The following is a 57281-nucleotide window of genomic DNA, read 5'->3' on the forward strand; positions in this document are numbered from 1 at the left end:
TCAAATATCGAAGGTTGAGAGGGACCTCCCGCAAAAACTTGACTCACTCCACGTGCCATTAACACTTGCGGCTGGTAACTCAGCGCAATATCTACTTGATTGGCGGCGACAAGTTTTAATGGGTCGTTTGTATCAGACGGCATTTTAATGCTGACATCCAAGCCCTGTTCTTTAAAATACCCCTTTTCCTGCGCAACATAAAGAAAAGAATGGACAGCATTTGGATACCAGTCGAGCATAATGGTTATTTTTTGCAAATGATGTTTTGATGTGTGGTCTGCCCGGCTGCTGCAGGCACCCAATATCAATGCAAGCGCAGCCGTTAAAATCCATAGTTTTTTCATTGGAAAGCCCCCTTAAGCCTTTGTTCTGTATTTCAAAATGCTTTTTTCGATCGCGTAAACGAGCAAAAATAATATCATGCCGAGCGCGGACAGCAGAAAAACAGCAGAAAAGACAGCTCCTGCCTGCAAATATCCGGACATCCGCCTGCTGAAATAGCCGAGCCCTGCGTTTGCCCCGAGCCATTCCCCGATCGTAGCCCCGGTAACGCAATAAACAATGGATAATTTCAGCCCGGACAAAAATGAGGGAAGCGCCATCGGAATATGGAGCTTTCGAAAAATCACCCACGGCCCGGCGCCCATTGTCCGGAACAGGTTTTGATAGGCGGAATCAACAGCTTTTAGTCCGTCAAAGGTACTGATCACAACCGGAAAGATGGCCGTTAAAATAATAATGGCGACTTTGCTCCAAATCGTGTAACCGAACCACATCATAAATATGGGCGAAATCGCAACGAGCGGTACAGTTTGCGAGATCACAAGAAATGGATAAAAGATTTTTTCCGCTGTTTTGGAAACATACATGATGACGCCAAGCGCGACCCCGCCCGCAACGGATAAAATAAACCCGATGCAAACTTCCTCCAATGTTACAGGCAAATGCACGGCGACTAATTGCCTGCGGTTTGCCATAAAAGATTCATAGATTTGGGAAGGGGAGGGCAGGATAAAAGACGGGACAAACCCTTTCTGTACGATCCACTGCCATCCGCTGATTATCACGATCGTAACAATACAAAACAGCCCGTAATCTTGCGCCCATTTTTGCCACTTCATTTACTCGACCCCCTTTGTTGTGCATGATTCACCGTTTGGGCCATACTCCTTCCGCAAATAAAAAACCGCCCAATTCCGGAGAAATGAGCGGCCGTAATGTCACATTATGTACTCACTTCCCTCCGCTGGTATGATCCAGATCAGGTTCAAAGGGTCCGAAGCATGGTGCCCCGTCTCAGCCAGTGGCTCCCCTAGTGAAATCATGCATATTTTATTCGTTTGGAATATAAGCAATTATAGCATAATCAATTGAAAATCGGAATGGTCAGCTGGAATAAATGGCCGGCAGTAAATTTTCCGGCCGTATGCGTAATTGTTACTTTTGCATTGAATGTGTGAGATTAAGGCCTTTGTCAGATGATTTATTCCTAAGTTCAATCTCAATTTGTTCAAGGCTTTTCCCTTTAGTTTCCGATACTTTTCTTATTACAAAGATAAATGCTAAAACACCCATAATGCCATAAACGATGAACATCGTGCTAATGCCAAATTGTTCTATTAATTTAGGAAAAGTTAGTGAAACAATTAAGTTCGCAAGCCAGTTTGCTACACTGCCGATCCCCATGCCGATTCCACGGATTTTAAGCGGGAATATTTCCGACAACATGACTCAAACAACCGGCCCCCAAGTTAATGAGAAAAAAGCAATATAGACAGCCAGGCATACGACTGTAGTCCAACTGGCGGCAGGGGACGAGCCAAGCAAAGCGCTTACAATACCAAGTATAAATAAAGCGATCGACATCCCGGCATTTCCAATGAGTAAAAGCGGTTTTCGACCAACTTTGTCAATAATGAGAACAGCAACGGCTGTTATGATGACATTGACGATCCCGATTCCAACGGTTCCTAAAATTGCAGCAGAATCACCGAGACCGACTTTCGTAAATGTTGTCGGGGCGTAATAAAGGACAGTATTGCATCCGATAATTTGCTGGAAGACAGCCAGTCCGATGCCGGCGATTAGAGACGGGCGTACCCATGCTTGTTTTACTTCTTTGAAACCGCCTTGATTTTTTTCCAGTTCATTTGCAAGTTTGATTTCTTTGATTTCTTCTTCAACGCCTTGGTTTTTCCTCATAAAGTTTAAAATAGACCTGGCTTCCTTTTCCATTCCTTGTTTAAGCAGCCATCGGGGACTTTCTGGCAGAAAAAACATTCCAATCAGTAGCAATAGACCGGGTATGAATGCAAATCCCAGCATCCAGCGCCACCCTCTAGAAGCAGCAAAGGCGTAGTTGATAATATAAGCCAGTAAAATTCCGACCATAATCATCAGCTGGTTTAGGCTTGACAATGCTCCGCGGATAGCAGTCGGTGCCATTTCCGATAAATACATTGGCACAAGCGCAGATGCACTTCCAACTGCCAATCCAAGTATGATTCTAAAAAGGATTAAGATCCCTGTATTTGGGGCCAGTGCCGAACCTAATGCACCGATACAAAATATTGTTGCAGCAAGCAGGACAACCTTTTTCCTTCCCCATCTGTCTGATAATGCCCCGCTAATCGCTGCACCAATCATACAGCCGAATAAAATGGAACTAACGACAACCCCTTCTGTCCATGATGTTAAGTGTAAATCTCTTTTTATGAAAAGAAGGGCGCCGGAAATTACCCCTGTATCATAGCCAAACAACAAACCGCCTAATGCTCCGAAAAAATAAATCAGGCCATTATTTATTTTAAACTTCATTTATTTTCCCTCCCAAGTTTTGAAAGATCAATTGGTTTTCCTTAAATCAAACAACTGGTGATTGATCGCAACGGTATGCGGATATACATCTTTATATACTTGGTAAAATGCCTGATAGCGGCTGACATTCTCAGGTATCGGTTCGAATGTTTGGCCTGGTTGGATAAAAGCTTCTGTGCAATCTTTTAAAGACGGGTACCAGCCTAATCCGCTTGCGGCGATCATGGCGGCTCCCATACCCGGGCCTTGTTCGTTCTGCAGTTTGATGACTGTCGCATTAAAAACATCGGCCTGGATTTGCAGCCATAAGTCGCTTTTGGCGCCACCGCCGATCGAAATGACCGTGTCTATTTTCTTTCCGTAGTTGCGGAAAATTTCAACACTTTCATGAATCGAGAACACAATGCCTTCAATCACTGCGCGGGCAAAATCTCGTTTCGTATGGGAACTGTCTATTCCCGTAAATGTGCCACGGATTTTTGCATCTGCATAAGGTGTCCGTTCCCCGACAAGAAAAGGGGTAAAAATCAGCCCGTTGGCGCCGATTGGGGAGAGCGCGGCTTCCTCTAATAAATCCGTAAACGGCTGGCAATTTGCGAATGTATCTTTAAACCAGGACAAACTATATCCGGCAGCCAAAGTGACGCCCATTGTGTAATAGGAATCTTTTTGCCCGTGGTTAAAGAGATGTACTTTACCGCCGAAGTTTTTGTTTTTATCTTTTTCATAAGAAAGGAAAACACCTGATGTGCCGATACTGCAGAGTGCTTTACCTTCTTCTAAAATCCCCGCACCGATTGCGCCGCAGGCATTATCCGCCCCGCCGGCAAATACTTTCACGTCCGGGGACAAACCGCATTTTTCTGCGATTTCAGGTATTAATCTCCCAACTTCGTCTTCTGTTTCCACTAACGGCGGGCAGATTCCAGACGGGATATCAAAAGCGCGCAGGATATCCGTGCTCCACGATTTGTTTACAATATCTAAAAGCAGCGTGCCGGCTGCATCGGAATAATCCATGCCAATTGTTCCGGTTAACCGGAAACGGAGATAATCTTTCGGCAATAAAAAGACCCGTGCTTTTTTTAAATTTTCCGGTTCGTATTTCTTCACCCAAAGGATTTTTGGAAGCGTAAATCCTTCCAAAGCGGGGTTTTTCGTAATTTCAAGCAGTTTGCCGCCCAGCTCCCGTTCGATTTGTTTGCATTGTTCTGTCGTTCTTGTATCATTCCATAGAATGGCATTGCGGATGACCCGGTAGTTTTCATCGAGCAACACGAGGCCGTGCATCTGGCCGGAAAAGCTGAGCCCTTCAATATCATCCCGGGGAACTTTAGATTCTTCCACCAGTTCTTTTAAAGCCTGGACTGTTTTTTCCACCCATTCTTCCGGATCCTGTTCACTGTAGCCTGGCCGCGGTTGGATTAATGGATAGGGTTTTGATACGGATGAAACCACCCGGCCGTTCTGATCGACAAGCAGCACTTTCACTGAACTTGTCCCTAAATCCACACCGATAGCATATTTCATGGTAATCTCCTCGCTAAAATAGACCCGGTCGCCCTTTAGGCAGGCCGGATCCATATTTTTAAGCTAAAGCGCCTTGATACGCTTCTTGGACAATATAGTGGTTCAGTGTATTTTTCAGTTGTTCCAGCCTTCCCGACTGGTTAGTGATTTCTTTTTTGTCCAGAATATAGTTTTCCAGAGATTTGAAGTCGGCTCTGCCGGAAACGATATCGGCCCCAATGCCTTCTTTGTAGCTGCTATAGCGTTCTTCGATAAAGTCATCGAATACTCTGTCTTCAATCAGGCGGTTGGCAACCTTTAAGCCGAGGGCGAAGCTGTCCATGCCGGCGATATGCGCATAGAACAGATCTTCCGGTGTAAATGATGTCCGGCGCGTTTTTGCATCAAAGTTCAATCCGCCCCTGCCAAGGCCGTCGTTTTTCAATACTTCGTACATGGCAAGTGTTGTGGAATAAAGGTCTGTCGGGAATTCATCCGTATCCCACCCAAGCAGCGGATCACCTTGGTTAGCATCTAAAGATCCCAGCATGCCGTGCGTCCTTGCGACACGGATTTCATGTTCAAAAGTATGTCCGGCGAGTGTCGCATGGTTGGCTTCCAAATTCAATTTAAAATCTTTATCCAAATCATAGGTTTTCAAGAATGCAATGGCGGTAGCGGCGTCAAAATCGTATTGGTGTTTCGTCGGTTCTTTCGGTTTCGGTTCAATTAAGAATTGGGCATCGAATCCGATTTCTTTTGCATAGTCGACAGCCATATGGAAGAATCTGGACATATTTTCTTGTTCCAGTTTCATATCGGTATTTAATAAAGTTTCATAGCCTTCACGCCCTCCCCAGAATACATAGTTTTCAGCACCTAATTCTTTCCCGATTTCCAGTGCCTTTTTCACCTGGGCGGCAGCATAAGCGAATACATCTGCATTGCATGAACTTGCCGCGCCGTGCATGAACCTTGGATTGGTGAACATGTTTGCTGTATTCCAAAGCAGTTTTACCTTACTTGTTTTCATATAATCTTTAATCATTGCAACGATAACGTCTAAATTTTTGTTTGTTTCTCTTAATGTATCGCCTTCAGGGGCAATGTCGCGGTCATGGAAGCAGAAGTAAGGGTTTCCAAGTTTTTCAAAAAACTCAAACGCCGCTTCTACTCTTGCTTTCGCAAGATCCATGCCTGAGAAACGATCCCACGGGCGGACTTTTGATCCTGCGCCGAACGGGTCAGTCCCTGCCTCAGTAAAGGTGTGCCAGTATGCAACCGAGAAGCGCAGATGTTCCTCCATCGTTTTGCCGGCGACGACTTCTTTCGGATTGTAATGGTTAAACGAAAGATCGCTTTTTAATTGTTTACCAGAATAAGTGATTTTGCTGACGTTTGGAAAATATGCCATTGCTGCTTCCTCCTATAAAATTTTGTAAACGCATACATAGGGCCCTAAAAAATATTGGGTGATTACTTTGTTTAACAGTTAAACTAAGTATGTGTTTATATTAGCACGATCGTTTGAAAAAAACAACCGAATTTCGATATAATTTTGATATAATAAATAAAAAAGCGGCGAATTCGTTTATTGGACATACGAAATGGAGAGATGCATTCTAATGAATACAGCTGATCAAACTTTTATCAAAAACCAGAACCAGCGGGTGATTTTAAATGAAATCGTAAGACATGATCAAATTTCCCGTGCTAAACTGGCGAAAATCACAAGATTAAATAAAGCAACGATTTCCTCACAGATTTCGTCGCTGATTGAAAAAAACTTAGTGAAAGAAATCGGAACGGGATTATCCAGTGGGGGAAGAAAGCCGGTCATGCTGGTGTTTAATAAAAATGCCGGTTATGCCATTGGTGTGGATATAGGGGTAAACTATATTTTAACGGTTTTAACGGATCTGGAAGGTGGCATGATATACAGCGATTATTGTGAAATTGAGGATCCTTCATTTGATATGGTGAAATCGGTTATCATCGAAAGGATACGGCTTGTTGCAAGCAAAGCGCCTTCATCACCGTATGGGATTATTGGGATAGGCGCCGGTGTCCACGGGTTCGTAAACCTCCAGCAAAAGGTGCTCTTTACGCCAAATTCCAGATGGCGGAATGTGGATTTGAAGCAACTTTTGGAAGAGCATTTTGACTGCCCTGTATGGGTGGATAACGAAGCAAATGCCGGGGCTTACGGCGAAAAATTGTTTGGTGCCTTAAAGCATTGCAGCAACGGCATTTATGTCAGCATCGGAATCGGTATCGGTATCGGCATCATTGTAAATGATCAATTATACCGCGGTACGGAAGGTTTCTCGGGGGAAATGGGCCATATGTCCATTGATTTTAACGGCAGGCAGTGCGGCTGTGGCAATAAAGGCTGTTGGGAACTTTACGCGTCGGAAAAAGCATTTTATGATCAATTATGTAAAGTGAAGAACAAGCAGCGGATCACCTTGGAAGAAGCAACCAAGTGTATTCGCGAAAATGACAGTGAAACTATCCGGGAGCTCGAAAAGTTAGGGTGCTATTTGGGAATCGGGCTTACCAATATTATTAATGCATTTAACCCCGAAGCGATTGTACTTCGCAGTAATCTGATCCAGGCTAACCCGATTGTATTAAATGCTATACAAAGCACGATTACATCCAGAGTATCGAAATATGTCCGCCAAAATCATCAAATCTACTTGTCCCAATTAAATCGGAACGCGACAGCCATGGGGGCAGCGGCTTTTATTGTGCATGACTTTCTGATGGAATCCGAACAATTGTATGGGAATTAAAGAAAAAAGGGCTGGCCCGAAGCTCCTTTTAACCGGGAAATTTTGCCTATAAGGCTTCTGTTTCAAGGGGAAAATTTTCCCTAAGTGTCTATCGAAGCTCTTAAAGGGGGATTGTTCCAAAAGCTAATTGACGGCTGGACATCCCTTTTTCCTAAAATTCATTTTAAAAAGACAAAGCAGTGACCAGCCTCCCCGAAGTGTCTAATTGGGGCTGCTAAATAGACAAATGTCGAGCCCGCATTAAACGGTTCAAAGATTGCTCAAAAAGACAAACGGTGCACAGCCGCGCCAAAATGTTTCAAAGGAAAATAAGCAAAGAGTTTTCTAATAACCTCATGCGTTTAACGCTGAAGCATCCGCTCCAATGCCAAAACGGCATCACTGGCAGTCACTTCATCGACTTTAATGACATTTGTTTCTTTGCCTTCCATGATATTTTCCAGCGACCAGAGGAGATGCGGCAGGTCGATCCGGTTCATCGTCAGGCATGGGCACATCACCGGATTAAGTGAAATTATTTTTTTATCCGGATGGTTTTTGAACAGGCGCTGCACGAGGTTCATTTCAGTGCCGATTGCCCATTCGCTTCCGGCAGGCGCTTTTTCGATCGTTTCAATGATGTATTTCGTTGAGCCGTTCAAGTCCGAATGGGCAACGACTTCGCGCGAGCATTCCGGATGGACGATGATTTGCATGTCCGGAAATTTTTTGCGCACAAATTCAATATTTTTGACGGTAAAATGCTCATGGACGGAACAGTGCCCTTTCCATAAAATGACTTTAATGTTTTCAAGCGCACACTCATAAATCAGTTCATTCCGGATCGGGTCCCAAACCGCCATATCCTTTAAATCGACTCCTAAATCATAGGCGGTGTTTCTGCCGAGATGCTGGTCCGGCAAAAAGAAAATCCGTTCCTTTTGGGTAAACGCCCATTCCACCATTTTTTTCGCGTTCGAAGAAGTCACGGTTGCGCCGCCGTTCCGCCCGACAAAGGCTTTAATGGCTGCAGTGGAGTTCACATAGGTGAGCGGCAGGATCGTGTCACCAAACAGCTGCTGCAACATGTCCCATGCCCGTTCGGTTTGGTGAATATCGGCCATGTCCGCCATTGAACAGCCCGCACGCATGTCGGGGAGGATGACGGTTTGTTCGTCTGATGTTAAAATATCCGCCGTTTCCGCCATAAAATGCACGCCGCAGAACACAATATACTTGGCATCGCGGTTTTTTGCCGAGATTTGTGCAAGCTGTAGCGAGTCGCCGGCTGCATCGGCAAACTGGTATACTTCTTCGCGCTGGTAATGGTGGCACGGAATAAAAAGTTTGGCGCCGAGTTCCTTTTTGATCTCCCAAATCCTTTTTTCCATTTCATCCTGTGTAAGAGATTTGTATTTTTCCGGCAATGTCTGCACCTGCAAGGTTTCCAGCAAGCTCATAAAAGAACCTCCTTTGCATTTTCAACGCTCGCGCTGATATCGAGCGCCTGATAAGAATGGGTCAAAAATCCGAGCGAAATCCAATCGACCCCGGTTTCGGCATAACAGCGGATATTTTCCATCGTAATACCGCCTGATGCTTCGGTTATGATGTGGCCTGGGACAAGGGAAATCCATAATTTGATTTCTTCCGGCGTGCGGTTGTCGAACATAATGATGTCGGCACCGGCTTCAATGGCTTCCAGCAGCTGTTCTTTCGTTTCAATTTCGACTTCAATTTTTACTGTATGCCCGATATTTGCTTTCACTTTTTGCACAGCTTTGGTAATGCTGCCGGCAAATGCGATATGGTTGTCTTTCAGCATGACGGCATCGTACAGGCCGCGCCGGTGGTTGAAACCGCCGCCTGCTTTGACGGCATATTTTTCAAGCATTCTGAGCCCCGGGGTCGTTTTCCTTGTATCGCAGATCCTCGCGCGGGTTCCTTCTGTTTCGCGGACGGCGGCATGTGTCGTTGTGGCAATTCCCGACATACGCTGGAGTAAATTCAGGATGACCCGCTCGCCGGCAAGGAGGCCCGCAATCCGCCCGTGGATTTCCGCAAGCACCTGGCCTTTTTCGATCGGGATTCCGTCTTCCGCATAAATGTGCGGTTCAATTGCGTTGTCAAGGAGCCGGAATCCTTCTTCGACAACGGCTTTCCCGCAAAAAATCCCGCTTTGTTTTGCGACAAAAGTCAATTTGCCTTTTTGCGAAGGCGGAAAAATATATTCCGTATTGATATCGCCGTCCCCGATATCTTCCATGAAAAAATATTTAAGCATGGATTGCAGTTTGAGCCTGTTCATGTAAACCTCTCCTTTTGGCTATGCCGTTTGCTTTCGAATGGATGAGATGCACGCCTTTCCACTCCTCCCGTTCTTCCGGGTAATCCGCGCGAATATGGGCACCTCTCGACTCCGTCCGGGAGAGCGCTGATTGGGTGATCAGAAAACTGTTTGTAAACATGAATACTTTTTCAATTTCTTCCCTTGATAGATGATCGAGCGAGAAATCAGAAAAAGTATCTGCCTCCAATGCTTTAAACCATTCCAGATGGGCTTGCAATGCAGCTTCGTTCCGGATGATGCCGGCTTTTTCCATCATTTTTTTCTTTAACTCGTCCGTGTCTAGAAACCGGACTAGTTCCGGGATTAATGGAGGGCGGCTTTCTTCAGGGGTTTTATCAGGGGTCCCGGCCGGAGCCTGTCCGTTCAAAAATTCCGCCAGCCGCTTGCCGAATACAAGCCCTTCCAAAAGGGAATTGCTTGCCAGTCGGTTTGCGCCGTGGACGCCGCTGCAGGCTACCTCCCCGATGGCATACAGTCCTTTTACTGTTGTCCTTCCATATGTGTCGGTGAGAATGCCGCCCATAAAGAAGTGGCTGCCCGGTACGACAGGAAGGAGGCCGGAATGGATATCCACCCCATTTTGTCGGCAAATTTCCGTAATTGTCGGGAATCTTTTTTCAAAGTTTTTGATTGTCTTGATATTTAAGAATACCTTTTTCCGTTGTTTTAAAGTTTGGTAGATTTGGTAGGCGACGATATGTCTCGGCGCAAGGTCTTTTAACGGATGGGCGTTTGCCATGATGGGATTGCCGTCTTCGTCAACAAGCACCGCCCCTTCCCCGCGCACTGCTTCGGACACGAGCCCTTTAGCACCACAGCCGGCAAACAAAAGGGTCGGATGGAACTGGACAAATTCCATATCCGCCAGTTCCGCGCCTGCCCGGTAAGCCATGGCGATGCCGTCGCCGATGATTTCCGGATGGTTCGATGTAAAAGGATACAAGCTTCCGAGCCCGCCCGTTGCAATGACCGTGTGCGCGCCGAAATAGCGGCGGATTTTGCCGCTTGCCGTTTTCGTTTTGACCCCGATGACACTTCCGGATTCCGGTGATATCAGCAATTCAAAAGCCAGTTCATGTTCAATGACTTGGACATTTTCGCCGAGCTGTCCGAGAAGATGCTCGATGACATACCTTCCTGTCGCATCCCCGCCGCAATGGAGGATGCGGTGCGCCGTGTGTGCGCCTTCCAGCCCCAAATCAAGCTCCCCGTCCGGCAGCCTGTCCACGGGAAGCCCGCTTTTGATGAGAGCTTTGGCAGCGGCGGCGCCTTCTTTTACAAGCTTTTCCACTTCTTTGTCAGCGTGGTGGAAACGCCCTGCTTTGAGCGTGTCTTCCATGTGGAATTCGAAGCAATCTTCCGGCGAGAGGACGGCTGCAATCCCTCCTTGGGCTTTATAGGAATTGCTCGTTTTCTTTGCCGACTTTGTAATGATGGTTACATTGAACCGGCCGCTCAGATGGGCTGCCAATTGCAGGGCCGCAATCCCGCTGCCCAGAATAATGATATTTTCTGCCATAGTGATCTCCTTACTTTACATCTGTCTTGACACTTATATTTGCACAAAATTAAACTAATGACAAGTACTTTTTATTGGGGGATTACGATGCATTATTTTGATTATGCGGCAACGACAAAGATGAGCGGGTTGGCACTTGAAGCGTATATGGAGACGGCTAAACATTTCTATGGGAACAGCGAAAGCCTGCACGATATCGGGACGAATGCGCATGCGGTGTTGGAAAAATCGCGGGCGCTGATCAGCGGATATCTCGGCATCCCGGCCGAAAGCATATATTTTACATCCGGGGGCACGGAAGGGAATCTATTGGCAATCCTTTCGTTGGCAATGGGCGCGGCTAATAAGGGAAAACATATTATTTCTTCAATGGCGGAACATGCGTCTGTCCATTCGGCGCTCAGTTTTTTGGAACAGCAAGGGTTTGAAGTCACGAGGATCCCTTTTACAAAAAAGGGCACGCTTCATTTGGACAAGTTAGAGCAGGCGATTCGGCCGGATACCGTGCTTGTTTCCATCCAGCATCTCAATCAGGAAATCGGTACAATCCAGCCGATCGGGGATATTTCCCGGATCGTTAAAGGAAGGGGCATTTTGTTCCATTCCGACTGCGTGCAATCGTTTGGAAAAGCGGATTTAAACAGCATCATTCCTTTTGTGGACAGTATTACGGTCTCCTCGCATAAAATTCACGGGCCAAAAGGCGTGGGGGCGGTGTATATCCATCCTTCCTGCGTGGTAAAGCCGGTTTTCTCGCACCTGTCGCACGAAAAAGGCATCCGTGGCGGGACCGTAAATGTGCCTGGCATTGCGGGGTTCGCCGTTGCGGTGGAAGACATTTCCATTGAGCGTGAACGGGACTGGGCATTTCGGAATCTATTGAAACAGGCGTCTGGCGGAATGGTTACTTTTATTGAAGGGGCTCCTGAGGCTCAGCTCCCCTCTTTGGTTGGATGCATGATCCCGGGTGTGCAGGGGCAGCTTGTTTTGCTCGAATGCAACAAAGCGGGGTTTGCCATTTCGACAGGCAGCGCTTGTCAGGAACATCACGAAGGCGGCAGCAAGGCGGTAGAAGCGATGGGATATCCGAAAGAAGTATCCGACCAATTTTTCAGAATCTCTTTCGGGCGTTATACCACAAAAGAAGAAGTCGTTTTGCTTGGGAAGACGTTGAAAAAGATTGCTGCTGTGTATGGGAAAATACGGTATCCGTTTGGTATTAAAATATAGTTCTGTCCGAGGACCCTTTTTAAAAAGATTACTCCGCTTCTTTAATCGTTATAAAGAAAGTACAAATAGACAAATCTGCGCTCCGAGACAGAGGAAATGTCTTTTAGAAAGCTTTAAAGAGACAAAAGAGAGCAGTAAGGCAGTGTGAATGACTCTTAGGAAGCGTCAAAGAGACAAAAGAGAGGGGATGTAAAATATTTAGGAAAACGGCCTTGAAGGCATGATGTTCAGCACTTCCATGAAAAAATACAGTACAGAAGGTTGAAGGAGTGAAAGAAGATTAATATGGACCAGACGGAAAGGCACGGCAGAAACGAACCGGTGCATGCACGCGGCAGGAAAAAAGTAGCAACCAGGTCCCTGTATTAGTTGTATGTATGGAAATGGATCCATGATGGCAATATAAAAGGGCTTGTAAATTTTGCTGCTGCTTTTATTACCGGAATGACGGCAGATTTGGCGGTGGGCATCAGGTAAAACAGAAGGCACCTGTTTCCTGATGGCACATTGGTGACAGTGCTGGTGATTTCCATGGTGTTAAGCACTTCCGCCCCATGGTATCAGGCAGCAGTGACTACACTGGTTGCATCGGTTCAAAACATTTATTTGCGGCACGGAAGCCGGTCTTTAACGGCTGCATTCGGGCTGTTTGTTTCGATCCTTCTGTTCCACAGCAGCCAGAGCTGGCGGGGCGGGCTGCCGCTTTTGCCATCATCAATGGTTTTATGATTGTCAATAAGTTTCCGCAAGTCCTGTCATTCTTAAGTGTTTATTTTTGTTATTTATTCTGGTTGAGGTTACTCAGTTAAGTGAAGTAAGCGGGGTTTTCAGGGATCCATATATCCAATCCGTGTTGTTTCTTTCATTCATCATGCTGACAGACCCTCCGACATCCCCGGCAAAGTATAAATGCCAGATTTTTTTGGCGTAATTGCCGCCGTTGTCAGTGTAGCGGAATATTTAGTTTTTCAGGACGTATCGTTTTTGCTGGCCGGATTGCTCGCGGCGAATATTGGAAGAGCGTATTCATCCGCAGTCCTCGGAAAACGCCGAAAGCTGTACTGCAATAATGAAGAGTATTAAAGCGCAGCCACTCGAATTAGCAAGTGAAAGTACGAGCATTTCTAAAATGACTTTGTTTCCAAATTTTCAATAACGGTTTGTATAATAAAAATGCAGAAAAGTTTTTCCAAAAATCGGAATGTGCAGCTGAAAGGTGGAAAAAAGATGGTGCATATTACAGTCATTGGCAGTTGTTCCATGGATTTGGTCGTCACTGCAGAGAGAAGGCCGCTTGCCGGCGAAACCGTTATCGGAAACTCTTTTCAAACTGTGCCTGGCGGTAAAGGGGCAAACCAGGCAGTGGCCGCGGCCAGACTCGGGGCAGAAGTGACGATGGTCGGCCGGGTTGGGGATGATGTGTATGGGGAAAAAATCCTTGAAAATCTGCGTAAAAATGGCGTCAATATACAATTTATGATGCCGGTTGCGAATTGCGCTTCGGGAACGGCCCATATCACATTGGCAAAGGGGGACAACAGCATCATTTTCGTAAAAGGCGCAAATGATTTTGTCACGCCGGAATACTTGGAAAAAACGGAAGAAGCCGTCACTAGTACTGATATCGTTTTGATCCAGCAGGAAATCCCTGTGAAAACGGTGGAGTATGCGGCCGAACTTTGCAGCAGGCACCGGATCCCGCTTTTGTTAAATCCGGCCCCGGCCCGTTCGGTTTCGGGGGAACTCATTGGACGGGCTGCTTTTATTACGCCGAATGAACACGAATGTGATGTGCTGTTTAACGGAATGCCTCGTTCGGAAGCTTTAAAGCAGTTTCCCAATAAGCTGATCATTACAGAAGGGAAAAATGGCGCCCGCTTTTTCAACGGGAGCCGGGAAATCGTTGTTCCGGCTTTTCCGGTTGAAGCCGTGGATACGACAGGGGCGGGGGATACCTTTAATGCCGCTTTTGCCGTTGCAGTGGCAGAAGGGAAGAAAATGGAGGAAGCCCTCCGGTTTGCCAACCGCGCGGCATCTTTGTCTGTGACAAAATTCGGGGCGCAGGGGGGAATGCCGTTTAGGGAGGAATTGGAAAAACATCGTTAAAAAGGGCTTCCCCAAAAGCCCTTTTTATGCAAGGAATCCAGGAGAAACAAGGGCCTATCCTGGATAATAAAGATACATTTCCTGATGCAGAAGCAGTGAAGCGGCTTTTAGACAGAAAGTTTCCGGCACGGATAAATGTCAAAACTGCATCGTGTGCCGCTCTTTATTCCTTCAATTCCTCTTTAAACTTTTCTACGACATTTACCATCGCCATCATCTCGACATCCCCCTCCTGATGTTTCCGTAAAGAAACAGTGCGGTTTTCCATTTCTTTTTTGCCGTCGACTTCCACTCTAAAATCATGGGATTCTAACACGGCTTTGATTTCCTCCGCATAGCCGAGCTGCACATCTGAAATGGAGGCGAACCTGCCCAAAATGATAAAGACAGCAGCACCGATTCCGATGGCAACAATCGTGACGATTGATCTTCTGTTTTTTGCACCTGTTTTTCCTCTCTTGATTATTTTTGTAAAATTAAAAAAATATTTACTGATTATAAACAATTTTCTGCGCTTTTCGGATCGTGATATGCCATTTGGAGCCTGTTTCAATATGGTAGGCTTTGGCAAAAGAGCCTTGGTTGATCGCGATGCCGAGTTTGTACAGTGAATTGATATACAAAAGCGGCTCGCCGACATGGCTGTCAGCAAAAGAACGGCCGAATGTCATGATATTTTTGTAGTGCTGGCGCGATTCATTGAAGATGGTGACTTCAAAGGAATCGCCGTAGTTCACGCCCAATTGCCTGAACAATCCGGAGTCGATATTCGTCCATAAGTTGCCGAAGCGGACATCGAGCGTGTCGATGGTTCCTTCAATGACGCCGTCTTTGAGTACCGAGTCTTTTTTCGGCAGTTCAATAATGGTGTCAACCAGAATTTCCGGGCCTACCTCTTCAAACGTAATGACCCCCGCCGCCAGCCTTGCCCCAGTGTAGGCATATACATCGCGGCCGTGGAACGTGTATGATTCCTCGGAATTCGGGAGCCGGTTGACCGTTTCATCAATTTCCCGCGCGGCAACAATGTTTTTCTTCATGTGGGTGAGGGTGCCGTTATCCGGTGTAATGATATAATGATGGTCCGCTGTTTTCACAGCGATACTCCTCCGGTCGGAACCAACGCCGGGATCGACTACGCTCACAAAAACGGTTTCTGCCGGCCAGTAAGAAACGGTCTGGTACAGCCGGTAAGAGGCTTCCCAAATATTGTAAGGCGGGATTTCATGGGTCAAATCAAAGATCCTTAACGACGGTTCAACAGAGATCGCCACCCCGTTCATGGCACATACAGCACCGTCGCACAGGCCAAAATCTGTTTGCAGTACCAATGGTTTTGTCATTTTGATTCCTCCTGATTGCAAATAAAAAACCACACCCTTAATCTTTTAAGGGCGTGGTTAAAATCGGACGCGGTACCACCTTAATTCGCTGTTTACTCGCATAAACAGCCTCAGCCAGTACGAAAGCACAAAAGCTCTTTATACTGCGGCGCTTTTAACGAGCGCTCCCCCCGCCGGAACCTACTTGCTTTCTAAAAAGCTTTCAGCACGGAACTCCAAGGCCATTTTTCCGGTCCGTCCTTTTGCTTCTTTTCAGCTCCCGAAGCTCTCTGTGAAAATTCGTGAACCGTACTTTCCCTTTTCATCGTTTTTTCAAATAAAGCTTAAATTTATTATAGACTTTATAGTTTGAAAGTTCAAGATGGAAAATTTGATAAAATACTTTTTCGTTCCCATTATTCCTGGCGCTTTTCGAAAAAAATTGTTCTCCGCACGCAGTTTGTACTACATTACTGTAAGTATTTGATCGTACAGAAAAAATGAACGGTCCCCAGGTGGCTCCGCCGTGCCTACGGCGAAAACCTTTCTATTGCATTTTTATGGCTTACCCTGCATAAAAAAGAATTGAAATGTTGCAGAATAAGAGGCCCTGCTTATTTTGTTACCGTTGCCAAGGAGGCGTCTGATGCCGTAAGTGATCGCAGCATCAATATTCCATTTTCAACATCATCTTTTTATGTAAAATGTTCTTCCTTCTTTTAGTACATAATTTTCTTCAGATTTGACTGAAAAAAGTTGACAAATTGGTTTGAAAATTTTATTATGAAGTTATTTAATTTTTATAATGTTGGGAATCCATACAATATTGGAAATCTTCGGGGGTGGTGCGCTGAATTTCAGAAGATGAGGAACTGCAACCGGCCGATAAAAATAAGTATTCAGGGAGGTATCACGTTGAATCAGACGATCGGGAACCAGTTGGACATGCTTTCAGTGGGAAAAGCGCAAAAAAGGGCAACTGCGGTAATTGGATTAGGGCTGTTTTTTGAATTCTTTGAGCTTTTTCTTGCGGGTGTACTATCCAGCGTATTAGGAGAAGAATTTCATGTATCCGCCTCACTAATGCCTTTGCTGCTTGGTTCCAGCTTTTTGGGGATGTTTATCGGGGCCATTTTCCTGAGCAATATTGCGGATCGTTACGGCAGAAAGCGGGCTTTTATGCTGAATGTAGGCATTTATAGCTTTTTTACTCTTTTCATTGCATTTAGCCCGAATGTCGGGACGGTTATCTTTTTCCGATTTTTGGCGGGAATGGGCCTTGGCGCGCAGCCGGCGTTATGCGATACATATTTAAGTGAATTGATTCCGTCGGCGAAACGTGGGAAATATATTGCCTGGGCTTATACGATTGGTTTTCTGGCCGTGCCGGTTGAGGGATTTCTTTCCCGCGCACTTGTGCCTTTAAGCCCATTTGGGATGGAAGGATGGAGATGGGTATTCATGATCGGCGCAGCCGGGGGAGTTATCGCCTTAATGGCGGCCCGTGCCCTGCCGGAGTCTCCGCGCTGGCTTGCTTCTAAAGGGAGAATTCGGGAAGCAGGTGCAATGCTGGAGAAATTCTGGGAAGGCGGGAAAGGGGTAGGACCGTTTCCGGAAGTACAGGCAGAACCTGCGGATAAAGCGCCACAAGGGAATCTATTGGGCGCGGTTTTCCAAAAAAGATTCCTTAAAAGTACGGTTATGCTTTATATTTTTCAAATCTTTCAAACGGTCGGTTACTTCGGCTTTGGTACGCTTGCACCACTTGTATTGGCATCAAAAGGATATACTGTCACCCATTCACTTGAGTATATCGCACTGTCATTTATCGGATATCCGCTCGGTTCATTGCTTTCTGTCCCGCTGATTGAGAGAATGGATCGTAAGTGGCTGGTCTGCCTTTCAGCTTTTTGTATGGGCGTATTTGGCATTTTATTTGGGATCGGCGGATCGCCTTCTTTGATCATTGTGTTTGGATTTGCATATACGCTTTGCAGCAACATTTTTTCAAATGCTTTTCACGTGTTGCAGGCGGAAATTTTTCCGACCGAAATCCGGGCGAGCGCTACCGGAATGGCGTACAGCATCAGCCGCATCATGAGTGGGTTAATGCCGTTTGTGCTGCTTCCGGTGCTGGAAAATGAAGGTGCAGCCGTGATGTTTGTCATTGTTGCGGCGGCAATGCTCATTGTCATATTGGATATCGCACTGCTGGCACCAAAAACGACAGGGCGTCCGCTCGAAAATATAGGGGATGCGTATGATCCGCATATGATCGGGGAAACCGGGATGCGCTTCTCAAAATAACGGGTGCTTGCGGGGTAATCCCATTTAACATGATTTTTCCCTTGAAACGGCTCTTATCGGCGGTCTAAGGTCCGTTATGCCATAATCTTTGCCCTGAAACGAACTTTAGCATCTGTTGAAGTGGATGTCCCAAAGTCAGTAGATTTGAGAAAAAAATGGGGGCTGCCTATACGATCAACAGTAAGCAGGAGCAGGCGCCGGAAGCGATTAAGGAAATCACAAAATGCGGCGCGCATGTATCCATTGATGCGCTTGACGTTGCCGATGCAATTTTAAATTCGGTGCTGTCATTGAGAAAAAGGGGGCAGGCAATTGCAGCTTGGAACTATCCACAGAGCAAAAACGGCTTGCCTGTGTTTAACCAATTGCATTGCAATTGGTCGGCTCGCTTGGCATGCCGGCGCCGCATTATCCCCATATGCTTGAAATGATCGGGGCCGGGAAGCTGAATCCGGTGCAGCTTGCCACAAAACGCATTTCTTTAAATGAAGCGGGCGCTGAGATCGAAGTAATGCCCCGTTATGAGACATGGGCGTAACGGTGGTCAACCGGTTTGATTAAGATAGGAAGTTTGAAAAGCTTCAAATAGCGGGCAGTTTTGTTACAGAAATGAAGGGGAATGATCAGTGGATTTTACGTTATCGGACGAACAAAAAATGATTCAGCGGACAGTACGGGAGTTTGTGAAAAAAGAATTGATGCCTTTGGAGCAGGATGTTTTAAAAATGAGTGCGAGGGGAGGCCGGGTCTTGAGCCGGGTGTGTGTGATCAAGGATTTGCAAAAAAAGGCACGAGCTTTTGGGGGATCAAACGGCAGAGAAAGAACTGCTCGTATATTGTCAGGAGCATCTCGCGAAAAACAAGACGCCGAAGAAAATTGTGTTTTTGGATACCCTACCGCGCAACGGGGTAGGAAAAATTTTGAAAATGCAGTTGAGAAAGATGGCAGCGGATGTTGTGTTTTAATCGTATCGGTGTTGTTTTTTGTGGAGGAAACCGCCGGCGGGAATACCCCCGCCGCTTCCTGTTACTGTGCCATGATTCCCATCGGCCCGCTCCGGTAAAAAATATTTTCCCTGCTTAGTCCAAAATAACGCAGAAATTCTTCAAAATAATCTTCAAAAGGTTCCCCGTTTTTCACCAGCCTGTCGATATGCTTGGCAATGCCGACAATTTCGGAGATCATGAGCTGCGGGTTTTTGTGATGGCTTTCCCGGTAGTAAAAGATTTCTTCATATACGATTTCACTTGGGACGAGTCCTCTTTTGATGGCAGACCGCGTTTTTTCCTCGCGTTCTTCAATTTTGCCAATATATTGTTTGAGCTTTTCTTCGTATTCTTTTCTTCCTACCACCCCTTTTTGGTGGGAAGTGATGAAAATGCGTGCATCGGTTTCCAGCGTTTTTTGCGCGGAAGCAATAAATTCATCGATATCCGAATCGGCATTGTTATACCACGGGCCGAAAGAAGTCAGGTCAAAATCGCCGGCAAAAAGGACGCCGTGTTCCGGAAAATACGGGCAGCAGTACCCCTGTGTATGGCCGGGCGCATGGATCATGACCATTTTTGTGCCGAAAACATCCAGTTCTTGATCATACGGATACCATTTTTCCACAAGGTTCATGACTGGCTGCCAGTGCGGCCGGTTCCAGTTTTCGGGCGGTTTTTCAAACAGCTGTTTCATCCACTTTTCTTGATTGTGCGGGTCGGTGGGGTTGAGCATTCCGCTTGCCTTTGTCAGCTCTTCTGGATCGGAAAGTTTTTTCACGTCATAAGGGTTAATGAGGAGCTCTGCATCCTTAAAAAGATACGCACCCCAAATATGGTCAAGATGATAGTGTGTGAGATACACAGACCGGACGGAATAGGCATTTTTGATCTCATTTAAAACTTGATATCCGCTCCCGCAGTCGATGAGGGCAGCGCCGTGTGTTCCTTTCACGAGCAGCGAGGTGCTGAACGGGACGCGGCTTCCATTTTCTCCTGGAATGACAGTAAGCGGCCCGATTTTTGTAAACGACATGTATAATCCTCCTCAACAATGAATGCTCATTCATTATTTTTATCATAATCGAAAAGGATTGTTCTGTCTATTTCAAAAATATTTTCACCAGTCTGCCCATATATCCTCTCATAAACCCTTGCAAATCATATCCGCCATCGTGCAGGCACCAGTAATAGATGACGCCCCTTGCTGCGATAAAAAGGTATTCCGTGATTTCGTCCGCGGGTATGTCCGTACAAATTTTCCCGGCGGCTTGCCCGGCTTCGATGATTTTTGTGAGGGCCTGTTGCATGCCGCGCCCTTTTTGGATGAGCAGGCGGTTTTCGACATGGTAAAGCTGTTTCACGACGCTGACTCCGGTTTTTTCATTGTATTGGGCGTAAATCGTAAAAAATTCCACAATTTTGTGGTAAAAGTCCAGATTTTCCAACCTGTCGCGGACCTGTTCCGCGAAAAATAAATCGGCGAGGCTGTACATCTCAATGAGCAAGTCGTTTTTGGATGGGAAATAATGATAAAATGCGCCGACGGAGACACCGGCCTGCCGGCAAATTTCCCCGATCTTGATCTCTTCATAACCCTTTGTTGCGATCAGCTCCATTGCCGTTTGAAAAATATGGTTCTTCGTTTCGATGGCCTGTTTTTACCTTTTCGTTAACGGTTTCCCTTCCATCATGTATTCCCCGATTTCTTTATGGTATGTAAAAATAAATTTCAAAAGCCGGACTTGTCAATGATTTTCACAGTATATGTGAAAACATTCACAATTTGTCCACCGATTTTTCTGCATGGCTATTTTATAATGAGTGTGTTCACCGAATCCGTTCGATGAAAATGAAACATCGAGGAGGATATTGAAATGAAGTATAAAAAGCTCTTTGAAACCGTGAAAATCAGAAACTTGGAATTGAAAAACCGCTATGCGATGGCGCCGATGGGACCTCTTGGATTGGCCGATGCGGAAGGCGGATTTAATCAACGCGGGATCGAGTATTATACTGCCCGTGCGCGCGGGGGGACCGGGCTGATTATTACCGGTGTGACCTTTGTTGACAATGAAGTCGAAGAACACGGGATGCCGAATGTGCCGTGCCCGACCCATAATCCTGTCCACTTTGTCCGGACTTCCCGGGAAATGACGGAACGCATCCATGCATATGATGCAAAAATTTTTCTGCAGATGAGCGCCGGTTTCGGTAGAGTGACGATCCCGACAAACCTGGGCGAATATCCGCCTGTCGCGCCGTCCCCGATCCCGCACCGTTGGCTCGATAAAACGTGCCGGGAATTAACGGTGGAAGAAATCCGCTCGATTGTCCGCAAATTCGGAGACGGGGCGTACAATGCAAAACGTGCCGGCTTTGATGGGGTGCAGATCCACGCTGTCCATGAAGGATATTTGCTCGACCAGTTTGCGATTGCGTTTTTCAACCACCGCACGGATGAATACGGCGGTCCGCTCGAAAACCGCCTCCGCTTTGCAAGGGAAATTGTGGAAGAAATTAAAAAACGCTGCGGTGAAGACTTCCCTGTTACGCTCCGCTTCAGCCCGAAAAGTTTTATCAAAGACTGGCGGGACGGGGCGCTGCCGGGCGAAAAGTTTGAAGAAAAAGGCCGCGATTTGGAAGAAGGCATTGAAGCGGCGAAATTGCTTGTTTCTTACGGGTATGATGCACTAGATGTCGATGTCGGTTCGTATGATTCGTGGTGGTGGAGCCATCCGCCGATGTACCAAAAGAAAGGGCTTTATATCCCGTATGCAAAACTTGTGAAGGAAGCGGTTGATGTGCCGGTCATTTGTGCCGGGCGTATGGACAACCCTGACCTCGCTTTGAGCGCACTGGAAGACGGGGCATGCGATATTATCAGCCTCGGCCGCCCGCTTCTTGCCGATCCGGATTATGTCAATAAACTTCGTACCGGGCAGGTCGCAGATATCCGCCCGTGCCTGTCATGCCATGAAGGCTGCATGGGCCGGATCCAGGAATATTCTGCTTTAGGCTGTGCGGTTAACCCGGCTGCGTGCAGGGAAAAAGAAGCGGCGCTGAAACCGGCGTTAAGAAAGAAACGCGTCTTGATCGCAGGCGGCGGCGTGGCCGGATGCGAGGCCGCCCGCGTGCTTGCACTCCGCGGCCATGAACCGGTCATTTTTGAAAAATCGGACCGTTTGGGTGGAAATCTCATTCCGGGCGGTGCGCCTGATTTTAAAGAGGACGACCTTGCTTTGGTGGCCTGGTATGAACATACCCTTGCAAAACTTGGTGTCGAAATCCACTTGAATACGACGCTGACCAAAGAAGAAATTCAGGCAGCCGATGTTGACGCTGTTTTGATTGCAACAGGTTCCAATCCGAAAATTTTGCCTTTGGGAGATCAAAACAAAGTATTTACAGCAGAAGATGTGTTGCTTGATAAGGTAGACACAGGTGAGAATGTGGTTGTTGTCGGCGGCGGTCTCGTCGGCTGCGAGCTTGCCCTGCACCTGGCGGAAAAAGGAAAAAAAGTTTCGCTCGTGGAAATCCAGGACAAATTATTGGCTGTCAACGGCCCGCTTTGCCATGCCAACTCGGAAATGCTGGAAAGGCTTGTGCCGTTTAAAGGCGTGGAAGTCTACACTTCTTCCAAAGTCGTGGATACGACGGAAAAAACGGCGGTTGTCGATGTGAACGGGGAACTGAAGGAAATCGAAGCAGATAGCATTGTATTGGCAGTCGGCTATACATCGGAAAAATCGCTTTATGAGGAATTGAAATTTGACATTGCCGACCTTCATGTCATCGGGGATGCGCGCAAAGTCGCGAATATCATGTATGCCATTTGGGATGCATATGAAGTGGCAGCGAATTTGTAAGGTTTATCGGAAATAGGAGCTACTCCAAGAAAACCCATTGGGAAAATGATTTATCCCAATGGGTTTTCTTCGTTTCGTTTTTCAAAGGGGCCTTTCGCTGATTCCTCTAACTTTTCTGTTTATTTCTCCGGGATTACCGCTGAGAAAATAAGAACGTAATGTTCATGTTAAAATGATTTACAGAAAGGAGCTTTTTTTGGTGGGCAAATGGTTTCCTTATGTATATGACTTCGGAATGAAGCCGCTGAAAGCAAAAAATTCATAAAGATCAGGGAACAGCTTTTGCAAAAGCGATAGGCCGTGTGCCCGAAATCGGCTCCGGTTCGGGCATTAATTTTCCGCTCTACCGGAATGTGGAGCAGGTCGACGCCATTGAACCGGACAAGGAAATGCAAAAGAATGCGAAACAGCGGCTTGAAGCTGCAGCTGTTCCCATCCATTGCCACGAGATGCGCGCGGAACAGCTCGATTTTCCGGATACTTCCTTTGATACGGTCGTGTCCACATTCGTTTTCTGCACAATTCCGGATCCGGAGAAAAGCTTGAAAAAAATCAGATGGGTCGGCAAGCCCGGTACTGTTTATCTTTTCTTCGAGCATGTGAAAATGGAGCAGCCAATGCTTGCGAAGGCACAGGATCTGTTGATGCCGTTTTGGAAAAGGATCTGCGCCGGTTGCCACTTGAACCGCAACACCTTGCTCATGATTGAACAGGTCGGTTTCCAGATGCACACGGTCGAAACCTACTACAAAGGCTTATTACTCACGGCTGTCTGCATGTAACGGAAAAAAGGAGCTGTCCCAAAAACTCCTTTTAAGCAGGAAAACAAATCGTTAAATCATTTTTCTCTCTATATATATTGATGATCGCTAATTTCTAAAATTCCTGCGGGAAAAGCGAGCAAGAAGAGACCCCTTGTGCGAGTAGGCTCGCGATGGAAGCGGAAAGTGGGTGAATTTCGCGATCATCAACATTCTCAGATAACATTACCTTACATAAAAAAGGGGGCCCCAATCTACCGACTTTTGGGATAGCCCCTTCTTGTTTAAAGTGGCTTTCGGCCTTAAGGCACCATCCATGACAAGACGTTTGATTGCAGGAAGGTTAACAGGCAAATGATGAGCAGCAGGAACAAACTGTGTTTGACGGTAAAGCGCAGCAGCTCCGATTCTCTCCCAATCAGTCCGGTTGCGGCGCAGGCAACAGCGATCGACTGCGGGGAGATCATTTTTCCGGTGACACCGCCGGACGAATTTGCGGCGAGTGCCAGGAGCGGGTTCATGCCTACGGATTGGGCGGACACTTGCTGGAGCGTGCCGAACAAAACATTTGAAGAAGTGTCCGAACCGGTGATAAAGACGCCGAGCCAACCGAGCACCGGTGAGAAAAACGGGAACATGACGGAAGTTTTTGCCAAGGCAAGGGCCAGTGTCGTGATCATGCCGGATGCATTCATCACATAAGCAAATCCGACGATAAACAAAATCGTAAGGATCGGAAACTTCAACTCTTTTAAAGTGTCAAAGAAAACGGTAAACCAATCTTTCCAGGAAATTTTTAAAATAAATTTCGCCATGATGGCAGCGATAAAAATTGCTGTTCCCGCGGTGCCGAGCAGGTCCAATTTATACATGGCGGCAATCGGGGTGTGCGAACCATTGATGATATGGTTGTTTAAAAATGGCACATCCGGGCTGAACGAAGCAGCGCCGCCGATTGCATTCAATGCTTTTAAAACCGGGTTTTCCCCTGCATACTGCCCTGTGAGCGCCAGTTTGATCTGCGGGATGCCCCAGATCGTGATAAAAATGGTCAGCACAATAAACGGCGACCATGCTTTTGCAACTTGCCCTGTTGTATGGGAAACCGGCTGCGTTTCCAAGGCGGCTGCCGCTTCTTCATGTTTAAAATAGAAAATATTTTTCGGTTTCCAAAATCTTAGGAAGGCCGCCAATGTAATTAACGATACGAGCGCGGATAAGACGTCCGGCAGCTCAGGCCCCATAAAGTTGGACGTGAAAAACTGTGTCAGTGCAAACGACAGGCCGGATACGAGCAGCGCCGGCAGGACTTCCATTGCTTTTTTAAACCCTGCCATTACGATGATCAAATAAAGCGGAATAAATATCGAAATGAGCGGCAGCTGGCGCCCGATCATTTTCGAGATCTCGAGCGCCGATACGCCGGTCGGGCCCGCCATGGCAATGACCGGCGAACCGATTGCGCCGAATGCCACCGGCGCGGTATTGGCCAAAAGGCAGATGCCGGCTGCATAAAGCGGGTTGAAGCCGAGTCCGACTAGCAAAGCGGAGGTAATCGCGACCGGCGCGCCAAACCCGGCGGAACCTTCCAGAAAAGCACCGAATGAAAACGCAATCAATAATGCCTGCAGTCTTCTGTCTTCCGTGATGGACACGACCGAGTTGCGGATCACGTCAAACTGGCCGGTTTTCACGGTCAGTTTGTATAAGAAAACCGAATTGATGATAATCCAGGCGATCGGGATCAGGCCATACACAATACCCTGGGTGGCCGACATGACCGAAAGCACGGTTGGCATTTTGTAAACGATTACAGAAATTGTCAAAGCAAAAACCAAGGTGAAAAAACTGGCGAGATGGGCTGCCATTCTTTTGATTGCTAGTGCCCAAAAGAAAAACAGGATCGGAAATGCGGCAATCAATGCGGACAAAAATAAATGCCCGTGGATCGGAATAAAATTTTGCACGTAATTCAACACCAAACACTCCTCTTCGAAAAAATTTCCCACAAACATCCCCATATTTGTGTTATTAGATGATTAGATGAAATAATCATCAGATGATAAGGTTTACATGTTAAAAATTATAAGTATAATAGAAAGAAAAAACAATAGTTTTTTTATTTTTATTTGCTATTTTCTGTGATTACTGTTATTCATTAATATATGTTTCTTTCGGAATCCATGGATAGAGGAGAACTATATGGAATTTAAAAAGATCAAACCGGCAAAAATTTACGAGCAAGTGGCAAATGAAATTATAGAAATGATTCAAAAAGGGGAATTAAAACCGGGGGATAAACTGGACCCTGTCCCACTGCTGGCCGAAAAATTTTCCGTAGGCCGTTCTGCAATAAGGGAAGCGCTTATGTCGTTGAGGGCGCTTGGATATATTGAATTAAAACAGGGAGAAGGGACATTTGTCCGCAATTTTGATGCGAGCGGCATAACTTACCCAATCTCGCAAGCTGTGCTGATGGATAAAGAGGATGTTACCCACCTATTGGAAGTGAGGAAAATTTTAGAGGCTGGTATTGCAGCTATGGCGGCAGAAAAGCGTACGAGCTCCGATCTGGAAGAGATGCATCAGGCTTTAAAAGAGATGAAGAATGCAACGGGTAACGAAGAACTGGGGGAACAAGCGGATTTGGATTTTCACCTTGCCCTTGTCCGTGCAACCCGGAATCCTCTTCTTGCCCAGTTAATGAACCAGGTTTCTGATACGCTTGTTAAAGCGATGAAAGAGACCCGGAGAATTTTACTCTTTTCGAATCCATCGACGTTTGGTGCTTTGTTTGAACAGCACGCACTCATTTTGAGAGAGATTGAAACCCGGAATCCGGAAAAAGCAAGACATGCGATGCTGAGCCATCTGCAATTTGTGGAGAAGAATTTGGAAGATTACTTAGTTTGACCAAATGAAATTTATAAGTTGAGAATCGGATCGCCAAAAGTATACATGGGAAAAAAGCCGGCCGGGGTGTGCCGGCTTTAATCATGATCTGCATCAATATGAATATTCGGGTGTTCATCGAATATGATGGGTAGTGAAACAATATTTTTGAGGGGGTGTAAAAAATACTGTAATCCCTGTCCAGGGACCAAGGGGATGAGCTTTACTAGCATTCACCTGGATTTGATTGACGTGCACAAAAAGTGATTGAAAAGGGATGGTTTGAAAAGGGGCGATCGGATGGCCAAAACAGGAAAGGATGAGTTTGTAAGCGGATTTGTTCCGCACCATAATCATGGCTCTGTTGATTATACTTCGTTGGATGCGGGGCATGTGCACCAGTGTTTAGACGTTACTTCACCCCCCATTCAAACGCCGGACCAGAGCCATATCCATTACACAGAGGGATATGTGTTATTTGAAAATGGCCATACCCATTACTATCGGGCTTATTCCGGGCCGGCTATACCAGTAGGAAATGGAATGCATGTCCATTATTATGATTTTTACACAACTGAAGAAAATGGGCATCGCCACCGAATAAGGGGAGTTGACCAACCGGCTCCCGGCGATCGATAAATAAAATTTAGATCATGCAAGAAACCAACCAGATGCAGACAGGTTGGTTTCTTTTCTCTGTGAGCCGGGGAAAATGATATACAGAAAAGTATCACCAGCCCCGGCACTTTGCCATATATTACATATAGGCATTTATCACTTTCTGAAACTTTTTATCAAAAAAGAAAGCGAGGTGAGGCGGCAGTGGAGCATTTGTTATCCGCGTTAAGCGGTAAAATTAAAGAAAATGCCATTGATGCTTATATGGACAGCATGAAGCCGGCTGTCCGGGATCCGGTGTTTTTCAGCGTCGGGATGCCAAACTGCGGCATGATTCCAAAAAAGGCGCTGCAGCGGATCATGAATGAAATCTTTGATTCCGATCCTGCCCATTTATATGAGTATTGCAGCGCGAAAGGGTTCGGTCCGTTTTTGTCTGCGATTTCCGGCAATGAAAACATCCCTGAACCGTATATCATGGCAACGAACGGCAATACACAGGGGTTTGATCTCGTCTGCAGAATGCTTTTGGATGAGCAGGACGGCTTTGCGATGGAGGCGTATACGTATTCCATCGCGCTTTCGGCTGTACACCAGTACCGGCTCAAGGTAGTCGGTATCCCGCTTGAACAGGACGGCCTTGATATTGATTTTTTTGAAAAGGCTTTAAAAACAACCCGCATTAAAGCGCTCTATATCATTCCGAACGCACAGAACCCGACCGGGATTACCACATCTCTTGAAAAAAGAAAAAGGCTCATCGAACTCGCTTACCGGCACGGATTTTTGATCATTGAAGACGACCCTTACCGCGATCTGCTTTTTCATGAACGTTTCCCTTCTATATTTGAACTCGATCCCCTAAAAGAAAAAGTCATTTATTTGTACAGTTTTTCTAAAGTGATTGCGCCGGCAATGAGGACCGGATTTATTCTTGCGCACCCGGCTCTCCTTCAAAAACTTGAGCAGTTTAAGCAGGTCATGGATGCCTGCACTTCCCCGATCAACCAAATGCTTGCTGGAAAACTGGTTTCCTCTGGCAGTTGGCCGGCTATGCTCGAAAAGCAAAAACGTTTTTATGAGAAAAGAAAAGAGTGGACAAAACAGTTTTTGCAGCACATGAATGAAACGGAACAATGGGAAGGCATTGAACCTGCCGGCGGGTTGTTTTATTGGATGGATGTGAAAAAGGGGGATGTGTTGGAATGGATGGGAATAGCTGCAGAAGCCGGAGCTGTGTTTGTCCCGGGAAATGCATTTACGCTTGAGAACGGGCCGAACACGAAAATCCGTCTTTGCTTTGCCCATTGCAGCGATGAAGAAATGGGAAAAGGTTTTGTGCGCCTGGAAGAGAGTTTTAAAAAATGGAAGAACATGCGGGGCTCCCGTTAACGCAGTTTAAAAAAATAATGGTTGATCAGGTTTTTTACCCATTCTGCCGCGATCTGCGGATGGTATCTTTTTTCAAACCGCCATCCACGCACAAACACCGTATATTCCAGATCACTCCGCTTGTAAAACCGCATGTTTTTCCGGCCGGCTTCCCGTTTGACACGGTACAGATAGCGAGAGATTTGAAACAGCATTTGTTCGACGGCAAGGATGTATGGTTCCTTGAATTTTAACAAGCTCGCGCGAATGGCTTTTTGATCGCGCTCCAGTGTTTTTTTGGCAAGCGGTAGCAAGATAAACGCCTCGACCAGCCTTTCTTCTTCTTCTGTTAACACTTGTGGCATGTGGATCACCTATTTTTATTATACACAAACATACGTTCTAGTCAATCTGTTGTTTGGTTTCCGGACTCCGGCTTGTTATAATGGCGGTATTAAAATGAAAACGGGAAAAGGAAAATGGATGAGTGAATGACAGGGATGGGGATTTCGCCAAAGGTTGTTTGATCGGAATCCTGTTGTCGATTCCAATCTGGGCTTTTGTATGGTGGCTGTTGTTTAAGTTTTTTTGAAGCGCTTCCGAGAAGGGACGCTTTTTTTATCGGAAGGATCGTAAAGCTTTCGGAGTGTTTGGCGCGGGGAGGATTCAGGCATTGGTAAAAATATGACAGGCAATGATGCTGAAACAGGCATCAATCCAGCTGGGAGGAGGATTTCAATGAATGATCACAAAGACAAAAAAGGCGACTCGCTGGAACAACAGGAATAAAAGAGCCGGAAAGGGATCCAGGAAGAAAAGAAATAGGGCCGGGCTCCAGTTATTGGTGCCGGCCCCTTGCATTATTTTTCCATGTTGGTGACCATGTTGTGGACGTTTTGCCGTTCCGCTTGATCCACGTTGAGATAGTAAATGCCGTTAATGGTCGCATTTGTACCTTTTACTTCATAGTCTTTTGAATTTTGGCGGCAGTCGCGGTAGTTCATGGCGATATTTTTCATATCGTTAAATGTTAAGTTTGTTTTGATATTGTTTTGGATCGCAGCCAGGATTTCTTGATAGCGGGAAAAAGATTTGATGGTGGCTGCTTTGTTGATGACCGCCATAATGACATCGCGCTGGCGCTGGTTGCGGCCGAAATCCCCCTGAGGGTCCAGGTGGCGCATTCTGACGTAACCAAGCGCTTTTTTGCCGGTGTCGAGTATAATATACCCTTTTTTGTAATAGTATCCTTTTTTGTAATACCCTTCGTCATGCCAGCTGATCTTGTTGTAGACGGTGACGCCGCCGACAGCATCAACGAGGTCGGCCAGCCCTTCCATGTTGATCCGTATGTACTGGTCAAGATTTAAATTGGCGAATTGATTGACGGTGGCAAGCGCCATTTTCGGGCCGCCGTATGCATACGCGGCATTGATTTTGTCCATCGTTCCCCTGCCGACAATTTCGGTTCTCGTGTCACGCGGGATCGAAATCATCTGCATCGCTTTTTTCTGCGGATTTAATGTAAGGATAATAATCGTATCCGATCTGCCGACATCGTTCTTTCTTTCATCCACACCCAGCAAAAGAATGGATATTGGTTTTTGTGTTTTAATTTTTTGGGAACTTTCCTTTGATGGTGTGACAGATTTGTTGTCGTACATTTTGTCTGCGGCTTTTTGGACGGAATGGTAGACATAGTAGGCTGCTCCTCCGCCCCCAATGACAATGATCGCAATAAGTATCCCAAGTGTGATGAATATTTTCTTTTTCATTCTGCCTTCCCTTTTTCTTAATTTTTTGGTTTATTTGTAAAACAGAATACACCTAATCGTAATCTTACCATGTTCTTTCGCAAATGTTAACGGGATTTTTTAGTTTGTCCTTTGGCAGGCTTTTTATTTTGGTCTTCTATCATTTCAACTTTTTGCCGTAGCGTTTAGGGGGTACCGCCGATTTTCCCGCTGTTTCCGCTGATTCGGTTTTCAAAGGAGGAAAGCCGCAGAAGGCGACAAAATAGAGGAGCAAAGCCTTGCCACCTTATGAGGTGCCACCGATTTCGCTTTTAAAAAGAGAATAGGATTTTTAATTAAAAAAATATTGTAACTTTTCCTTGCGAGAATGCGGACGAACGGAAAAACACCCACTACAATAAAAATAAGTTCAACATGAATGGGGTTCAGTCATTTTCAAATGGAGGTAAAAGGTTGGAAAAGGTCAAAAGCGATAAGTATGAAAGAATTTTACAGGCAGCGATTGAAGTCATCTCGGAAAAAGGGATGGAAAAGGCATCTATATCCGACATTGTGAAAAGAGCGGAGGTGGCGCAGGGGACATTTTATTTATATTTCCGCTCAAAAAATGCGTTGATCCCGGCAATTGCGGAGAATTTGCTGGCTTATTCTTTTGGAAAAATCCAAAAAAAGACGCAGGGAAAATCGGATTTTTGGGATATCTTGCGGGTGATGATCGACGAAACGTTCGAGACGACAAACCGGTATAAAGACGTTATTGTACTTTGTTATTCCGGGCTGGCGTTCGAAAATTCGATGGAAACGTGGGAAGCGATTTATACCCCTTACTACCAATGGTTTAGAGAAATTTTAACGAAAGCGGTTGAAGCGGAACAAATCCTTCCGGTCAATGTCAAGTGGCATGCCGTCATGGTGATCAACTTAATGGAGAATGAGGCGGAAAGATTTTACATTGCGAAAGAAACCGGCAGCACGCCCGAAAAAACGAAACTGGAACTGTTCCAATTTTTTAAGCGTTCGCTCGGGATCCGCTCCTAACCGCTTATCCCCAAAAATGACTGATATTCATTCATAAAAACAAAAGGAGTGGGAAAATGCGAAATACGGTTGAAAAAACAAAGGGGCAGGAAATCCGGGATTATATGGAAAAGGTGCTGGATTTGATTGAAAAGCCCGAAGTCACGGCTGAGGAAGCAAAGTGGATTACGAATGAAACGGTAAACAGCTTTAAGGAGTACGTTAATCCGGGGTTTTTGGAATACCGGAAAACGGTCACCTTGGATACGCAATTTGCCGCGGTGGAATGGTCTGACGAGGGGGCATGCTTTAAAGATGTGAACGGGAATCAGTATATCGACTGCCTCGGTGGATTCGGCATTTACAATGTTGGGCACAGGCACCCGAAAGTCGTCAAAGCGGTTGAACACCAGCTTCAACGCCAGGCATTGCATAGCCAGGATTTACTTGATCCTCTCCGGGCGATGCTGGCAAAAATCCTTGCCGAGATCACGCCGGGCGACCTCAAATATTCATTTTTTACAAACAGCGGAACCGAGAGTGTCGAAGCGGCGCTGAAACTGGCAAAAATGCACAGCAACCGCACGACGTTTATTGCGGCGACACGGGCGTTCCACGGCAAAAGCCTCGGCTCGTTATCCGGCACGGCAAAAGGGATGTTCCGGAAGCCGTTCCTGCCGCTCGTTCCGGGATTCCGCCATGTGCCGTTCGGAGATATTGATATGATGCGGAAAACATTTGAAATTTGCGCGCTCGTCGGTGAAGATGTGGCGGCGGTGCTTTTGGAGCCGATTCAAGGGGAAGGCGGCATTATTCTCCCGCCGGAAGGCTATTTGCAGGAAGTGCGGGTGCTGTGCGATGAGTATGATGCGCTGCTTATTTTGGATGAAGTCCAAACCGGAATGGGGCGCACCGGAAAAATGTTTGCGGCGGAATTGTACGGTGTTGTGCCGGATATCCTCTGCCTTGCGAAAGCATTTGGCGGCGGGATTATGCCGGCGGGCGCAGTGGTGGCAAAAGAAAAGGTGTTTAAAAATTTTTTCGACAACCCGTTTATGCATACGACAACGTTTGGTGGCAATCCGCTTGCGTGTGCGGCTGCGATCGCGACGATCTCCGTATTACTTGAAGAAGACCTGCCCGCGCGTGCCGCCGAAGTGGGAGATTATTTCCTTGCCCGCCTGAAAGAAGCGGTAAAAGGGCATGAAGACAAAGTGCTTGAAATCCGCGGAAAAGGCCTGATGATTGGCATCGAATTCCAGAACGATGCGATCGGCTATAACTTTGCTAAAGGGATGTTTGATGAAGGCGTTTTGGTGGCCGGTACTTTGGTAAACTCCAAAACGATCCGCATTGAGCCGCCGCTGACGATCGCTGTGGAAGAAGTAAACCAAGTCGTTGCGACAGTTGAAAAAGTGCTCTCAAAACTGAAAGCCTGATCATACAAGGAGGAGAAGAAACATGCACTACCCGTTATCGCCGGATATACAGCCGGAATTTTGCAGTAATGGGACGTTCATGCGCCTGCCGTGTGAAGACCCAGATGCAAAACTTGCGGTCATTGGCCTGCCATTTGATACGGCAGCCTCTTATCGCACCGGAGCCCGTTTTGCCCCACAGGCAATCCGCCAAAGTTCCATGACATTGTTTCCGTATCATCCCGTATTCGGAAACTATCCATTTGAGGAAACCCATGCCATCGATGCTGGGGATGTCCCGGTGATTCCGCACAATATCGGGCGGAGCTATGCACTGATGGAAGAAAGGATTGGAAATTTAATGGAAAAGGGGATTATTCCGATCGGCCTCGGCGGCGACCATTCCGTCACCCTTGCCGGTTTGCGGGCTGCGGCAAAGCATTTCGGCCCGCTTGCGATGATCCATTTTGACGCCCATACCGATACTTGGGATACCTATTACGGGGAAAAGTACTGGCACGGTTCAACATTCATCCGTGCATACGAAGAAGGTTTGCTGCAGCCATCGAAAGTGTTTCAACTCGGGATACGGGGAACATTGAACCACCCTGGGGATGTAGAAGACAGCCGCCGGTTGGGGTTTCATGTCATCACAACGTCCGGGCTGGATACAAAAGGGTTCGGGGCGGTTTTGCAGGAAATGAAAACAGCGATCGGAGATACGCCTTGTTTTCTAACATTTGATATTGATTTTGTCGATCCTTCATGCGCGCCGGGAACGGGAACAATGGAGGCTGGTGGGTTCAGCAGTCGGGAAACGTTAAAAATGGTACGCGCTTTAAAAGGTTTTCATTTTGTTGGTTTTGATCTCGTAGAAGTATTGCCGCAGTATGACGCTGGGCAGATCACATCATTATTGGCAGCAACGCTTGTCCATGACTTTGCGGGGCTTGCGGCATTGAGGTTAAAAAGGGATGAACCTGTTTTTGAGAAAGCTTCCACGCCAGAGTAACCGTTTGTAAATTTTTTCGACAAAATAGATTTAAAATTTATATGTTAAATAATTTCACAAAAATATCGAAATCAAATGCCTGTTTTAATAAAATGAGCCCAAAAACAATCGTGTAATCCACGATCTCATTTAGGAGGAATGATACATGCAAAAACAAGCGGTCACCTTAAAACGTTCATTGGGCCTATGGCAAATTGTGCTGCTCGGTGTCGGCTATATGACCCCGATGGTTGTCTTTGATACTTTCGGCATTGCTTCCGAAATGACGCACGGGCACGTCCCGACCGCCTACATATTGGCTTTGGCCGCCATGCTTCTAACCGCTGTTAGTTATCAAAAAATGATACAAGTATTTCCAACCGCGGGTTCCGCCTACACATATACGCAGCGCACGATTAACTGCCACCTTGGTTTTTTGATCGGATGGGCCGCTTTGATGGATTATTTGTTTTTGCCAATGGTGAACGCTTTAATTTTTAAAATTTATTTGAGTGCTTTTTTCCCGGGCGTCCCTTCCTGGATGTGGATTGTGGGATTTGTGGCGTTCGTCACGGCACTCAATTTGCGCGATATAAATTTTACCGCAAATTTCAACATGTTTCTCGTCTTTTTTCAAATTGCGATTATCGCGATGTTTGTTGCGATTGCAGTCCGCGCGCTTCTTCACGGCATGGGGACGGGTGAAATCATCTCCATGAAGCCTTTTTATTCAGCCGGACTCGATTCCTCGTGGCTCATCGCGGGCGCGACGCTGATGTGCTTTTCTTATCTCGGTTTTGACGCGGTTGCGATGCTTTCGGAAGAAACCGCAAGTCCGAAAAAGACGATCCCAAAAGCCATTTTCCTTACGGCGTTGTTCGGCGGCATTTTATTTACGCTTGCCTCCTACTTTATCCAACTGGTTTTCCCGACTGTTGCCAGTTTTAAAGATCCGGAATCTTCCTCGCCGGAAATTGCCATGAAAATCGGCGGCACGATTGTACAGATGATTTTCCTGGCCGGTGGAATTGCCGGAACCGTTTCTTCAGGAGTATCCTCGCATGCGAGTGTCGCCCGGCTGCTTTATGCGATGGGGAGGGATAACATTCTGCCGAAAAACGTATTCGGTTATGTGCACCCGAAATTCCGGACGCCGTGGATCAATATTTTATTGGTCGGTTTTATTTCGCTGACCGCGATGTTCTTCAGCCTTGGAATGGCAACATCCTTTATCAATTTTGGTGCTCTGATCGCTTTTACGTTTGTTCATTTGTCCGTCATTGTGCACTATGTTTTCCGGCATAAAATGCACCGGAGCGCAAAAGGGTTTTTCTCATATGTGATCATGCCGCTGATCGGCGCCGCTTTTATCGGTGTGCTGTGGCTGAACCTGGAGCGCAACTCATTTTTGCTCGGCATCACATGGGCTGTGATCGGTTTTGCTTATCTCGTCTATATTACGAAAGGATTTAAAGTGAACCCGGCAGTGATCGATTTTTCCGCGCAGGAGGAGGTGCAGACACAGACGCTGTAAAAATGCAAAAGGCTTGTTTGCAGTTGATTCACAACACAAGATATGGATGATTAAAAAGCGGTGAAGTTCGCCGCTTTTCGTTTTGAAAATGGCTTTTTCAGTGGCAGGTTTTCTGGCGTGCTTATTATTTTTATTGGCAGAAAATTTTACAGAAAACTTGAGTTATACAGAATATTCAACAATCATAATATATAAATCAGTCTTTACTGGTTCTGCCAATACAAGAATGTGAGGTGACGGCAATGGAAGATATGTACAGCATTCTCGATGCAATCCGTCCAGGCATGACAGGGGGTGTGCTGGCGACTGTCATTCGTGTCGACGGCTCGGCTTATAAAAAGGAAGGGGCTGCCATGTTCTTCAAACCTGATGGCACCCGAATCGGTCTTTTGAGCGCAGGCTGCCTGGAAGAAGATTTGGCGGCAAGAATCGAAAACGGGTTTGGCCGGAAACCGGAAACGATCGTCTATGACATGCGCAGAGATGATGATCTGTCGTGGGGGACGGGTTCCGGATGCAACGGCGCTGTCCATGTATATGTGGAGCCGGTTGGCCGCCGCTATGCCGCGCATCTTCTCCGGCTCAAAACATTTTTGCAAAGTGGGACGGCTGTAACCGGGATCAAATTTCCGGATTCCGGTGCGTACCTGTTTGTCACAGAAGACGGGCACCGGTTCGGCAGTTATCAAGGCGAAATGGGATTTGTGCATTACCTGCCGGTAAAAAATGGAACGTTTTTCCTGCCTGTGATGCAAGAGGAAGTATATATTCATCATTATCGACCGAAACCGCGGTTCATTTTGTTCGGGGCCGGCAAGGATGCGGCTCCGCTCGCTGCCCTGGCTGCGAAGACCGGCTTTTCAGTCATTGTGTCAGATTGGCGGCCGGGTTTGTGCAGCCGGCAAAACTTTCCGGATGCAGAAGAATTGGTCGTCGGTTTTCCTTCTGAAGTTTTCGCAGAAAGCAGAATAACCATTGCGCCGAACGATTTCGTGATGATCATGACCCACCATTTTTCAAGGGACCAAGAAATTTTAACGCATGTGATGCAAACCAATCCGCGCTATCTTGGGGTGCTCGGATCTATGAAACGTACGAAGCGCCTGCTTGGAATGGAGAAACTCCCGCCTGGCATCCGGACGCCGGCAGGGCTCGCGATCGCAGCGGAGGGACCGGAAGAAATTGCCGTCAGCATCATTGCCGAATGCATCAAGCTAAAAAACGAGCCGGTAAGCGAGGAAGTGCTTTTATGAAAATCATCGGGATCTATCTTGCAGCCGGCAAAAGCAGTCGGATGGGGGAAAACAAGCTCTGTCTTCCGCTTAAAGGAAAACCGGCCGGCAGTCTGGCACTGCAGACAGCCGTCTCCTCAAAGCTTGACGATACGCTTGTCATTGTGAAGGAAGCCGGAAAAAATACATGGTTCAGCCCGGAATTGCTGGACAATCAGAAAAAATGGTCACTTGTTTATTGCTCCGATGCCGAAAAAGGGATGTCCCATTCGCTGAAATGCGGGGTGCAAAGGGCAGCGGAAATGGATGCGGAAGCGGTCGTCGTGATGCTTGCGGACCAGCCGTTTATCCGGACCGGCATGATCAACCATTTGATTGCCCGATTCCAAAAACGGTCTGCTGCAGAGGGGCAGATAGAATATATCGCTCCATGCTACAAAGGGAAGATCCTCCCGCCGTTGTTGCTCTCCAAATCTATTTTTCCAACTTTAATGAAGCTTAAAGGGGACCAGGGTGCGCGTGCCATTTTAAGGGGCGGTTCTCTGCACGGGATTTGTATCCATTACGATAACGGGCTGCCTTTTTATGATATGGATACGAAGGAAGATTATGAAAAAGCAAGGGGGTATGCCGATGGCCGGGCAGGATAAAATGGCTGCCGTGCCGCAAGCCGTATACAGGCCGGCATCCGTTGAAGAAGCATGGGCATTGAAACAGAAATTTGGCGGGGCTGCCGCGTTGATTGCTGGGGGGACGCTTTTGCAAATGAAGCGGGAGCAGGGGGCCGTATTCCCGCCCTGCCTCATCAGCCTGGAACACATTAAAGAATTGTACGATATCCATGTATCCGCACAAAACCTTGCGATCGGATCTTGCGTTAGGCTGTCCGATTTACGGAAAAATTCCTTAATAGAAAAAGATTGGCACATCCTTCATGAAGCAGTCCGGCGAGTTGCGGCACCGGCTGTCCGGAACCGGGCAACAATCGGCGGCAATGTCTGTTACATGTCAGGAGACACAATCCCGGCATTGCTCTCGCTCGGCGCGAAAGCTGTTTGGTTTGACGGGGATTACAAAACAGATGATTTACAAGTTTTTTTGCAGCAGGCGCCATTGCACCCGTCCTGTATTTTAACGGCCATCCTGCTGCCGGAACCGCCTGCTGTGGAAAAAAAGATTTGTTTTTATCAAAAAATCGGGCGGAGAGCGGCCTTTACCCCGTCTTTAACGGTTGTTTCCTTCTTTGCAGGGCTGACAAATGAAAACCGGGTGGAGCAAATTCGGATCGCTGCTGGCGGGGGTTCGAGTTTTCCAAAGCGGCTGACAGCATGCGAGCAGTTTTTAAAAGGAAAGGTTTTGGCAGAGGAAGTCATGGCCGTAGCGCATGAAAAAATCATGGAAGAATATGATCCGCTGCCGGATGCTTTTGCCACGGTGGATTACCGGAAAAAGGCGGCTTCCAATTTGATTGTTTCAACGTTTATCAGTTTTTTAAACGGAAAGGATGGTGCCGATGAAGCTGAAGCATGAAAAGCGGGGAATCGGGCCGGATGGCATTGCGAAAGTAACAGGTAGCCTTGCTTATTTAACGGATCTGTCATTTCCGGACATGCTGTACGGAAAAATATTGAGAAGTTTTTATCCGCATGCAAAAATTCTTTCAATTGATACGTCCCGCGCCGAAAAGTTGCCGGGGGTTGCGGCTGTCATTACTTATAAAGATGTGACGGGCTTGAACGGCTTCGGGATCGTCATGCCCGACCAGCCCGTTTTATGTGAAGACCGGGTCCGCTATGTCGGAGATGCGGTCGCGGCCGTTGCGGCAGAATCGGTTGAAATTGCAGAAAAAGCATTGGAGCGGATTGAAGTCGTTTATGAACCTCTCCCGGTAATCGACAGCCCGGCAAAAGCACTTGAGCCCGGTGCGCCGAAGCTGCATACGAAAGGGAACATCCTCCATCGTGCGGAAAATAAGCGGGGAGAAGTGAAGGAGGCTTTTGCGCGGTGTGCGGCTGTTGTTGAAGAAACGTACCATGTCCCGCGCCAGATGCATACGTATATGGAAACGGAAGGCGGGGTGGCCGTCCCGGAAGAAAACGGCGGAATTACGGTTTATTGCGGTTCCCAGCACGGCTACCGGGACCGCTTCCAACTGTCGCGGATCCTCGGGATGGATGAAGAAAAAATCCGCGTTGTGTCTAGTCCTATAGGCGGTTCTTTCGGCGGAAAAGATGAATTGCATATCCAGCCGTACGTGGCATTGTTGGCACTCGCTACGGGAAGGCCGGTAAAAATCCATCAAACAAGGAAAGAATCGGTCATTTCCAGTATTAAGCGACACCCTATGGAAATCAAAGTCAAAACCGGGGCGGATGAATACGGGAAGCTGCTTGCTTTCCAGGCGGTGATCATCGCAGATACCGGCGCATATGCTACGCTCGGGCCGGCTGTGCTCGATTTTGCCGTTGAACATGCCATCGGGCCGTATATCATCCCGAATGTAGATGTAACCGGAATGGCGGTATTTACGAATAACGGAGTATCCGGCGAGTTCCGCGGGTTCGGCGGCAACCAGGTCACATTTGCGCTGGAGGGGCAGATCGACCGCCTGGCCGATCAATTGCAGCTGGACCCGATTGAGTTCAGAAGGCGGAACCTCCGCCAAAAAAACGCCCCCGGCCCGTTAGGCCACCGGATCGCCGAAACAACCGGCGCTTCCGATGTGCTGGAAGCCATCGCGCAAAAAGTGGAGCTGAAAAAGATGGCCGTCCATTTTTACAATGAACGGCATAAGTGGAAAAAACGCGGGTTCGGCATGGCCATTACAATGCATGGCGGAGGGCTCGGATACGGGCGTTTGGACCCGGCCGGCGGGCGCCTTCGCCTTTCAAAAGAAGGAAAAATTGAAATTGCATTCGGTTTTGAAGAAGCCGGCCAGGGGATTTTAAGTGTCATCGAGAAAATCACTTGCAATTCGCTTGGCTGTTCAAAAAACGATTTATCGATTGTCATCGGGGACACCTCTTGTGCCCCATCATCCGGATCCACCACTGCCTCAAGGGGAACGAGCATGGTATGGCACGCCTTGCAGCGGATGAAGGGGGATTTTTGCAATAAATTGCTGGAAAAAGCGTCGGCAGCTGCCGGCATTCCTGCCTCCCAATTGCGGCTGGGAGAAGGCGGCGTTTTTTCCTCCGGCGGCATGGTACTTTCGTATGGCGAGCTGGCAGATCAAATCTCTGATATTGAATCGGTTGCCGTCACCGTGAAATTTGATTTTCCAACAACGCCGGATCAAGTGAACGCAGGGCATTTTTTGTATGCATTTTCCGGTGTTCTGGCCGAAGTGGAAGTGGACCTCTTGACAGGCATGGTAAAAGTGGTTGGCTTGGATCAGGCGATTGCGGCAGGCCCGGTCGTGGACGAAATCGGTTATACCGGCCAAATTGAAGGGGGCGGTGTAATGGCGCTCGGCTATACGCTGATGGAAGATGCCGCCATGAAAGAAGGCAGGTATTTGGCAGAAAACCTGGACCAATATTTTATCCCGACCATTGCGGACGTGCCTTTCCATATGGATGTGGAACCGATTGAAAAATTAGTGGATGGCGATCCTTACGGCCCGAGGGGAGTGGGGGAAATCGGTTCGGTTGCCGTTGCGCCGGCTGTCGCAAAAGCGATCCACCATGCAACCGGGTTTTGGGCAAACCGCCTGCCGGTTTCGCCGGAAGACATTTTGAAATTTGCCATGAAAGAAGGGGACGGGGCATGGAAAATGGAAAAACAGCCGCTAAAATCCAAGCTACGTTTGAACTGAACGGCCGGCAGCTTTCCCTTGAAGTTGATCCGGTTTTAAGACTTGTCGATCTGTTGCGCGACCAGCTGCATATGACAGGAACAAAAATTTCGTGCGGCATTGGTCGCTGCGGGGCTTGTTCGGTGCTCCTGGACGGGAAAGTAGTAAATGCCTGCCTGGTATTGGCTTATCAAATCGATGGGTCTCACATCACGACCATTGAAGGAATCCAAAAAGGCGGGGAGTTGGATCTGATTCAGCAATGTTTCCTGGAAGAAGGAGGCTTCCAGTGCGGCTACTGTACGCCCGGCATGATCATGGCGGCAAAAGCGCTCACCGATGAAAATCTATTCCCGGGTGACGAAGAAATCATAGAAGCACTGTCCGGAAACCTCTGCCGCTGCACCGGATACGGCGGGATACTCCGAGCCCTCTATCGGTTTAAAGCGGAAAAAGCGAAAGAAAGTTGACGGGGCAGCTCCGTTTCATTCCGGGCTGCCGTGTCTTTTGCCATCCGCTACCGCAGCCACCACAGTTCCGGCGGGTTTAATTCATATTCGCCGTTTTCCCTGTACATGTACTGGCACATGATCAGCTCCCGCCTTAATGTCGCGTAATCTTCATGAAATTCCTTTAAAATTTCATTGACTTTTTTCTCCGGATATATTTTTCCAAACTCGAATTTTTGGGCAATATGGGCAAGCACAACCAGCTTCTTCTTGCGCTGGGCCGGGAACGTTTTTAATTTTCCGCCGGCCGTAAAGAAATTTTTCAAAATGCTTGCGCGTTCTTCTTCGGATACGGACATTTCCATATTCGTGCTCCTTTCCCCCAATGATAAAATCGCCATCGCGCTGCTTTCCAAAATTTTGGTGTTGAGCGAGAAATAAATGGTGTTTTTATCGCGCCGCTCCTTGATCAGTCCGACATCCCGGAGTTTTGTGATATGGTGGGTGATGGTCGGCGGCTTCAGCCCGAGCTTTCCGGCAATTGCCTGGCCGTGCAGCTCACCCTTTTGCAGCAGGGCAATGATCCGGACGCGCGTTAAATCACCGAGTGCTTTATGAAATTCCACAATTTTATTGAGCTGCATGATGAGGACCTTTCTTTTTTAATTTATATCTAATTAGATAATAATCAAATTCCAATTTTAAATCAACCGTAAAAAAACCCGCCTTTCAAAAAGCGGGCTTTTACATGGCGTGTTTATGCGTTTCAGCCGTTTTGGCAAACATTGTGATGATCTTCCGGATTTTAACAACTTCCTCTTCTTTTAACCAGATAAAATAGCGGGGCGGCGGCAGGAGAATGGTAATATAGGAACCGGGCAGGGGGGTGAAAGAAATTTCTGCCTGTCCTCCGGCATATTAAAAAATACTTCGTGCACCCGAACAGTGAAGAAAATCAGGTACACGAAATTCATGAGGCAGTTGTCCATGATCTGGATCATACGGAATCAATTCATTTTATCAAGAAAATTTTCCCGGAAATGAAGGAAACGAAAAGCGGATTGGCTGCCCGTTTAGAAAATACCGTACTGGAGATCCGTTTTGATCGAAACATTTGCTGTAACTTCCAACCGGGCGCTTCCTTGGATAAAAAAGTGCAAATCGAAAATCTTTCGCTGGGAATATGAATGAACAAAATGATAAAAAAAGAAAACGCGGAGCAAACAAGGCTCGGCGTTTTTTCTTGCCTTTAACATGGGAAGCAACATCAGCGGAAAAGCAATTCTTATCGGCGAAAATTTTTCAAAAATCAGCGGCACGCCGGAAAAAATCGGTGGAAAATAACTCAAAATCAGCGGAACGGGTCACAACTGCGGCGGCTACATTCAAAGACTTATTTTTAGAAAATTCCCGCAGCAAACACGAATTTCGTAGTAAAATAAAAAAGAACAAGCTATCTTTCGAATGAAAGGGGAAAGAAACATGCAGAAAAAGCTGATTCCGTTTCAAGTGCTGGAAGTCTATGAGCAGGTGGAAGAAACGGTTCCGGAAGGCGTGCAACTGATTCATGCGCCCGATGTGTGGGAAAATGCTGGCTACGGGAAAGGCATTGTCATTGCGGTCATTGATACAGGTGTCGATAAAACGCATCCAGATTTAAAAGACCGGATTATAGGCGGGAAAGATTTTACGAATACAGGAGATTACCAGGATGATAACGGGCATGGGACACATGTGTGCGGAACGATTTTAGCTTCCAAAAATGCATACGGGGTCGTCGGGGTCGCACCTGGGGCAAAGGTGCTTGCTTTAAAGGCTTTAAATAAGGACGGGCAGGGGGAGTCGCAATGGATTAATGCGGCGCTCGATTATGCCATCAACTGGAAAGGGCCGAACGGTGAAAAAGTTTCCGCCATTTCCATGTCGCTCGGAGGTCCTGCCGATGAAAGAGAGCATGCCCTGATTCAAAAGGCTGTTCAAAATAATATATTGGTTGTTTGTGCAGCAGGCAACAGCGGGGACGGCCGCGACGATACCGATGAGATGGATTATCCCGGCGCTTATCCTGAAGTCGTAGAAGTCGGCGCGGTTGACCTGCAAAAGAATCTGGCCGATTTTTCCAATACGAATGCGGAAATTGACCTGGTCGCTCCCGGTGTTGGGATCCTTTCTACTTACCCCGGCGGCAAATACGCTAGACTCAGCGGCACGTCAATGGCGACGCCGCATGTGAGCGGGGCGGCTGCATTGGTGAAACAGATGGAAGAAAAAGCATTCGGCCGGGCGCTTACGGAAGCGGAGCTCTATGCGCAACTGTGCATTCATACAGAAAACCTGGGGTTGAACAAAAAAGCGCAGGGGAACGGGATGATCAATTTGTCGCGTCCGGAGCAAAATGCAAGAGGCAATGAAATTAAAATCACGGTAGAATCCGAAAGCCTTGGCCTCAAACCGCAGACGGTAACAGTGACATATTAACCGGCATGGGATTGAATCGAATTGGGCGCACAAAAAACCGGCTGCCTTATTGCAAGCTGCCGGTTTGTTCTTTTTTCGCTAATGATCAGTCCCCGCCGTAACCGGTGATTCGCGGTCAGGCATATGATGGAAAACTGTCCCCTTCTAGGAAATTTTACCGTTTCCAAGAAAAATTTTTTCGCCAATTTTAAACAAGTGCCAAAATGACTTTACAACGGTTAAAAAATGCACTATTCTAAATGAAAAATAAAGTTTGTATACTTTGTGAAATGGTTTTGCAGTAGAAATGGGGAAAACCGTATGATGACAAAGCGCCAAAAAGAGATTATAAAACTGTTGTCAATGGCCGGAGAACCGGTTACAGCCGATTGGATTGCAAAAGAAATCGGCGTCAGCGACCGTACTGTCCGCAGCGAAATGAAAGCGCTGCAATCAGAATGTGAAGCGGCAGGGGCAGTCCTTGAGTCGATGCGGGGAATTGGATACCGACTGAAAATCACCGATCAGGCAGCCTTTCAGACGGCGATGGGACAAACCGGAAATGACCCGCAAGAGAAAATACAAACGGATTTTTCCGACCAGTCGAACCGGGTGGCTTATATGCTCAGGCGCTTTTTGCTGGAAAAAGGCGCGATCAAGTTGGAAACTTTCGAGGACGAAATGTATGTGTCAAAATCAACGATTCAACATGATTTAAAAATGCTGCGCGGCATTTTGAAAAAATATGGGCTTGATTTGGTTAACCGCCCCCATTACGGGACGCAGATTGTCGGTGACGAATACAAAAAGAGGCTGTGCTTATCCAACCAGATTATGCGCAATCCGGATTTAAGCATGGACCGGGATGCCATCCAACTGCTCGATGAAGACTTGTATTCGAAAATCAAAGAAATCATCATCCAAAAAGTCAATGAATATAAAATCGAGATATCCGACATTTCGCTTGAAAACCTGGCCACCCATGTGACGATTGCCTGCAAGCGGATTGAAAAAGGGTTTTATATTGAAAAACTTGAGCATGAAATCCATAAAGAATATCCGTTTGAAAAATTTGTTGCCGGCGAAATTGTCCGCGAGGTGGAAAAACTGACGGGACTGCATTTTCCGGAACCTGAGATCGACTATATCATTGTCCACCTTGTTGGTACGAAGCTTTTAAATAAAAGAGAACTCGTGGAATACGGGGAATTTGATGAGGCCGGGCACATCGTCCGCCGCATGCTGGAGAGGCTGAAAGAGGAAATGGGCTGGGATTTCAGTGGTGACCATGAACTGATCCAGGCGCTGACGCTTCACATCCGGCCGGTGATGAATCGGCTCCGTTATCATATGAACATCCGCAATCCGCTTCTGCAACAGATCAAAATGAAATATCCGGTTGCATTTGAAGGCGCCGTCATTGCAAGCAAATGCATTGAAGATTATTTGCAGATGGAAGTCGGCGAGCATGAAATCGCCTATATCGCATTGCATATCGGTGTGGCGCTCGAGCGGATGAAAACAAAGGCCGGTAAAGCAAAAAAAGTACTCGTTGTCTGCGCATCCGGCGTCGGGAGTGCGAAACTGCTTTATTACCGGCTGCAGCGTTTATTTGAACATGAGATGGAAATTGTCGACACGATCCATTTTTATAAATTGAAAGACTATGACTTGTCTTTTATCGACCTTGTCATCAGCACGATTCCGATTCAAGAGGATCTCGGCGTACCGGTCCAGGTTGTCAATACGTTTTTGGAAGACGGTGACATTGAAAATATCAAACGGCAGCTCCATCCGGAAAAAACGGCATCAAAAGTTTATCTCGATCCTTCGCGGGTGTTCATCCATAAAGATTTTGAAGACAGGGAAAGTGCCATCCGGTTTTTATGCGGGGAGCTGAAAAAGCAGGAGCTTGTGCCGGAAAATTACGTAGATCTTGTGCTGGAAAGGGAAGCGGCGGCGCCGACAAGTTTCGGAAATTTGGTGGCCGTCCCCCATCCGATCAAACCGGTCACGGATGAAACATTTTGGACGGTTTGCACACTGAAACGCCCGATCGCCTGGTACGGCCGGCAAATGGTCCAGTTTGTCTGCCTTTTGAATATCCAAAAGAATCCAAAAGGTGGCCTCGACCAGATGTATCAGCATTTGATTTCCGTCATTGAAAACAAAAATACCGTCCAAAAAATCATCCAAAGCGATTCCGTTGAAGAAGTCATCGGCCTTTTAACCAAAACGTGAAAACCGCCGCAGAAAAGGACGGTTTTCACAAAAAAAGTAAGCGTTTCCGTTAGTTAACGGAAATGATCCAAATGTAAAATACCCCCGACCTGTAATAAAATAAAAGTAAGCAAGGAAAGTTCATTTATTTGTAAGCATTTGAAGAAGCGGGAACAAAATTTTTCATATAGGGAAGTGGAAAATATGAAAACTGAAGATATCGAAATGACTGCATTCCAAATCATCAGCAATGTGGGGACAGCCAAAAGCCTGGCCATGGAAGCACTGTACGCGGCAAGGGACGGGAACTTCGAACTGGCGGAAGAGAAAATGAAAGAATCGCGGAAATTTTTTGTGGAGGGCCATAAAGTCCATGCGTCACTGATCCAGCAGGAAGCATCAGGGAACAAAGTCGGGTTTTCGATGATTTTTATGCATGCGGAAGACCAGTTGATGAGCGCCGAAACCATTTCCGAACTGGTAAAGGAAATGATTGAAATGTATAAAAAGTTTGGAATTGCAGTAGAAAAATAGAAAAGGCCAACTGCTTTCTTTTTTAGGAGAAAGCAGTTTTTTTGCGGCTGTGGGTTCCCTGCGGAAACGCTGTTTTCTTTTCTGCCTTCGCTAATAAAAGCATTTTTTCTCTGATTTTAATTTCCATAGAGGGGAATCTTGGATGCACGGCCTCGAAATAGGGCAGGTTCACCTTAAACATTGAAAGAGGTCCTCTATTTTTTCTTCCGTTTTCGCCGCAACGCTGATTTCTTGATACCTTTCACCGATGATTAGCAGGGAACCGCTAATTAAAGCTTCATTTCCGCTGATTTTGATAAAAGCCGGGATCCGCTAACCTCCTCTTTCTTCCTCCCGACGCTGATTTCTGTTTACATAGAGAAGTGACCAAATTTCGTGTAAGCGTTTCCGTTACCTAACGGAAAATGCTTCTCTCCTCTTCGAAAACGCTTTTAACTACAATAAAGATGTAAGGAAAAGATATTCAATATTTGGAGGAGATAGATATGAAAACGATCATGTTGGTATGTGCGGCCGGTATGAGCACAAGCCTGCTGGTGACAAAAATGAAAAAAGCGGCCGAAGCAAAAGGGGTTGAAGCCGATATCTTTGCGGTATCCGCATCCGATGTCGATGCCACGCTGGAAAAGAAAGACATTGATGTCCTGCTGCTTGGCCCGCAAGTCAAATTTATGAAAAAGCAATTTGAACCAAAACTCGCAGAAAAAGGGATTCCTATTGATTCGATCAACATGCAGTACTACGGCATGATGAACGGGGAAAAAGTTTTGGAACAGGCCCTCACCCTGATTGCAGCAAAAGCTTAGTTGATTCATTCCCAAATTGATATATCGAGAGGAGATGCGAATGATGAACGGTTTTATTAGCTGGCTGGAAGAAAAAAATGACGCCGATGGCCATCAAACTGGACAATAACCGTTATATAACGGCCATCAAAGACGGTTTCTTCGGCGTTATGTCCCTGCTGATCATCGGATCGATTTTTCTGTTATTATCCAATTTGCCGATTAACGGCTACTCGGATTTCATGGCATCGTTTTTGGGCAAAAACTGGGCCACTTATTTTACGGTTCCATATGATGTTACAATGAACGTCATGACGCTGTATGTCATTGTTTCGATGGCAAGGAGCCTTGCAAGGACGTACAAACTGGATTCCATTATGGTCATCACTTCCGTTCTTGCCGCATTTTTACTCTTAACACCGTTTATTGCTTTTAAAGACGGCACTTTTGGCATCCCGGTTTCCAACCTCGGTGCAGCCGGTTTGTTCCTTGGCATGATTACGGCAATTGTGGCTACGGAAATTGTCCGCTGGGTTGACAGTAAAGGCTGGAAAATTAAAATGCCGGATTCGGTTCCGGAAAACGTTTCCCGCTCGTTCGCAGCTTTGGTACCGGCTTTATTCGTTCTTGTCATTTTCGACTTAATCCGCATTGCTTTTTCGTTCACAAGCTTCGGGACACTACAGGCATTCATTTACCACTATTTGCAAGCCCCGTTAACAAGTTTGGGTGCAACACTTCCGGCGACATTGCTTGTCTTATTAGTTGAAGGTTTGCTCTGGTGTTTCGGGATTCACGGTTCAAACGTTGTCGGCGGGGTGATGCAGCCGATTTGGCTGGCGCTGACGGCTGAAAACGCATCTGCTTTTGCAGCCGGCAAAGCGATCCCGCATATTATCAACTATCAGTTCTATTCCAACTTTGTTAAAATCGGTGGCGCCGGCGGTACACTCGGCCTTGCGCTCTGCCTCCTGTTCTTTGCAAAATCAAGCCAATATAAAGCGCTCGGCAAACTGGCAATCGGCCCTGGGATCTTTAATATCAATGAACCATTAACTTTCGGGATTCCGATTGTGTTAAACCCGATTATGATGATCCCGTTTATCATTAATCCGCTTGTCATGGCTGTCGTTGCATACTTTGCAATGGCCTGGGGGTTGGTTCCATATACAAACGGCACAAATATCCCGTGGACCACGCCGCCGATCATCGCAGGCTTCCTTGTCAGCGGCTGGCAGGGGGCTGTGCTCAACGTAGTGCAAATTGCCATTTCGTTCATGATTTACTTCCCGTTCTTCAAATCGGCCGACCGTCTGGCTTTGAAACGGGAAGCGGAAGAGGAAGACACTGGCGCTGCATGATGAAAAAATGGATAAGGAGCGGCCGGTTCCGGTTCGTGCCGTCCTTTTCTTTTATACGCGATGAAAGGAGTTTTAACATATGTACCATAAACAATTAAAACCATTTCCGAAAGATTTCTTATGGAGCGCTTCGACATCCGCTTATCAGGTAGAAGGGGCCTGGAACGAAGACGGAAAAGGGCCGTCGACGCAGGATGTATTTACCCCGCCTGAAGGTACGACAGATTTTAAAGTGACGAGCGACCATTATCATCACATGGAAGAAGATGTCCGGCTGTTTGCGGAAATGGGCCTGAAAGCTTACCGTTTCTCGATCGCCTGGTCCCGCGTCATTCCGGAAGGCCGCGGCAAAGTGAATGAAAAGGGTATTGCCTTTTACAACCGGCTCATTGATGAACTGTTAAAATACAATATCGAACCGATTGTGACGATGTTCCATTTCGATTTGCCGCTTACGCTTGCGAAAGAAGGCGGCTGGTCAAAACGTTCGATTATCGAAGACTATAAAAATTATGCCAGGGTGCTGTTTGAAAACTTCGGCGACCGCGTGAAATACTGGCTGACCATCAATGAGCAAAATATGATGATCCTGCACGGCGGCCTGATCGGAACGGCGACGGCAACCGGCCTGAAAGATATTTACCAGCAGAACCACCACATGCTCCTGGCGCAGGCAGAAGCGATGATTCTCTGCCATGAAATGCTGCCAGATGCAAAAATCGGCCCGGCACCGAATATTTCCAATGTCTATCCAGCTTCGAACAAAGCGGAAGACTGCCTTGCTGCGGAAAACTGGACGTCGATCCGCAACTGGCTCTATTTGGATGCGGCAGTAAAAGGGATTTACAATCCGACCGCGTGGGCGTATTTGAAAGAAAACAATGCAACTCCGGACATCGAACCGGGCGACATGGATATATTGAAAGCGGCAAAGCCGGATTTCATTGCTTTTAACTACTATAATTCTACAACGGTTGCCGCCGCTGATCCGGAAGCAGAATTAAAGACTGATAAATTTGATAAGAAAAAAGTGGTTAGCGAACCGGGCGTTTACCAGGCGGTTGAAAACCCGAACTTTGCGAAAACGCCTTTTGGCTGGGAAATCGACCCGGTCGGCTTCCGGATCACGTTAAGGCAGCTGTATGACCGTTACCATTTGCCGCTGATCGTGACAGAAAACGGCATCGGCCTGTATGAAGAATTGGATGCGGACGGAAAAGTGCATGATGATCTGCGCATCCAATTTTATGAAGCCCATATCTGGGAAATGCAAAAAGCGATCACGGATGGTGTTGAAGTGTTCGGCTACAGCCCGTGGTCCGCAATCGACCTTGTCAGCACGCACGAAGGCTTCCGGAAACGGTACGGTTTTATTTACGTCAACCGCGATGAATTCGATTTATTGGATATGCGGCGCGTGCCGAAAGACAGCTTTTACTGGTATCAACAATTGATCCGCGGCAACCAAATTCCGGAACGCACGGTGAATAGATAATAGAAATAGAAGGGGCTCCCCAACCGGGCGCCTCTTTTTTGAAATTAGAAAATTTGGATTCACATCTTATGGATGCGCAAACCGGAAAGAACGAGCGTGAAACCCACGGAATGCAAGATTGCGATTTTGACATGAAAGTTGCCCCAAATGGAAAGGAAACTTGCCTTTATGGAACGCAAAACCCTGAAAATGCAATGAACGGAATCCGATGTACCCCATTTTGGAATGAAAATCTGCATGGTTAGGCATAAAAGACGAGGAACAGGGCTGGCCCCGTCCTATTTTTCAAAATCCAGCCCATGCACTTCTAGATCATCCGTCTGCTTCAGCCAGTCTGTCGGCACAGCATCACCCGGCGACAGCACTTTTTCTGTATAAGCATTGATTTTCCTTTCAAATAAAGCAGGCTTACGGTTCCAGATTTTTTCCGGAATGGTCATTTTGAAAATTCCATCTTCATCCGGGACAGTGATGGTGTACCGATCTGGATCCACCTTGTCGAGGCCGATGACAGTCCCCTCATTCATCGCGCCGGGAATTTTTCTCGCCATTAAAGTTGGGGGGGCGATCTTGGATATAAGTTCCTTTTTCCGGCAGCACAGCGTCGATCCGCAGGCTTGTTTCATCCGGAAAAACAAACACTTTGTCATTGGGTAGCGTGTACTGTTTGCCGCCTGCCGACACGCGGAATGTGCTTTCTTCATCATCTTCTGGCAGATACTGGATCAAATAGGAGCCGTTTTGGTCCGTTGGCTTTGATTTTGCCCATCCTTCGCCCTGTTCCCTCGTTGTCGAAACGACTGCGCCTTGGACAGGTTTCCCGCTTGCATCTTTAATCGCCCCAATGATGGCATATTTTCCGGCTTTGACAGTTGGAAAACCATGGCCGTTTTCCGTTTGCGCCTGTGCGGTGATCGTGATCCGGCTGCCGGATTTGGTTTGTTTTAAAATTTTTACCGGATAGGCAACCCGGATGGCCTGCGCTTCACCCAGCAATTTCTTTTTCAAATCGCTGCTGGTTTTTATGCCCCCGACAGAAGCGTGATCTACATTAACAACCTCAGCTGTTTTCTGTGAAAACTTACTTTGATCGACAACAAAGCGGAATTCCCCTTTTGGGCCGGTCGTCGTCTTCACATCGCCAACCCGGATCACGGCATTTTTTACCACCTGCTGGTCAACGGATAAAACGCCCTTTACTGTTTTCAAATGGGAACCGTCCGCTTTCCACTCCACAACCGGAAACAACGTTTGCCCGAGCCTGAAGGAGACATCCGCTTTTTCTGCGGGGCGGCCGCGGGTACACGCGACGGCTAAGAACGTTATGGCGAGCATGGCAATTATCAGTCTTTTTTTCAAACCATTCCCTCCTCCCTTTGTCCAGTTGCCCTTTTAATTAGACAGTTTGCGCAAGAGTGGGAGCTCTATTGTCCCGTTAGCCCCTCTAATTAGACACTTCGCTTTTCCGCCGGCGCCCTTTTTGTCTCATAGGCTCCATTTAATTAGACAGTTCGTACCAGGCAACTGCAGGCTTAAAAAGCAGGCGCTAAACAGCAACGCCTGCACATTTCATCATTTATGCGTAACAGTTGTTTCTTTCGCCTTGCCATCGACAACAAGGGTGACGTACATGCCCATAGAACCGTGGCCCGGCACCGCGCACCAGAGCAAATACGTTCCTTCTTTATCGGCTTTAAACGTAAAGCTCTGCGTTTTCGAACCGATGAATCCGGCCAACGGGTCAGGGGTTTGCGCGCCTTTAAACGCGAGCTTAAAGTCTTTTACCTTGCCTTTTGTATTTTCCGGCACGACCATGACACTGTGCGGCATTTGCCCGCTTTTGTTCTGCAGATCGACTTTGATCTCCCAGTTGAGCGGAACGGTAAAAGTCATGTCGCCGTTGCCGTAGCCATTAAAATTCATGCCGGACAATACGCCGTTGTAACCGCTGATCAAAAGCAGCTCCGCTTTTTTATTTGCGGCGTCATTCGTGATCCATGTGCCTTCTTTCGGCAGGGAAGCTTTTTTGCTGCCGTGGCCCGCGCCGTTATCGCTTGCGGCTGCGGCTTTCATCTGTGTTTTGTTGCCGCCGAGTGCAAAGACCATGATCTTAGATTCTTTCCCGCCGCCGCTCGATGTGCTCGTGCCTCCGACGCTTATGGCGATATAATCTTTTCCGCCCTTTTCAAAAATCGTCGGGGCTGCGGCGATCGGGGCGCCGGTCTGGAATTTCCACAGCTTTTTGCCGGTTTTAATATCCATGGCAACAAGATAGCCGTCGCCACCGCCGTAAAATGCGATGGAATTCGCATTCGATGTAAATCCGCCGCGCATCGGTTCGCTTACTTTGTTTTGGTACAGCTTTTTGCCGGTGTTGAGGTCAATTGCCGTGACCGTTCCGTACGGTTTAATATTGGTGGCTGCGGCCATGGTTGTTCCGAAATCAGATGTTCCAGGGCCGCCGTTTTTCACATTATCCTTCTGGTTTTTCGCCGCGTAAATGATCATCGGCTGTTCGATGCCCGGAATGAGCAAAATATTGGTCGCCGGATCATATGTGCTTGGCGCGTAGTTTTGCCCGCCGAGCGCGCCAGGATAGACAAGCGTGCCTTTTGGCGTCGGATTCGGATGGGAAATTTTTGCAAAGGAAACGTTTTCATAAATCGGTTTACCTGTTTTCGCGTCATAAGCAAACCATTCGCCGCCTTTTGTGCCGACCGAGACGACTTTGCGTATTTTTCCGCCGACGGTTGCTTTATAGAGGAGCGGGGATGCGGCGGTGTCATAATCCCACAGGTCATGCGAAACCTGCTGGCGGGCCCAGACCATTTTGCCTGTGTTGGTATCAAGAGCAACGACGGAATCGGTCCATTTATTGTCGCCCTGCCTGTCTTCCCCGTAAAAATCAGGCGCAGGGTTGGCGACGGAGTAATACATGATGCCGGTTTCTTCGTCGATTGTCACTGGCATCCACACTGTCCCGCCGCCGGAGAATTTATTTTTCATCCATCCGGTTCCGCGCGGCGGCACATTCCAGAACGGTTCATCCCAGGCAGGCGTCAAATCGGCGTTGTAAGCCATTACAAAACCGCGCACGCCGTTGTCTGCGCCGGAGCATCCGATCAATAATTTCCCTTTGTAAAAAATTGGCGCAGTTGTTTCATAATATCCGTTTTCGGCTGTCACTTCCGGAATCGCATCGGAAATTTTCACGATTTTCACGGTTTTGCCTGTTTTCGCATTGACGGAAACGATTTTATTGTCCAGCGTCAGCATGTAAACTTTCCCGTCTCCGTAAGCGACACCGCGGTTGACGTTCAGCCCGAAATTTTTAAAGCTGCCGATTGAGTCCGGTTTCCAATGCCAGAGCAGTTTTCCGGTCGCGGCTTCAAAGGCGAAGATATGGTTATAGGAAGTGGTTGTATACAGCACGTCATTGACAACAAGCGGAAAGCCCTGGTTGCCGCCCGGGATTTCTTTATCCAGCTCTTTGAAATCGGCGCTCCAGACAAGTCCCAAATCTTTTATATTGTCTTTTGTAATTTGATTGTACGGGACATGCCTTGTGTTACCGTAATTAAAACCGAATGTTTCCCATCCTTTTGTCTCTGTTTTCTGGGTCGTCTCTGTTGCTTTCCCTTTATTTCCGACGGTGCCGGAATCCTTGCCGTTGGTGCAACCGGCAATCAGCACGCCGGTGAGCACTGCTGCCCCAAGCATCCTGGACACTTTGCCCATAGCAACCCCCCTTATTTTTTAAAAATTAAAATAACTCGTTATATCTTATGACTAGACAATGCGGAAACATGCTTGATTTTTGCGCTAAAATTGGGCTGCCTGAATGCGGGAAAAGGGGACCGGACGGGGCCGTTTCTTTTTAAATACGTTTCCCAATTGCCTCAATTGGTGAAAAAGAATTGGTAAGGAAAAAATTGTTTTCAACGCAAAAGTAGATGCAGCCAGTATAGAAAGCGCTTTCGAATACTTGTAGTTTCATGCATCATTTTAACGGGGGCGGCCTCACATGAAAACGGAGGATATCGTAACACAAAAAGCGGAAAACTTGTTTAAAGCATTGAGCACGACCGATAAAGGGCTGACGGCGGCCGAAGCGGCATCGCGCCTTGAAAAATTCAGCTACAACGAAATTGCGGAAGCAAAACACATCGCTTTTTGCAAGATTTATCGCCAACTTCCCCCTCTTGCTGGCAGTCCTGCTCTGGTTGCGAGTATTTATCCTTTATTGGAGGCATGCCGGAGCTCGGATGGGCGATTATTCTCGTTATCATCATGAAAGCGGTCTTCAGTTTCTGGCAGGAATTTAAAGCGGAACAAGCAACGGAAAGCCTGAAAAAAATGCTGCCTTCTTATGTGAAAGTGATCCGGAACGGGCATCAGCAAAAAATCCTGGCAAGGGAATTGGTGTCCGGGGACTTGATTTACTTGGAAGGAGGGGACTACATGCCGCACCGAGGTTGCGTCCATGTTCAGCATCGGGCTATTGTCCAACCGGCTCCTGAATTACGGCGTCATTTTTGAACTGGCGCTTACGGCGTTCCTGATTTATACGCCGTTTATGCAAGGCATATTCGGCACATATCCGGTACCGTTCACCCATTGGCTTTTTTTGTGCCGCTGTTGATTTTGGCGGAAAAGCCAGAAAGCTGGTTGCACGCAGGAAGTTGAATCATGCAAAAGCATAAATGTTCCGGGGGTGGGGTTGTCCCAAAAGCCCCTCTTAAGCAGAAATTTTTCTCCTGAAGCTTCTCAGAACCATTTCTCCGGGAAAATTTTACTCGAACAGTTCTGAGAAAGCTTCTAAGGACCGTTTCCCCGGGAAACTTTTGCTCGAACGGGCCTGCAAAAGCTTCTCAGAACTCTTTTTAATATTTACGCGTATGGCGGTAGAAATGCTGACAAAGAAATTAAAAAAGTTTGTGAATATTCTTAACAAAATTCTTGTCATCTTTTGTTGGAAAAGGGATAATAACTTAAAAAGGAAAAGGCTCTGTTGATGGAAGTGAAAATTCCGCAAAGTTTCACCGCCACCAGAGCAGTAAAAAAGGAGTTTTTCAGCCATGGCAGATGTGAAAATCCGAACATAAGGAGTGAAAACATGAAAACCGTTAAACTGAACGACCGCATTTCTTTCGGTCAATCCGCGCCGTTTGTCCTGATTGCCGGCCCGTGCGTCATTGAAAGTGAAGCATTGGCCATGGAAACGGCTGCCTCCCTTCAGACCATTGCCGACAGGCTCGGTATTCCTTTCGTTTTTAAAGCTTCATTCGACAAAGCCAACCGATCATCCATTTTTTCCAAAAGAGGCCCCGGGCTGGAAAAAGGGCTGGAGATCCTTAGCCGGGTCAAAAAATCATTTGGTATTCCCGTCACATCCGATATCCATGAGCTGTACCAGGCGGAAGCAGCTGCAGAAGTGCTCGACATCATCCAAATCCCCGCTTTTCTATGCCGCCAGACGGATTTATTGCAGGCCGCGGCAAAAACAGGAAAGGCGGTCAATGTGAAAAAAGGGCAGTTCCTTGCGCCATGGGATATGAAAAATGTCATTCAAAAACTGGAAGAATCCGGAGCTGACAAGATTCTGCTCACGGAACGCGGCTCAACATTCGGCTACAATAATCTCGTTGTCGATATGCGGTCATTGCCGGGGATGCGCGGGTTCGGGTATCCGGTCGTATTTGATGCGACCCACAGCGTCCAGATCCCGGGCGGCAACGGCACCTCAACAGGGGGCAGGCGGGAATTCGTGCCGTACCTGGCGAGGGCAGCCGCCGCGGCCGGCATTGATGCGCTGTTTATGGAAGTCCACCCTGATCCTGACCGGGCATGGTCGGACGGGCCGAATATGGTCAAACTCAATGAACTGGAAGAAATTTTAAAACCAATACAGGAAATTGACGGATTGGTGAAAGAACGGGTCACGGCGAACATTCTTTGACGGAGGCGAAAAACATGTTAAGAGACTTGAAACAAAGCGTGAATTATGTTGAAAGCATCCGCGAAGTCCTGGAAACAGAAGCCAATGAAATTTTAAAGCTGAAAGACCGCATCAATTTCCGGATCAATGAAGTAATTGAAATGATTTTGGCGTGCGAAAACAAAGTCGTTTTTACCGGCATGGGCAAATCGGGTATCATCGGGCGGAAACTCGCTTCCACCTTTGCGAGTACCGGCACCCCGGCTTTTTTCCTCCACCCTGGGGAAGCGCTCCATGGCGACCTTGGTAAAATTACGAAAAACGATGTCGTCATTGCCATCTCCAACAGCGGCGAGACATCCGAAATCCTCAACATCATCCCTTCCATTAAAAGGATTGGGGCAAAAATGATTGCGATTGTCGGCTCGAGGAAATCGACGCTGGCGCGGCGCTCGAATCTCGTAGTTGACATCGGCGAGATCGAAGAAGCATGCCCGCTCGGCCTGGCACCGACTTCGAGCACGACAGCGACGCTTGCTTTAGGGGACGCAATCGCCATTGCCCTTCTTAAAGCGAGGGAGTTCACGCCGGAAAATTTTGCCCTTTTCCATCCCGGCGGCTCATTGGGCAGGCGCCTGCTTTTGACGGTCGGGCATGTCGTCAGGAGGAAAAAAGTCAATCCTGTTGTTGCGCTCGACACGGGCATAAAAGATGCGCTTTTCATAATGACGGAAGCGGGTGCGGGTGCGGTTTCGGTCATCGATGATGAAGGCCGGCTGATCGGGATTTTGACGGATGGCGATATCCGGCGTGAACTGATGAAAGGACATGAAGTGCTCGATAAAAAAGTGGCGGATCTGTATACAAAGTATCCTGTTTCTGTCAGCGACCGCCAGCTGGCGACGGAAGCGTTGCGGATCATGGAAGATCGCGCGTTCAATGTGCTTCCGGTTGTAAAGGCAGGGAAGAAACCGGTTGCAATGCTCCGTATCCAGGATTTGACGAGGCTGGGGCTGTAGCGGATGGCGAAGATCAAATGCATTGTAATGGACGTGGACGGCGTGCTGACGGACGGGCGTCTCATCATGGAGGAAGACGGGCAGGAATGGAAAGCGTTCCACAGCATGGACGGGTTGGGCATCACGCTGGCAAAATCGGCCGGTATCCGGTTCGCCATCATTACAGGGCGTAAATCGGGCATTGTCAGCCGCCGGGCAAAAGAACTCGGGATTGATGAAGTGCACCAGGGGATCCGCGACAAGTTCACCGTTTTTACGGAACTTGTTTCGCGGTTCGGCCTGTCTTTTGATGAAACCTGTTATATCGGCGATGATTTGAACGACCTTATGATCATGCGTGAAGCCGGTTTTTCGTGCGCACCAAGGAATGCGGCCAAATGGGTCAAACAGGAAGCTGATTATGTCACAGAAAAAAACGGCGGGGAAGGTGCAGTCCGCGAAGTCATCGATTTGATTTTGTCCAGGCAGTATGATTATGAAAAACTCGCCCTGCATTTTTTATACGAAAAAGTGGAGTTAAAACAGTAAGACAAAAGAAAATTTTTTCATAAAAAAGCTTGACGAATCCAAAAAAATGGTATAACTTTAATGAAAAGTATAAATATTATAGTTCTTATCAAGAGAGGTGGAGGGAATGGCCCAATGAAGCCTCAGCAACCTTCAATGCGCATGTACATTGAAAAGGTGCTAAGTCCAGCAAGTTATGGAACCATAACTTGAAAGATAAGAAGAACGGCTGAGTGTTAATAAAAAGCAAAAGTCTTCTTCTTATTGGAGAAGGCTTTTTTATTTACCATTTGAAGGAGTGTCAAGCATGTACCATACGGAAACGAAACTTGCACAGAT

Annotated in this window: 55 protein-coding genes, 2 pseudogenes, 2 riboswitches and 1 other annotated feature (1 of these 60 running past the window's edge); of the genes and pseudogenes, 37 read left to right on the forward strand and 20 right to left on the reverse strand. The window is 47.2% G+C overall.

Annotation, left to right across the window (positions count from 1 at the left end):
* The 5 genes and pseudogenes from BpJC4_RS07655 to xylA form a co-directional block, all read right to left on the reverse strand.
* A partial coding sequence (locus BpJC4_RS07655) for an ABC transporter substrate-binding protein (protein ID WP_172968351.1) occupies positions 1-344 on the reverse strand: 344 nt, incomplete at its 3' end.
* A 12-nt stretch (positions 345-356) separates the two neighbouring features.
* Positions 357-1121 carry an ABC transporter permease gene (locus BpJC4_RS07660; protein WP_061574234.1) on the reverse strand — a complete coding sequence of 255 codons (765 nt, stop codon included), beginning with the start codon at positions 1119-1121 and terminating at the stop codon, positions 357-359.
* A 100-nt stretch (positions 1122-1221) separates the two neighbouring features.
* A riboswitch (TPP riboswitch) is annotated at positions 1222-1324 on the reverse strand.
* Positions 1325-1437: 113 nt separating this feature from the next.
* Positions 1438-2817: pseudogene (locus tag BpJC4_RS07665) on the reverse strand (sugar porter family MFS transporter).
* 27 nt (positions 2818-2844) lie between these two features.
* Positions 2845-4347, reverse strand: coding sequence for a xylulokinase (gene xylB / locus BpJC4_RS07670; protein WP_061574232.1), 1503 nt, complete (start codon positions 4345-4347; stop codon positions 2845-2847).
* Between the two features lie 58 nt (positions 4348-4405).
* A complete protein-coding gene (gene xylA / locus BpJC4_RS07675; RefSeq protein WP_151680571.1) occupies positions 4406-5740 on the reverse strand; it encodes a xylose isomerase in 1335 nt (444 codons plus the stop codon).
* Between the two features lie 211 nt (positions 5741-5951).
* On the opposite strand from xylA, the gene BpJC4_RS07680 reads away from it, so the two are divergent.
* Positions 5952-7124: an ROK family transcriptional regulator gene (locus tag BpJC4_RS07680; RefSeq protein WP_151680572.1), complete on the forward strand. Its 1173-nt coding sequence runs from the start codon at positions 5952-5954 to the stop codon at positions 7122-7124.
* Positions 7125-7465: 341 nt separating this feature from the next.
* Here the strand turns inward: BpJC4_RS07680 and nadA are convergent, their stop codons facing one another.
* The 3 genes from nadA to nadB are packed head-to-tail and all read right to left on the reverse strand — an operon-like array spanning position 7466 to position 10972.
* On the reverse strand, positions 7466-8563 hold the full coding sequence (gene nadA / locus BpJC4_RS07685) for a quinolinate synthase NadA (RefSeq protein WP_151680573.1): 1098 nt from the start codon (positions 8561-8563) through the stop codon (positions 7466-7468).
* Positions 8560-9411, reverse strand: coding sequence for a carboxylating nicotinate-nucleotide diphosphorylase (nadC, locus tag BpJC4_RS07690; RefSeq protein WP_151697738.1), 852 nt, complete (start codon positions 9409-9411; stop codon positions 8560-8562). Before nadC ends, nadA begins: the two co-directional genes overlap by 4 nt.
* Positions 9380-10972 (reverse strand): L-aspartate oxidase, encoded by a 1593-nt coding sequence (gene nadB, locus BpJC4_RS07695; RefSeq protein ID WP_151697739.1) that lies wholly within the window; start codon positions 10970-10972, stop codon positions 9380-9382. The genes nadC and nadB overlap by 32 nt, the downstream gene beginning before the upstream one ends.
* An 87-nt stretch (positions 10973-11059) precedes the next feature.
* Here nadB and BpJC4_RS07700 point away from each other — a divergent pair, with 87 nt between their 5' ends.
* The 4 genes from BpJC4_RS07700 to rbsK all read left to right on the forward strand — a co-directional run bounded on the left by BpJC4_RS07700 (position 11060) and on the right by rbsK (position 14308).
* Positions 11060-12202: an IscS subfamily cysteine desulfurase gene (locus tag BpJC4_RS07700; protein WP_151680576.1), complete on the forward strand. Its 1143-nt coding sequence runs from the start codon at positions 11060-11062 to the stop codon at positions 12200-12202.
* 510 nt (positions 12203-12712) lie between these two features.
* Entirely contained in the window at positions 12713-12931 is a 219-nt protein-coding gene (locus BpJC4_RS07705; protein WP_151697740.1) for a hypothetical protein, read from the forward strand.
* 180 nt (positions 12932-13111) lie between these two features.
* Entirely contained in the window at positions 13112-13285 is a 174-nt protein-coding gene (locus BpJC4_RS16120) for a hypothetical protein (RefSeq protein ID WP_172967500.1), read from the forward strand.
* Positions 13286-13429: 144 nt separating this feature from the next.
* A complete protein-coding gene (gene rbsK, locus BpJC4_RS07710) occupies positions 13430-14308 on the forward strand; it encodes a ribokinase (RefSeq protein WP_151697741.1) in 879 nt (292 codons plus the stop codon).
* 163 nt (positions 14309-14471) lie between these two features.
* Here the strand turns inward: rbsK and BpJC4_RS16305 are convergent, their stop codons facing one another.
* Together BpJC4_RS16305 and BpJC4_RS07720 are read right to left on the reverse strand one after the other, a co-directional pair.
* Positions 14472-14813 (reverse strand): hypothetical protein, encoded by a 342-nt coding sequence (locus BpJC4_RS16305; RefSeq protein WP_216643712.1) that lies wholly within the window; start codon positions 14811-14813, stop codon positions 14472-14474.
* Positions 14797-15651, reverse strand: coding sequence for an SAM hydrolase/SAM-dependent halogenase family protein (locus BpJC4_RS07720; protein WP_151680578.1), 855 nt, complete (start codon positions 15649-15651; stop codon positions 14797-14799). The genes BpJC4_RS16305 and BpJC4_RS07720 overlap by 17 nt, the downstream gene beginning before the upstream one ends.
* 44 nt (positions 15652-15695) lie before the next feature.
* Positions 15696-15965: a binding site (T-box leader), on the reverse strand.
* A 580-nt stretch (positions 15966-16545) separates the two neighbouring features.
* Between BpJC4_RS07720 and BpJC4_RS07725 the strand changes: the two genes are divergently transcribed.
* From BpJC4_RS07725 to BpJC4_RS17115, 3 genes are all read left to right on the forward strand, one after another.
* Positions 16546-17937, forward strand: coding sequence for an MFS transporter (locus BpJC4_RS07725; protein ID WP_151680579.1), 1392 nt, complete (start codon positions 16546-16548; stop codon positions 17935-17937).
* Positions 17938-18092: 155 nt separating this feature from the next.
* The gene (locus BpJC4_RS07730) at positions 18093-18368 is read left to right on the forward strand and encodes a hypothetical protein (RefSeq protein ID WP_151680580.1); all 276 of its coding nucleotides are present in this window, start codon (positions 18093-18095) and stop codon (positions 18366-18368) included.
* Between the two features lie 195 nt (positions 18369-18563).
* Positions 18564-19001 carry a hypothetical protein gene (locus BpJC4_RS17115; protein ID WP_371862172.1) on the forward strand — a complete coding sequence of 146 codons (438 nt, stop codon included), beginning with the start codon at positions 18564-18566 and terminating at the stop codon, positions 18999-19001.
* On the opposite strand, the gene BpJC4_RS07745 is transcribed toward BpJC4_RS17115, so the two are convergent.
* Both BpJC4_RS07745 and BpJC4_RS07750 read right to left on the reverse strand, forming a co-directional pair.
* A complete protein-coding gene (locus tag BpJC4_RS07745) occupies positions 18965-19960 on the reverse strand; it encodes an MBL fold metallo-hydrolase (RefSeq protein ID WP_151697742.1) in 996 nt (331 codons plus the stop codon). The genes BpJC4_RS17115 and BpJC4_RS07745 overlap by 37 nt on opposite strands.
* A gap of 67 nt (positions 19961-20027) precedes the next feature.
* The gene (locus BpJC4_RS07750; RefSeq protein ID WP_308689742.1) at positions 20028-20576 is read right to left on the reverse strand and encodes a TetR/AcrR family transcriptional regulator; all 549 of its coding nucleotides are present in this window, start codon (positions 20574-20576) and stop codon (positions 20028-20030) included.
* 225 nt (positions 20577-20801) lie between these two features.
* On the opposite strand from BpJC4_RS07750, the gene BpJC4_RS07755 reads away from it, so the two are divergent.
* Complete coding sequence (locus BpJC4_RS07755; protein ID WP_151697743.1) at positions 20802-22793, forward strand: oxidoreductase; 1992 nt, start codon at positions 20802-20804, stop codon at positions 22791-22793.
* A 302-nt stretch (positions 22794-23095) separates the two neighbouring features.
* Positions 23096-23575 (forward strand): class I SAM-dependent methyltransferase, encoded by a 480-nt coding sequence (locus BpJC4_RS07760; RefSeq protein WP_253693627.1) that lies wholly within the window; start codon positions 23096-23098, stop codon positions 23573-23575.
* Between the two features lie 281 nt (positions 23576-23856).
* Here BpJC4_RS07760 and BpJC4_RS07765 read toward each other — a convergent pair whose 3' ends face one another.
* Positions 23857-25530 carry an L-lactate permease gene (locus BpJC4_RS07765; protein WP_151680584.1) on the reverse strand — a complete coding sequence of 558 codons (1674 nt, stop codon included), beginning with the start codon at positions 25528-25530 and terminating at the stop codon, positions 23857-23859.
* 226 nt (positions 25531-25756) lie between these two features.
* Here BpJC4_RS07765 and BpJC4_RS07770 point away from each other — a divergent pair, with 226 nt between their 5' ends.
* The 3 genes from BpJC4_RS07770 (at position 25757) to BpJC4_RS07780 (ending at position 28456) form a co-directional block, all read left to right on the forward strand.
* Positions 25757-26467, forward strand: coding sequence for a FadR/GntR family transcriptional regulator (locus BpJC4_RS07770; RefSeq protein ID WP_151680585.1), 711 nt, complete (start codon positions 25757-25759; stop codon positions 26465-26467).
* A 279-nt stretch (positions 26468-26746) separates the two neighbouring features.
* The gene (locus BpJC4_RS07775; RefSeq protein ID WP_151697744.1) at positions 26747-27085 is read left to right on the forward strand and encodes a YmaF family protein; all 339 of its coding nucleotides are present in this window, start codon (positions 26747-26749) and stop codon (positions 27083-27085) included.
* Between the two features lie 183 nt (positions 27086-27268).
* On the forward strand, positions 27269-28456 hold the full coding sequence (locus BpJC4_RS07780) for an aminotransferase-like domain-containing protein (protein WP_151680588.1): 1188 nt from the start codon (positions 27269-27271) through the stop codon (positions 28454-28456).
* On the opposite strand, the gene BpJC4_RS07785 is transcribed toward BpJC4_RS07780, so the two are convergent.
* Together BpJC4_RS07785 and BpJC4_RS07790 are read right to left on the reverse strand one after the other, a co-directional pair.
* On the reverse strand, positions 28453-28800 hold the full coding sequence (locus BpJC4_RS07785; protein ID WP_151680589.1) for a YhjD family protein: 348 nt from the start codon (positions 28798-28800) through the stop codon (positions 28453-28455). The two genes, BpJC4_RS07780 and BpJC4_RS07785, sit on opposite strands and share 4 nt — an antisense overlap.
* Positions 28801-29295: 495 nt before the next feature.
* Positions 29296-30210, reverse strand: coding sequence for an LCP family glycopolymer transferase (locus BpJC4_RS07790; RefSeq protein ID WP_151697745.1), 915 nt, complete (start codon positions 30208-30210; stop codon positions 29296-29298).
* 432 nt (positions 30211-30642) lie between these two features.
* On the opposite strand from BpJC4_RS07790, the gene BpJC4_RS07795 reads away from it, so the two are divergent.
* The 9 genes from BpJC4_RS07795 to BpJC4_RS07835 all read left to right on the forward strand — a co-directional run bounded on the left by BpJC4_RS07795 (position 30643) and on the right by BpJC4_RS07835 (position 40647).
* Entirely contained in the window at positions 30643-31227 is a 585-nt protein-coding gene (locus BpJC4_RS07795; protein ID WP_253693633.1) for a TetR/AcrR family transcriptional regulator, read from the forward strand.
* 56 nt (positions 31228-31283) lie between these two features.
* On the forward strand, positions 31284-32645 hold the full coding sequence (locus BpJC4_RS07800) for a putrescine aminotransferase (RefSeq protein ID WP_151697746.1): 1362 nt from the start codon (positions 31284-31286) through the stop codon (positions 32643-32645).
* 22 nt (positions 32646-32667) lie between these two features.
* Positions 32668-33636 carry an agmatinase gene (gene speB, locus BpJC4_RS07805; protein ID WP_151697747.1) on the forward strand — a complete coding sequence of 323 codons (969 nt, stop codon included), beginning with the start codon at positions 32668-32670 and terminating at the stop codon, positions 33634-33636.
* A 145-nt stretch (positions 33637-33781) separates the two neighbouring features.
* The gene (locus tag BpJC4_RS07810; RefSeq protein WP_151680594.1) at positions 33782-35149 is read left to right on the forward strand and encodes an APC family permease; all 1368 of its coding nucleotides are present in this window, start codon (positions 33782-33784) and stop codon (positions 35147-35149) included.
* Positions 35150-35391: 242 nt separating this feature from the next.
* On the forward strand, positions 35392-36402 hold the full coding sequence (locus BpJC4_RS07815) for an XdhC family protein (RefSeq protein WP_151680595.1): 1011 nt from the start codon (positions 35392-35394) through the stop codon (positions 36400-36402).
* The gene (locus BpJC4_RS07820; RefSeq protein WP_172967501.1) at positions 36399-37031 is read left to right on the forward strand and encodes a nucleotidyltransferase family protein; all 633 of its coding nucleotides are present in this window, start codon (positions 36399-36401) and stop codon (positions 37029-37031) included. Before BpJC4_RS07815 ends, BpJC4_RS07820 begins: the two co-directional genes overlap by 4 nt.
* Entirely contained in the window at positions 37015-37911 is an 897-nt protein-coding gene (locus tag BpJC4_RS07825) for an FAD binding domain-containing protein (protein WP_172967502.1), read from the forward strand. Before BpJC4_RS07820 ends, BpJC4_RS07825 begins: the two co-directional genes overlap by 17 nt.
* Positions 37895-40198, forward strand: coding sequence for a xanthine dehydrogenase subunit D (pucD, locus tag BpJC4_RS07830; RefSeq protein WP_151680598.1), 2304 nt, complete (start codon positions 37895-37897; stop codon positions 40196-40198). Before BpJC4_RS07825 ends, pucD begins: the two co-directional genes overlap by 17 nt.
* Positions 40150-40647 (forward strand): (2Fe-2S)-binding protein, encoded by a 498-nt coding sequence (locus tag BpJC4_RS07835; protein WP_151680599.1) that lies wholly within the window; start codon positions 40150-40152, stop codon positions 40645-40647. The genes pucD and BpJC4_RS07835 overlap by 49 nt, the downstream gene beginning before the upstream one ends.
* A gap of 47 nt (positions 40648-40694) precedes the next feature.
* Here the strand turns inward: BpJC4_RS07835 and BpJC4_RS07840 are convergent, their stop codons facing one another.
* Together BpJC4_RS07840 and BpJC4_RS17310 are read right to left on the reverse strand one after the other, a co-directional pair.
* Positions 40695-41270 carry a DUF2087 domain-containing protein gene (locus BpJC4_RS07840; protein WP_151680600.1) on the reverse strand — a complete coding sequence of 192 codons (576 nt, stop codon included), beginning with the start codon at positions 41268-41270 and terminating at the stop codon, positions 40695-40697.
* A 100-nt stretch (positions 41271-41370) separates the two neighbouring features.
* A pseudogene (locus tag BpJC4_RS17310) lies at positions 41371-41526 on the reverse strand (DUF3156 family protein); the annotation flags it as partial.
* Positions 41527-41809: 283 nt separating this feature from the next.
* On the opposite strand from BpJC4_RS17310, the gene BpJC4_RS07845 reads away from it, so the two are divergent.
* The 8 genes from BpJC4_RS07845 to BpJC4_RS16125 all read left to right on the forward strand — a co-directional run bounded on the left by BpJC4_RS07845 (position 41810) and on the right by BpJC4_RS16125 (position 49723).
* The gene (locus BpJC4_RS07845) at positions 41810-42094 is read left to right on the forward strand and encodes a hypothetical protein (RefSeq protein ID WP_151697749.1); all 285 of its coding nucleotides are present in this window, start codon (positions 41810-41812) and stop codon (positions 42092-42094) included.
* Positions 42091-43104, forward strand: a complete 1014-nt coding sequence (locus BpJC4_RS07850; RefSeq protein ID WP_216643710.1) for a S8 family peptidase — start codon at positions 42091-42093, stop codon at positions 43102-43104. Before BpJC4_RS07845 ends, BpJC4_RS07850 begins: the two co-directional genes overlap by 4 nt.
* 300 nt (positions 43105-43404) lie before the next feature.
* Positions 43405-45324, forward strand: coding sequence for a BglG family transcription antiterminator (locus BpJC4_RS07855; RefSeq protein WP_253693636.1), 1920 nt, complete (start codon positions 43405-43407; stop codon positions 45322-45324).
* Positions 45325-45507: 183 nt separating this feature from the next.
* The gene (locus BpJC4_RS07860) at positions 45508-45837 is read left to right on the forward strand and encodes a PTS sugar transporter subunit IIA (protein ID WP_151680603.1); all 330 of its coding nucleotides are present in this window, start codon (positions 45508-45510) and stop codon (positions 45835-45837) included.
* 485 nt (positions 45838-46322) lie between these two features.
* Positions 46323-46643 (forward strand): PTS sugar transporter subunit IIB, encoded by a 321-nt coding sequence (locus BpJC4_RS07865; RefSeq protein WP_302466619.1) that lies wholly within the window; start codon positions 46323-46325, stop codon positions 46641-46643.
* Between the two features lie 77 nt (positions 46644-46720).
* The gene (locus BpJC4_RS07870; RefSeq protein WP_151697750.1) at positions 46721-47983 is read left to right on the forward strand and encodes a PTS sugar transporter subunit IIC; all 1263 of its coding nucleotides are present in this window, start codon (positions 46721-46723) and stop codon (positions 47981-47983) included.
* 79 nt (positions 47984-48062) lie between these two features.
* Positions 48063-49478 carry a glycoside hydrolase family 1 protein gene (locus BpJC4_RS07875; RefSeq protein WP_151697751.1) on the forward strand — a complete coding sequence of 472 codons (1416 nt, stop codon included), beginning with the start codon at positions 48063-48065 and terminating at the stop codon, positions 49476-49478.
* 38 nt (positions 49479-49516) lie between these two features.
* A complete protein-coding gene (locus tag BpJC4_RS16125) occupies positions 49517-49723 on the forward strand; it encodes a hypothetical protein (protein ID WP_172968352.1) in 207 nt (68 codons plus the stop codon).
* A gap of 33 nt (positions 49724-49756) precedes the next feature.
* Here the strand turns inward: BpJC4_RS16125 and BpJC4_RS07880 are convergent, their stop codons facing one another.
* The 3 genes from BpJC4_RS07880 to BpJC4_RS07890 all read right to left on the reverse strand — a co-directional run bounded on the left by BpJC4_RS07880 (position 49757) and on the right by BpJC4_RS07890 (position 53216).
* Positions 49757-50005: a hypothetical protein gene (locus BpJC4_RS07880; RefSeq protein ID WP_172968353.1), complete on the reverse strand. Its 249-nt coding sequence runs from the start codon at positions 50003-50005 to the stop codon at positions 49757-49759.
* Entirely contained in the window at positions 49998-50837 is an 840-nt protein-coding gene (locus tag BpJC4_RS07885) for a carboxypeptidase-like regulatory domain-containing protein (protein WP_151697753.1), read from the reverse strand. Before BpJC4_RS07885 ends, BpJC4_RS07880 begins: the two co-directional genes overlap by 8 nt.
* Positions 50838-51050: 213 nt before the next feature.
* A complete protein-coding gene (locus BpJC4_RS07890; protein ID WP_151697754.1) occupies positions 51051-53216 on the reverse strand; it encodes an outer membrane protein assembly factor BamB family protein in 2166 nt (721 codons plus the stop codon).
* Between the two features lie 286 nt (positions 53217-53502).
* Here BpJC4_RS07890 and BpJC4_RS16310 point away from each other — a divergent pair, with 286 nt between their 5' ends.
* The 7 genes from BpJC4_RS16310 to BpJC4_RS07920 form a co-directional block, all read left to right on the forward strand.
* Positions 53503-53772, forward strand: coding sequence for a cation-transporting P-type ATPase (locus BpJC4_RS16310; RefSeq protein ID WP_216643711.1), 270 nt, complete (start codon positions 53503-53505; stop codon positions 53770-53772).
* Positions 53730-54017 carry a P-type ATPase actuator domain-containing protein gene (locus BpJC4_RS16315; RefSeq protein WP_216643713.1) on the forward strand — a complete coding sequence of 96 codons (288 nt, stop codon included), beginning with the start codon at positions 53730-53732 and terminating at the stop codon, positions 54015-54017. The genes BpJC4_RS16310 and BpJC4_RS16315 overlap by 43 nt, the downstream gene beginning before the upstream one ends.
* Positions 53962-54120, forward strand: coding sequence for a cation transporting ATPase C-terminal domain-containing protein (locus tag BpJC4_RS17120; RefSeq protein WP_151681638.1), 159 nt, complete (start codon positions 53962-53964; stop codon positions 54118-54120). The genes BpJC4_RS16315 and BpJC4_RS17120 overlap by 56 nt, the downstream gene beginning before the upstream one ends.
* A 474-nt stretch (positions 54121-54594) precedes the next feature.
* Positions 54595-55437 (forward strand): 3-deoxy-8-phosphooctulonate synthase, encoded by an 843-nt coding sequence (gene kdsA, locus BpJC4_RS07905; protein WP_151681637.1) that lies wholly within the window; start codon positions 54595-54597, stop codon positions 55435-55437.
* A gap of 14 nt (positions 55438-55451) precedes the next feature.
* Positions 55452-56435: a KpsF/GutQ family sugar-phosphate isomerase gene (locus BpJC4_RS07910; RefSeq protein WP_151681636.1), complete on the forward strand. Its 984-nt coding sequence runs from the start codon at positions 55452-55454 to the stop codon at positions 56433-56435.
* A 3-nt stretch (positions 56436-56438) separates the two neighbouring features.
* Complete coding sequence (locus tag BpJC4_RS07915; RefSeq protein ID WP_151681635.1) at positions 56439-56963, forward strand: KdsC family phosphatase; 525 nt, start codon at positions 56439-56441, stop codon at positions 56961-56963.
* Positions 56964-57045: 82 nt separating this feature from the next.
* Positions 57046-57165: riboswitch (SAM riboswitch) on the forward strand.
* An 84-nt stretch (positions 57166-57249) separates the two neighbouring features.
* Positions 57250-57281, forward strand: the start of a protein-coding gene (locus BpJC4_RS07920) for a methionine biosynthesis PLP-dependent protein (RefSeq protein ID WP_151681634.1). It continues 1084 nt past the right edge of the window; 32 of the gene's 1116 nt are visible here — the first part of the coding sequence; the start codon lies at positions 57250-57252; its stop codon lies off the right edge, out of view.

Source organism: Weizmannia acidilactici (assembly GCF_008974185.1).
GTDB lineage: Bacteria > Bacillota > Bacilli > Bacillales > Bacillaceae_C > Weizmannia > Weizmannia acidilactici.

Excerpts from the sequence above, each read along its gene's own strand:
- BpJC4_RS07700 (WP_151680576.1), top strand. The coding sequence starts at position 11,060 with ATGCATTATTTTGATTATGCGGCAACGACAAAGATGAGCGGGTTGGCA.
- BpJC4_RS07785 (WP_151680589.1), bottom strand. The coding sequence starts at position 28,800 with ATGCCACAAGTGTTAACAGAAGAAGAAGAAAGGCTGGTCGAGGCGTTT.
- BpJC4_RS16120 (WP_172967500.1), top strand. The coding sequence starts at position 13,112 with ATGCCAGATTTTTTTGGCGTAATTGCCGCCGTTGTCAGTGTAGCGGAA.
- BpJC4_RS07815 (WP_151680595.1), top strand. The coding sequence starts at position 35,392 with ATGGAAGATATGTACAGCATTCTCGATGCAATCCGTCCAGGCATGACA.
- BpJC4_RS07890 (WP_151697754.1), bottom strand. The coding sequence starts at position 53,216 with ATGGGCAAAGTGTCCAGGATGCTTGGGGCAGCAGTGCTCACCGGCGTG.
- BpJC4_RS07855 (WP_253693636.1), top strand. The coding sequence starts at position 43,405 with ATGATGACAAAGCGCCAAAAAGAGATTATAAAACTGTTGTCAATGGCC.
- BpJC4_RS07770 (WP_151680585.1), top strand. The coding sequence starts at position 25,757 with ATGGAATTTAAAAAGATCAAACCGGCAAAAATTTACGAGCAAGTGGCA.
- BpJC4_RS07755 (WP_151697743.1), top strand. The coding sequence starts at position 20,802 with ATGAAGTATAAAAAGCTCTTTGAAACCGTGAAAATCAGAAACTTGGAA.
- BpJC4_RS07860 (WP_151680603.1), top strand. The coding sequence starts at position 45,508 with ATGAAAACTGAAGATATCGAAATGACTGCATTCCAAATCATCAGCAAT.
- xylA (WP_151680571.1), bottom strand. The coding sequence starts at position 5,740 with ATGGCATATTTTCCAAACGTCAGCAAAATCACTTATTCTGGTAAACAA.
- BpJC4_RS07745 (WP_151697742.1), bottom strand. The coding sequence starts at position 19,960 with ATGTCGTTTACAAAAATCGGGCCGCTTACTGTCATTCCAGGAGAAAAT.
- pucD (WP_151680598.1), top strand. The coding sequence starts at position 37,895 with ATGAAGCTGAAGCATGAAAAGCGGGGAATCGGGCCGGATGGCATTGCG.
- BpJC4_RS07875 (WP_151697751.1), top strand. The coding sequence starts at position 48,063 with ATGTACCATAAACAATTAAAACCATTTCCGAAAGATTTCTTATGGAGC.
- BpJC4_RS07775 (WP_151697744.1), top strand. The coding sequence starts at position 26,747 with ATGGCCAAAACAGGAAAGGATGAGTTTGTAAGCGGATTTGTTCCGCAC.
- BpJC4_RS16315 (WP_216643713.1), top strand. The coding sequence starts at position 53,730 with ATGCCGGAGCTCGGATGGGCGATTATTCTCGTTATCATCATGAAAGCG.
- BpJC4_RS07835 (WP_151680599.1), top strand. The coding sequence starts at position 40,150 with ATGGAAAATGGAAAAACAGCCGCTAAAATCCAAGCTACGTTTGAACTG.
- BpJC4_RS07865 (WP_302466619.1), top strand. The coding sequence starts at position 46,323 with ATGAAAACGATCATGTTGGTATGTGCGGCCGGTATGAGCACAAGCCTG.
- BpJC4_RS07720 (WP_151680578.1), bottom strand. The coding sequence starts at position 15,651 with ATGACAAAACCATTGGTACTGCAAACAGATTTTGGCCTGTGCGACGGT.
- nadC (WP_151697738.1), bottom strand. The coding sequence starts at position 9,411 with ATGAACAGGCTCAAACTGCAATCCATGCTTAAATATTTTTTCATGGAA.
- BpJC4_RS07820 (WP_172967501.1), top strand. The coding sequence starts at position 36,399 with ATGAAAATCATCGGGATCTATCTTGCAGCCGGCAAAAGCAGTCGGATG.
- BpJC4_RS07910 (WP_151681636.1), top strand. The coding sequence starts at position 55,452 with ATGTTAAGAGACTTGAAACAAAGCGTGAATTATGTTGAAAGCATCCGC.
- BpJC4_RS07730 (WP_151680580.1), top strand. The coding sequence starts at position 18,093 with ATGGGGGCTGCCTATACGATCAACAGTAAGCAGGAGCAGGCGCCGGAA.
- BpJC4_RS07800 (WP_151697746.1), top strand. The coding sequence starts at position 31,284 with ATGCGAAATACGGTTGAAAAAACAAAGGGGCAGGAAATCCGGGATTAT.
- BpJC4_RS07915 (WP_151681635.1), top strand. The coding sequence starts at position 56,439 with ATGGCGAAGATCAAATGCATTGTAATGGACGTGGACGGCGTGCTGACG.
- xylB (WP_061574232.1), bottom strand. The coding sequence starts at position 4,347 with ATGAAATATGCTATCGGTGTGGATTTAGGGACAAGTTCAGTGAAAGTG.
- BpJC4_RS07870 (WP_151697750.1), top strand. The coding sequence starts at position 46,721 with ATGACGCCGATGGCCATCAAACTGGACAATAACCGTTATATAACGGCC.
- BpJC4_RS07880 (WP_172968353.1), bottom strand. The coding sequence starts at position 50,005 with ATGAATGAGGGGACTGTCATCGGCCTCGACAAGGTGGATCCAGATCGG.
- BpJC4_RS07790 (WP_151697745.1), bottom strand. The coding sequence starts at position 30,210 with ATGAAAAAGAAAATATTCATCACACTTGGGATACTTATTGCGATCATT.
- nadA (WP_151680573.1), bottom strand. The coding sequence starts at position 8,563 with ATGAGCTTGCTGGAAACCTTGCAGGTGCAGACATTGCCGGAAAAATAC.
- rbsK (WP_151697741.1), top strand. The coding sequence starts at position 13,430 with ATGGTGCATATTACAGTCATTGGCAGTTGTTCCATGGATTTGGTCGTC.
- nadB (WP_151697739.1), bottom strand. The coding sequence starts at position 10,972 with ATGGCAGAAAATATCATTATTCTGGGCAGCGGGATTGCGGCCCTGCAA.
- BpJC4_RS07660 (WP_061574234.1), bottom strand. The coding sequence starts at position 1,121 with ATGAAGTGGCAAAAATGGGCGCAAGATTACGGGCTGTTTTGTATTGTT.
- kdsA (WP_151681637.1), top strand. The coding sequence starts at position 54,595 with ATGAAAACCGTTAAACTGAACGACCGCATTTCTTTCGGTCAATCCGCG.
- BpJC4_RS07680 (WP_151680572.1), top strand. The coding sequence starts at position 5,952 with ATGAATACAGCTGATCAAACTTTTATCAAAAACCAGAACCAGCGGGTG.
- BpJC4_RS07845 (WP_151697749.1), top strand. The coding sequence starts at position 41,810 with ATGAATGAACAAAATGATAAAAAAAGAAAACGCGGAGCAAACAAGGCT.
- BpJC4_RS07850 (WP_216643710.1), top strand. The coding sequence starts at position 42,091 with ATGAAAGGGGAAAGAAACATGCAGAAAAAGCTGATTCCGTTTCAAGTG.
- BpJC4_RS07840 (WP_151680600.1), bottom strand. The coding sequence starts at position 41,270 with ATGCAGCTCAATAAAATTGTGGAATTTCATAAAGCACTCGGTGATTTA.
- BpJC4_RS16310 (WP_216643711.1), top strand. The coding sequence starts at position 53,503 with ATGAAAACGGAGGATATCGTAACACAAAAAGCGGAAAACTTGTTTAAA.
- BpJC4_RS07825 (WP_172967502.1), top strand. The coding sequence starts at position 37,015 with ATGGCCGGGCAGGATAAAATGGCTGCCGTGCCGCAAGCCGTATACAGG.
- BpJC4_RS07810 (WP_151680594.1), top strand. The coding sequence starts at position 33,782 with ATGCAAAAACAAGCGGTCACCTTAAAACGTTCATTGGGCCTATGGCAA.
- BpJC4_RS17120 (WP_151681638.1), top strand. The coding sequence starts at position 53,962 with ATGTTCAGCATCGGGCTATTGTCCAACCGGCTCCTGAATTACGGCGTC.
- speB (WP_151697747.1), top strand. The coding sequence starts at position 32,668 with ATGCACTACCCGTTATCGCCGGATATACAGCCGGAATTTTGCAGTAAT.